This window comes from Rhodanobacter sp. A1T4, assembly GCF_014207185.1.
In the GTDB taxonomy this organism is placed as follows: domain Bacteria; phylum Pseudomonadota; class Gammaproteobacteria; order Xanthomonadales; family Rhodanobacteraceae; genus Rhodanobacter.
The window spans coordinates 1-55,970 of record NZ_JACHCP010000012.1; the positions used below are offsets into that span (position 1 = coordinate 1).

The 55,970-nt window shown below is 61.0% G+C and carries 60 protein-coding genes (1 of these 60 running past the window's edge); 24 read left to right on the forward strand and 36 right to left on the reverse strand.

What is annotated here, in order from left to right; genetic code table 11:
- Positions 1–123: 123 nt before the first annotated feature.
- The 9 genes from hisIE to HDE80_RS20130 all read right to left on the reverse strand — a co-directional run bounded on the left by hisIE (position 124) and on the right by HDE80_RS20130 (position 7,672).
- Complete coding sequence (hisIE, locus tag HDE80_RS20090; protein WP_184673839.1) at positions 124–759, reverse strand: bifunctional phosphoribosyl-AMP cyclohydrolase/phosphoribosyl-ATP diphosphatase HisIE; 636 nt, start codon at positions 757–759, stop codon at positions 124–126.
- Between the two features lie 19 nt (positions 760–778).
- The gene (gene hisF, locus HDE80_RS20095) at positions 779–1,549 is read right to left on the reverse strand and encodes an imidazole glycerol phosphate synthase subunit HisF (RefSeq protein ID WP_184673841.1); all 771 of its coding nucleotides are present in this window, start codon (positions 1,547–1,549) and stop codon (positions 779–781) included.
- Entirely contained in the window at positions 1,543–2,271 is a 729-nt protein-coding gene (gene hisA / locus HDE80_RS20100) for a 1-(5-phosphoribosyl)-5-[(5-phosphoribosylamino)methylideneamino]imidazole-4-carboxamide isomerase (RefSeq protein ID WP_184674057.1), read from the reverse strand. The genes hisF and hisA overlap by 7 nt, the downstream gene beginning before the upstream one ends.
- Positions 2,272–2,282: 11 nt before the next feature.
- Positions 2,283–2,873 carry an imidazole glycerol phosphate synthase subunit HisH gene (gene hisH, locus HDE80_RS20105; RefSeq protein WP_184673843.1) on the reverse strand — a complete coding sequence of 197 codons (591 nt, stop codon included), beginning with the start codon at positions 2,871–2,873 and terminating at the stop codon, positions 2,283–2,285.
- A complete protein-coding gene (gene hisB / locus HDE80_RS20110) occupies positions 2,873–3,937 on the reverse strand; it encodes a bifunctional histidinol-phosphatase/imidazoleglycerol-phosphate dehydratase HisB (RefSeq protein ID WP_184673845.1) in 1,065 nt (354 codons plus the stop codon). Before hisB ends, hisH begins: the two co-directional genes overlap by 1 nt.
- A complete protein-coding gene (hisC, locus tag HDE80_RS20115) occupies positions 3,934–5,010 on the reverse strand; it encodes a histidinol-phosphate transaminase (protein WP_184673846.1) in 1,077 nt (358 codons plus the stop codon). Before hisC ends, hisB begins: the two co-directional genes overlap by 4 nt.
- On the reverse strand, positions 5,007–6,329 hold the full coding sequence (hisD, locus tag HDE80_RS20120) for a histidinol dehydrogenase (protein ID WP_184674059.1): 1,323 nt from the start codon (positions 6,327–6,329) through the stop codon (positions 5,007–5,009). The genes hisC and hisD overlap by 4 nt, the downstream gene beginning before the upstream one ends.
- A 114-nt stretch (positions 6,330–6,443) precedes the next feature.
- Positions 6,444–7,337 (reverse strand): ATP phosphoribosyltransferase, encoded by an 894-nt coding sequence (gene hisG, locus HDE80_RS20125; RefSeq protein WP_184603202.1) that lies wholly within the window; start codon positions 7,335–7,337, stop codon positions 6,444–6,446.
- Complete coding sequence (locus HDE80_RS20130) at positions 7,334–7,672, reverse strand: YerC/YecD family TrpR-related protein (protein ID WP_184603203.1); 339 nt, start codon at positions 7,670–7,672, stop codon at positions 7,334–7,336. Before HDE80_RS20130 ends, hisG begins: the two co-directional genes overlap by 4 nt.
- A gap of 390 nt (positions 7,673–8,062) precedes the next feature.
- On the opposite strand from HDE80_RS20130, the gene HDE80_RS20135 reads away from it, so the two are divergent.
- Both HDE80_RS20135 and HDE80_RS20140 read left to right on the forward strand, forming a co-directional pair.
- Positions 8,063–8,761, forward strand: coding sequence for a response regulator transcription factor (locus HDE80_RS20135; RefSeq protein WP_184673848.1), 699 nt, complete (start codon positions 8,063–8,065; stop codon positions 8,759–8,761).
- 25 nt (positions 8,762–8,786) lie between these two features.
- On the forward strand, positions 8,787–10,112 hold the full coding sequence (locus tag HDE80_RS20140) for an ATP-binding protein (protein WP_184673850.1): 1,326 nt from the start codon (positions 8,787–8,789) through the stop codon (positions 10,110–10,112).
- Between the two features lie 35 nt (positions 10,113–10,147).
- On the opposite strand, the gene HDE80_RS20145 is transcribed toward HDE80_RS20140, so the two are convergent.
- Positions 10,148–10,840, reverse strand: a complete 693-nt coding sequence (locus tag HDE80_RS20145) for a helix-turn-helix transcriptional regulator (protein WP_184673852.1) — start codon at positions 10,838–10,840, stop codon at positions 10,148–10,150.
- 119 nt (positions 10,841–10,959) lie between these two features.
- Between HDE80_RS20145 and HDE80_RS20150 the strand changes: the two genes are divergently transcribed.
- The 5 genes from HDE80_RS20150 to HDE80_RS20170 all read left to right on the forward strand — a co-directional run bounded on the left by HDE80_RS20150 (position 10,960) and on the right by HDE80_RS20170 (position 18,995).
- Entirely contained in the window at positions 10,960–12,321 is a 1,362-nt protein-coding gene (locus HDE80_RS20150) for an MFS transporter (RefSeq protein WP_184673854.1), read from the forward strand.
- Positions 12,322–12,591: 270 nt separating this feature from the next.
- Positions 12,592–13,773 (forward strand): efflux RND transporter periplasmic adaptor subunit, encoded by a 1,182-nt coding sequence (locus tag HDE80_RS20155; RefSeq protein ID WP_221437745.1) that lies wholly within the window; start codon positions 12,592–12,594, stop codon positions 13,771–13,773.
- A 55-nt stretch (positions 13,774–13,828) separates the two neighbouring features.
- On the forward strand, positions 13,829–17,029 hold the full coding sequence (locus tag HDE80_RS20160) for a CusA/CzcA family heavy metal efflux RND transporter (RefSeq protein WP_184673856.1): 3,201 nt from the start codon (positions 13,829–13,831) through the stop codon (positions 17,027–17,029).
- Positions 17,030–17,085: 56 nt separating this feature from the next.
- The gene (locus HDE80_RS20165) at positions 17,086–18,612 is read left to right on the forward strand and encodes an efflux transporter outer membrane subunit (RefSeq protein ID WP_255484017.1); all 1,527 of its coding nucleotides are present in this window, start codon (positions 17,086–17,088) and stop codon (positions 18,610–18,612) included.
- Between the two features lie 149 nt (positions 18,613–18,761).
- Positions 18,762–18,995 carry a hypothetical protein gene (locus HDE80_RS20170; RefSeq protein ID WP_184673858.1) on the forward strand — a complete coding sequence of 78 codons (234 nt, stop codon included), beginning with the start codon at positions 18,762–18,764 and terminating at the stop codon, positions 18,993–18,995.
- A gap of 143 nt (positions 18,996–19,138) precedes the next feature.
- On the opposite strand, the gene HDE80_RS20175 is transcribed toward HDE80_RS20170, so the two are convergent.
- From HDE80_RS20175 to gltX, 6 genes are all read right to left on the reverse strand, one after another.
- Positions 19,139–19,300, reverse strand: coding sequence for a 30S ribosomal protein THX (locus tag HDE80_RS20175; protein WP_184603212.1), 162 nt, complete (start codon positions 19,298–19,300; stop codon positions 19,139–19,141).
- A gap of 68 nt (positions 19,301–19,368) precedes the next feature.
- Positions 19,369–20,352, reverse strand: a complete 984-nt coding sequence (locus HDE80_RS20180) for a cation diffusion facilitator family transporter (RefSeq protein ID WP_184673860.1) — start codon at positions 20,350–20,352, stop codon at positions 19,369–19,371.
- A gap of 93 nt (positions 20,353–20,445) precedes the next feature.
- Entirely contained in the window at positions 20,446–20,883 is a 438-nt protein-coding gene (locus HDE80_RS20185) for a MerC domain-containing protein (RefSeq protein ID WP_184603215.1), read from the reverse strand.
- 109 nt (positions 20,884–20,992) lie between these two features.
- On the reverse strand, positions 20,993–21,478 hold the full coding sequence (locus HDE80_RS20190) for a transcriptional repressor (protein ID WP_184603217.1): 486 nt from the start codon (positions 21,476–21,478) through the stop codon (positions 20,993–20,995).
- Between the two features lie 60 nt (positions 21,479–21,538).
- A complete protein-coding gene (locus tag HDE80_RS20195; protein WP_184673862.1) occupies positions 21,539–21,814 on the reverse strand; it encodes a hypothetical protein in 276 nt (91 codons plus the stop codon).
- Between the two features lie 37 nt (positions 21,815–21,851).
- On the reverse strand, positions 21,852–23,252 hold the full coding sequence (gltX, locus tag HDE80_RS20200) for a glutamate--tRNA ligase (protein ID WP_184673864.1): 1,401 nt from the start codon (positions 23,250–23,252) through the stop codon (positions 21,852–21,854).
- 141 nt (positions 23,253–23,393) lie between these two features.
- On the opposite strand from gltX, the gene HDE80_RS20205 reads away from it, so the two are divergent.
- Positions 23,394–24,137: a transporter gene (locus tag HDE80_RS20205; protein WP_255484020.1), complete on the forward strand. Its 744-nt coding sequence runs from the start codon at positions 23,394–23,396 to the stop codon at positions 24,135–24,137.
- Between the two features lie 24 nt (positions 24,138–24,161).
- Here the strand turns inward: HDE80_RS20205 and HDE80_RS20210 are convergent, their stop codons facing one another.
- Entirely contained in the window at positions 24,162–24,602 is a 441-nt protein-coding gene (locus tag HDE80_RS20210; protein WP_184603225.1) for a DUF4399 domain-containing protein, read from the reverse strand.
- Positions 24,603–24,760: 158 nt separating this feature from the next.
- Between HDE80_RS20210 and HDE80_RS20215 the strand changes: the two genes are divergently transcribed.
- Both HDE80_RS20215 and HDE80_RS20220 read left to right on the forward strand, forming a co-directional pair.
- Positions 24,761–25,921, forward strand: a complete 1,161-nt coding sequence (locus HDE80_RS20215) for a glycosyltransferase family 1 protein (protein WP_184673868.1) — start codon at positions 24,761–24,763, stop codon at positions 25,919–25,921.
- Complete coding sequence (locus HDE80_RS20220; protein ID WP_184673870.1) at positions 25,890–26,477, forward strand: phosphatase PAP2 family protein; 588 nt, start codon at positions 25,890–25,892, stop codon at positions 26,475–26,477. Before HDE80_RS20215 ends, HDE80_RS20220 begins: the two co-directional genes overlap by 32 nt.
- A gap of 277 nt (positions 26,478–26,754) precedes the next feature.
- Here the strand turns inward: HDE80_RS20220 and accD are convergent, their stop codons facing one another.
- From accD to trpB, 3 genes are read right to left on the reverse strand one after another with little or no spacing between them, the layout of a single operon-like run.
- A complete protein-coding gene (accD, locus tag HDE80_RS20225) occupies positions 26,755–27,624 on the reverse strand; it encodes an acetyl-CoA carboxylase, carboxyltransferase subunit beta (protein ID WP_184673872.1) in 870 nt (289 codons plus the stop codon).
- Between the two features lie 46 nt (positions 27,625–27,670).
- The gene (trpA, locus tag HDE80_RS20230; RefSeq protein ID WP_184673873.1) at positions 27,671–28,471 is read right to left on the reverse strand and encodes a tryptophan synthase subunit alpha; all 801 of its coding nucleotides are present in this window, start codon (positions 28,469–28,471) and stop codon (positions 27,671–27,673) included.
- The gene (gene trpB, locus HDE80_RS20235; protein ID WP_184603234.1) at positions 28,468–29,679 is read right to left on the reverse strand and encodes a tryptophan synthase subunit beta; all 1,212 of its coding nucleotides are present in this window, start codon (positions 29,677–29,679) and stop codon (positions 28,468–28,470) included. The genes trpA and trpB overlap by 4 nt, the downstream gene beginning before the upstream one ends.
- A gap of 127 nt (positions 29,680–29,806) precedes the next feature.
- Between trpB and HDE80_RS20240 the strand changes: the two genes are divergently transcribed.
- Positions 29,807–30,718: a LysR family transcriptional regulator gene (locus HDE80_RS20240; RefSeq protein ID WP_184673875.1), complete on the forward strand. Its 912-nt coding sequence runs from the start codon at positions 29,807–29,809 to the stop codon at positions 30,716–30,718.
- On the opposite strand, the gene HDE80_RS20245 is transcribed toward HDE80_RS20240, so the two are convergent.
- The 9 genes from HDE80_RS20245 to prmB form a co-directional block, all read right to left on the reverse strand.
- Positions 30,705–31,337, reverse strand: coding sequence for a phosphoribosylanthranilate isomerase (locus HDE80_RS20245; protein WP_184673877.1), 633 nt, complete (start codon positions 31,335–31,337; stop codon positions 30,705–30,707). The two genes, HDE80_RS20240 and HDE80_RS20245, sit on opposite strands and share 14 nt — an antisense overlap.
- Entirely contained in the window at positions 31,334–32,131 is a 798-nt protein-coding gene (gene truA, locus HDE80_RS20250) for a tRNA pseudouridine(38-40) synthase TruA (protein WP_184673879.1), read from the reverse strand. Before truA ends, HDE80_RS20245 begins: the two co-directional genes overlap by 4 nt.
- Before the next feature lie 160 nt (positions 32,132–32,291).
- Positions 32,292–34,676 carry a FimV/HubP family polar landmark protein gene (locus tag HDE80_RS20255; RefSeq protein WP_184673882.1) on the reverse strand — a complete coding sequence of 795 codons (2,385 nt, stop codon included), beginning with the start codon at positions 34,674–34,676 and terminating at the stop codon, positions 32,292–32,294.
- 167 nt (positions 34,677–34,843) lie between these two features.
- Positions 34,844–35,167, reverse strand: a complete 324-nt coding sequence (locus HDE80_RS22295) for a hypothetical protein (protein WP_255484023.1) — start codon at positions 35,165–35,167, stop codon at positions 34,844–34,846.
- On the reverse strand, positions 35,167–36,198 hold the full coding sequence (locus HDE80_RS20265; RefSeq protein WP_184673884.1) for an aspartate-semialdehyde dehydrogenase: 1,032 nt from the start codon (positions 36,196–36,198) through the stop codon (positions 35,167–35,169). The genes HDE80_RS22295 and HDE80_RS20265 overlap by 1 nt, the downstream gene beginning before the upstream one ends.
- A gap of 128 nt (positions 36,199–36,326) precedes the next feature.
- On the reverse strand, positions 36,327–37,322 hold the full coding sequence (locus HDE80_RS20270; RefSeq protein WP_184673886.1) for a D-glycerate dehydrogenase: 996 nt from the start codon (positions 37,320–37,322) through the stop codon (positions 36,327–36,329).
- A 52-nt stretch (positions 37,323–37,374) separates the two neighbouring features.
- Complete coding sequence (gene aroC, locus HDE80_RS20275) at positions 37,375–38,463, reverse strand: chorismate synthase (RefSeq protein WP_184603255.1); 1,089 nt, start codon at positions 38,461–38,463, stop codon at positions 37,375–37,377.
- 32 nt (positions 38,464–38,495) lie between these two features.
- Entirely contained in the window at positions 38,496–39,059 is a 564-nt protein-coding gene (locus tag HDE80_RS20280) for a GNAT family protein (RefSeq protein WP_184673888.1), read from the reverse strand.
- 27 nt (positions 39,060–39,086) lie between these two features.
- On the reverse strand, positions 39,087–40,010 hold the full coding sequence (prmB, locus tag HDE80_RS20285) for a 50S ribosomal protein L3 N(5)-glutamine methyltransferase (RefSeq protein WP_184673890.1): 924 nt from the start codon (positions 40,008–40,010) through the stop codon (positions 39,087–39,089).
- 82 nt (positions 40,011–40,092) lie between these two features.
- On the opposite strand from prmB, the gene asd reads away from it, so the two are divergent.
- Together asd and HDE80_RS20295 are read left to right on the forward strand one after the other, a co-directional pair.
- Positions 40,093–40,929, forward strand: coding sequence for an archaetidylserine decarboxylase (gene asd, locus HDE80_RS20290; protein WP_184673892.1), 837 nt, complete (start codon positions 40,093–40,095; stop codon positions 40,927–40,929).
- 171 nt (positions 40,930–41,100) lie between these two features.
- On the forward strand, positions 41,101–41,538 hold the full coding sequence (locus HDE80_RS20295; protein ID WP_255484025.1) for a hypothetical protein: 438 nt from the start codon (positions 41,101–41,103) through the stop codon (positions 41,536–41,538).
- 50 nt (positions 41,539–41,588) lie between these two features.
- Here HDE80_RS20295 and HDE80_RS20300 read toward each other — a convergent pair whose 3' ends face one another.
- Positions 41,589–43,079 carry a transglycosylase SLT domain-containing protein gene (locus HDE80_RS20300; RefSeq protein WP_184673894.1) on the reverse strand — a complete coding sequence of 497 codons (1,491 nt, stop codon included), beginning with the start codon at positions 43,077–43,079 and terminating at the stop codon, positions 41,589–41,591.
- A 78-nt stretch (positions 43,080–43,157) separates the two neighbouring features.
- Between HDE80_RS20300 and HDE80_RS20305 the strand changes: the two genes are divergently transcribed.
- The 3 genes from HDE80_RS20305 to greB are packed head-to-tail and all read left to right on the forward strand — an operon-like array spanning position 43,158 to position 45,182.
- Complete coding sequence (locus HDE80_RS20305; RefSeq protein ID WP_184673896.1) at positions 43,158–43,421, forward strand: hypothetical protein; 264 nt, start codon at positions 43,158–43,160, stop codon at positions 43,419–43,421.
- Positions 43,422–43,428: 7 nt separating this feature from the next.
- Positions 43,429–44,679 (forward strand): hypothetical protein, encoded by a 1,251-nt coding sequence (locus HDE80_RS20310; protein WP_184673898.1) that lies wholly within the window; start codon positions 43,429–43,431, stop codon positions 44,677–44,679.
- A complete protein-coding gene (gene greB / locus HDE80_RS20315) occupies positions 44,676–45,182 on the forward strand; it encodes a transcription elongation factor GreB (RefSeq protein WP_184603268.1) in 507 nt (168 codons plus the stop codon). Before HDE80_RS20310 ends, greB begins: the two co-directional genes overlap by 4 nt.
- Positions 45,183–45,219: 37 nt before the next feature.
- On the opposite strand, the gene HDE80_RS20320 is transcribed toward greB, so the two are convergent.
- The 3 genes from HDE80_RS20320 to rimO form a co-directional block, all read right to left on the reverse strand.
- Positions 45,220–45,738: a hypothetical protein gene (locus HDE80_RS20320; protein ID WP_184673900.1), complete on the reverse strand. Its 519-nt coding sequence runs from the start codon at positions 45,736–45,738 to the stop codon at positions 45,220–45,222.
- 135 nt (positions 45,739–45,873) lie between these two features.
- The gene (locus HDE80_RS20325; RefSeq protein WP_184673902.1) at positions 45,874–46,686 is read right to left on the reverse strand and encodes a DUF3025 domain-containing protein; all 813 of its coding nucleotides are present in this window, start codon (positions 46,684–46,686) and stop codon (positions 45,874–45,876) included.
- 3 nt (positions 46,687–46,689) lie between these two features.
- On the reverse strand, positions 46,690–48,057 hold the full coding sequence (rimO, locus tag HDE80_RS20330) for a 30S ribosomal protein S12 methylthiotransferase RimO (protein ID WP_184673904.1): 1,368 nt from the start codon (positions 48,055–48,057) through the stop codon (positions 46,690–46,692).
- A 208-nt stretch (positions 48,058–48,265) separates the two neighbouring features.
- Here rimO and HDE80_RS20335 point away from each other — a divergent pair, with 208 nt between their 5' ends.
- Genes HDE80_RS20335 through pcp form a run of 8 tightly spaced genes read left to right on the forward strand, consistent with a single transcriptional unit; the run spans position 48,266 to position 54,253 of the window.
- Complete coding sequence (locus tag HDE80_RS20335) at positions 48,266–48,925, forward strand: dienelactone hydrolase family protein (protein WP_184673905.1); 660 nt, start codon at positions 48,266–48,268, stop codon at positions 48,923–48,925.
- Between the two features lie 23 nt (positions 48,926–48,948).
- A complete protein-coding gene (locus tag HDE80_RS20340) occupies positions 48,949–49,374 on the forward strand; it encodes an HIT family protein (protein WP_184673907.1) in 426 nt (141 codons plus the stop codon).
- Between the two features lie 6 nt (positions 49,375–49,380).
- Positions 49,381–50,088: a 5-oxoprolinase subunit PxpB gene (gene pxpB, locus HDE80_RS20345; RefSeq protein ID WP_184673909.1), complete on the forward strand. Its 708-nt coding sequence runs from the start codon at positions 49,381–49,383 to the stop codon at positions 50,086–50,088.
- Positions 50,085–51,086 (forward strand): biotin-dependent carboxyltransferase family protein, encoded by a 1,002-nt coding sequence (locus HDE80_RS20350; RefSeq protein ID WP_184673911.1) that lies wholly within the window; start codon positions 50,085–50,087, stop codon positions 51,084–51,086. The genes pxpB and HDE80_RS20350 overlap by 4 nt, the downstream gene beginning before the upstream one ends.
- Complete coding sequence (locus tag HDE80_RS20355; RefSeq protein ID WP_184673913.1) at positions 51,083–51,847, forward strand: 5-oxoprolinase subunit PxpA; 765 nt, start codon at positions 51,083–51,085, stop codon at positions 51,845–51,847. Before HDE80_RS20350 ends, HDE80_RS20355 begins: the two co-directional genes overlap by 4 nt.
- 46 nt (positions 51,848–51,893) lie before the next feature.
- On the forward strand, positions 51,894–52,589 hold the full coding sequence (locus HDE80_RS20360; protein ID WP_184673915.1) for a DUF969 domain-containing protein: 696 nt from the start codon (positions 51,894–51,896) through the stop codon (positions 52,587–52,589).
- A 2-nt stretch (positions 52,590–52,591) separates the two neighbouring features.
- Entirely contained in the window at positions 52,592–53,560 is a 969-nt protein-coding gene (locus HDE80_RS20365; RefSeq protein ID WP_184673917.1) for a DUF979 family protein, read from the forward strand.
- A gap of 36 nt (positions 53,561–53,596) precedes the next feature.
- The gene (pcp, locus tag HDE80_RS20370) at positions 53,597–54,253 is read left to right on the forward strand and encodes a pyroglutamyl-peptidase I (protein WP_221437746.1); all 657 of its coding nucleotides are present in this window, start codon (positions 53,597–53,599) and stop codon (positions 54,251–54,253) included.
- A gap of 125 nt (positions 54,254–54,378) precedes the next feature.
- Here the strand turns inward: pcp and HDE80_RS20375 are convergent, their stop codons facing one another.
- The 3 genes from HDE80_RS20375 to HDE80_RS20385 all read right to left on the reverse strand — a co-directional run.
- Positions 54,379–54,855 (reverse strand): hypothetical protein, encoded by a 477-nt coding sequence (locus HDE80_RS20375; RefSeq protein WP_184673919.1) that lies wholly within the window; start codon positions 54,853–54,855, stop codon positions 54,379–54,381.
- A gap of 117 nt (positions 54,856–54,972) precedes the next feature.
- Entirely contained in the window at positions 54,973–55,539 is a 567-nt protein-coding gene (gene dcd / locus HDE80_RS20380; RefSeq protein ID WP_184673920.1) for a dCTP deaminase, read from the reverse strand.
- A 92-nt stretch (positions 55,540–55,631) separates the two neighbouring features.
- A protein-coding gene (locus tag HDE80_RS20385; protein ID WP_345776484.1) for an NADPH-dependent FMN reductase crosses the window boundary here: on the reverse strand, positions 55,632–55,970 show its 3' portion. The gene runs 198 nt beyond the window's last position; only the last 339 of its 537 coding nucleotides appear in the window; its start codon lies beyond the right edge, outside the window; it ends in the stop codon at positions 55,632–55,634.

Consider the following 55,970-nt stretch of genomic DNA (forward strand, 5'->3'; position numbering starts at 1 on the left):
CGACGAATCGCTTCATGCCCGAATCCACTCACCAAGTCAGGTTAGGATAGCGACACCATGTGGCTAGTTGTTTTCACACAGCCTCGGTCGAAAGCCGCCGTTCAATGTCCCGTTCCGACGTCGCTACCCGCCGTGTCGATTATGTCGTTCGGCCAACAACGCCACGACATCAGTCAGCGATAGACCGCGTGCGCGCAACACCACGATAAGGTGAAAAATGAGATCGGCTGACTCACCGAGCAATTCGGCATCGCCTTGGGCCACGGCGGCGAGCGCCGTCTCAACTCCCTCTTCGCCAACTTTCTGCGCCATCCGGCGGATGCCGTCGTCAAACAGCTGGGTGGTGTAACTGCCTGCGGGTCGTTCGGCGTGACGCTGCGCAACCAGGGCGTCGAGTTCGGCGAGAAATCCTGGTGGCGGCCGTACGTCGGCGCGTTCGCCAAAGCAGCTTGAGGTGCCTTCGTGGCAGGTTGGGCCGTTGGGTTCCGCCTGTATCAGCAAGGTATCGGCGTCGCAATCGATGCGGATGGATTTGAGTGTCAGCACGTTGCCGGAGCTTTCGCCCTTGGTCCACAGGCGCTGCTTGCTGCGGCTATAGAAGGTCACATGTCCGCTGCTCTGTGTCTGCGTCAACGCCTCGGCATTCATGTAGCCGAGCATCAGCACTTCGCCGCTTTGCCAGTGCTGCACGATAGCTGGCAGCAAACCATCGCCCTTGGCCCAGTCAAGTCGCCTGAGATCGGTATTGGAATCGCTCATCGCTTGTTTTCCTTGAGACTCATAACCGCACCGCCACGCCTTGGGCGCGCAAATACTTTTTGAGTTCGGGTATGGCGATGGCGCCGGAGTGGAACACACTGGCGGCGAGTGCACCGTCCACATCGGCTTCGACGAAGGCATCGCGAAAGTGTTCGGGCACACCGGCACCACCGGAAGCAACCAGCGGCACATGGCAAACGGCACGCGCCACGGAAAGTTGTTCGAGATCGTAGCCTTTGCGCACGCCATCGCTGCCCATGCAATTGAGCACGATCTCGCCCGCACCGCGCTGCTGCGCTTCAAGCATCCAGTCCAGCGTCTTGCGGGCCAGCGCCTGCGTCTTGTCAGGATCCCCGGTGTACTGGCGCACGCGCCATTCGCCGTCGGTATCACGCAGCGAATCGATGCCGACGACGACACACTGCACACCAAAGGCGGCAGCCAGTTCGTCGATCAATGCGGGCCGCTCTAGTGCAGGCGAGTTCACCGAGATCTTGTCGGCGCCGGCATGCAGCACCGCACGCGCTTCGTCGACTGAGCGAATACCGCCAGCGACACAGAAGGGAATGTCGATGACTCGCGCCACACGCTCGACCCAGTCGCGATCCACGCTACGCCCCTCTGGGCTGGCAGTGATGTCGTAGAAAACCAGCTCGTCCGCGCCCTCGTCGCGATAACGCAGTGCCAGGTCGACGATTTCGCCCATCACCACATGGTCGCGAAACTGCACACCCTTCACTACTTTGCCATCGCGCACATCGAGGCAAGGGATAAGTCGGCGACTCAGCATGCCAATGCCTCCTCGATGGTAAACCGTCCTTCCAGCAGAGCGCGGCCGAGAATCACGCCTTTCGCCCCGACCTCTCGAGCGGCGCGGATATCATCCAGCGAACGAACGCCGCCAGACGCCTGCACCGCCAACGCCGGGACGGTTTGCGCAAGGTGTCGATACAGATCGAGATTGAAGCCGGCCAGCATGCCGTCACGGTCGATGTCCGTACACAACAAATGACGCGCCCCCTTCTCCGCATACCACGGCGCCAGTTCGTCCAGCGTGCGCGATTCCATTTCGGTCCAGCCGGCGCTTGGCAGCACCCAATGACCGTCGATCCTGCGTGTATCAAGCGCGATCGTCAGCTGCTCGGCGCCGTATCGCGTCAGCCAGCCCGCCACGAGTTCGGGATCGCGAATCGCCACGCTGCCGAGCACTACGCGGCTCACGCCGGCGCTGAACAGTCGGCTGAGATCGTTTTCGCCGCGTACGCCACCACCGGCCTGAATTCGCATGCCGTCCGCGGCGATCGACTCGATAACGGCGAGATTGTCGAGGTTGCCGGAACGGGCACCATCCAGATCGACCAGATGTAACCAGGTCGCTCCGGCTGCGGCATAACGCTGCGCCAGCTCGCATGGATCGGCTTCGTATGTAGTCTGCTGCGCATAGTCGCCCTGCTTCAATCGCACCACCTTTCCGCCGCGCAGATCGATGGCGGGGATGACATTCAAGCTCACGGCATCCGTACTCACAGGCTGAGGAAATTCTTGAGCAATCTGGCGCCGACAGCAGCCGAGCGCTCGGGATGAAACTGCATGCCGTGGAAATTGTCGCGCGCGATCACCGCGGAAAAATCTCCACCGAAGTCCGCCGTGGCGAGACTGTATTCGCCGGCCGGTACGGCATAGCTGTGCACGAAGTACGCGCTGTCGTCGTAGCCTAAACCCGCGATCAGCGGATGCGATTGCCGGGCCACCAGCTGATTCCAGCCCATATGCGGCACGCGTATACCCGGGGCTTCAGTGAAGCGTCGCACCGAGCCGGGAATCACGCCAAGACATTCGGTGTGGCCCTCTTCCGAATCCGTGCACAGCAGCTGCATGCCAAGGCACACGCCGAGCACCGGCTGGGTCAGTGCACGCATCACGTCGACAAGGCCCAGCTCGCACAACCGTGCCATACCCGGGCCGGCGGCGCCGACACCAGGGAGAATCACTTTGTCCGCCGCGCGAATCGTCTCGGCATCGGCGGTCAACTCAGCATCGACGCCAAGCCGCTGCAATGCATAACGCACGGAACCGATATTGGTACCGCCCGCATCGACCAGCACCACGCTCATTACAACGTGCCCTTGGTGCTGGGCAGCTCGCTACCTTCGCGACAAATCGCCTGTCGCAGGGTGCGTGCGAAAACCTTGAAGCAGCCTTCGACCATGTGGTGTGCGTTCTCGCCGTGTACGGTGAGATGCAGATTCGCGCCCAGCGTTTCGCAGACCGAACGGAAAAAATGCGGCACCAGTTCGGTCGGCACATCGCCCACGTGTTCGCGTGGAAAGCTGCCTTCGAACACCAAGTACGGCCGACCGGAAAGATCCAATGCCGCACTCGCTTGCGATTCGTCCATCGGTAACGTGAAACCGTAGCGCCCGATACCGCGCTTGTCACCGAGCGCCTGCTTCAGCGCCTGACCCAGCGCGAGCGCGGAATCCTCGATGGTGTGGTGCTCATCGATATGCGTATCGCCATCGCACTGAAGTTCGAGTGCAAAGCCGCCGTGCTTGCCGATCTGTTCCAGCATGTGATCGAAAAAGCCCAGACCAGTGTGCACCTTCGGATCGGCGACGCGATCAAGGTCTACATTGACGGTGATGCGGGTTTCCTTGGTGTTACGGACGACCGTGGCCATGCGTGGCGCATCGAGCAGTTGATGCGCAATGGCATCCCAGGTCATGCCTTGCGGTCCGACCCGGCAGCCCCGCACGCCCAGGTTCGCCGCGAACTGCAGATCGGTTTCACGATCACCTACCATCGCCGATGCCGCGCGACTCCAGTCATCACTGGCGAGATAGTGACGCACCATGCCGATACCCGGCTTGCGCGTATCGAGGTGCTCATACGGAAAACTGCGGTCGATCAGGATTTCATGGAAGCCGATACCTTGCGAGGCCAGTATGCGTAGCAGCAGCTCCTGCGGGCCGATAAAGTCGGCTTCCGGAAAGCTGGGCGTACCCAGACCGTCCTGGTTCGTCACCATGACCAGCTGATAGCCCGCACCCACGAAGCGCTGCAGCGCCGCCACCACGCCGGGCAGCAAGGCCAGCTTTTCAAAGCGATCGATCTGCTCGTCCGCGGGTTCTTCGATCAGGCAGCCATCGCGATCGACAAACAGAATCTTGCGGCTCATGCGCGTGCCTCCTGAAGTGCACTCGCCTTCAGTACATCAAGCACGCGCGCATTCTCCTGTGGTGTGCCGATGGTGATACGCAGCGCATCATCCAGATTCGGATAGCGGCGTACATCGCGCACTACGATGCCTGCCGCCAGCAGACGCTGATATGCCGCACCGGGATCGTCGAAACGTACGGCAACAAAATTTGCATGGGACGGCAACACTTCGCGCACACCAGCGAGCCTGACTAACGCTTTCTGCATGACGTCGCGCTGCTCGCGAATAACGGCAAGATGTTCACGAGCACTTTGTTGGCCCACCGTCGATAACGCGGATAGCGCAGCAGCCACGCAAGGCAAAGGCAACGGATATGGCGCCATGATCCGACGCAGCAGGGCAATCACTTCAGCTGATGCGAGCAGACTGCCAATGCGCGCACCAGCCAGTGCCCACGCCTTGGACAACGTGCGCAGTACGGCGAGATTTTCGTGGCGATCGATCAACTCGATAGCGCTATCGGCATCGGAGAATTCGATATACGCCTCGTCCACGATCAACAGCGCGCGACCCGACAGCGTCTGCGCCAGACGCTCAATGTCGGCACGCGGCACGATCTGGCCGGTAGGGTTGTTGGGCGTGCAAATGAAGACCAGTTTCACCGCAGGCGTCACCGCCGCCAGCAGCGCATCGACATCCAGCGTGAAATCAGATTTCAACGCCACTTCGACAACGTGCGCATTCTGGATGCGAGCACAAACGGAATACATGCCGAAGGTCGGCGGCTGGATCAAGATCGCATCCTGGCCCGCGCGACAGAATGCCCGCACCAGCAGATCGATCGCCTCATCGCTGCCGCGACCGACCAGCAGCTGTTCGCGATGCACACCGTAGAGCTCGGCCAGTGTATCGATCAATGCCGATGGTTGCGGCTCAGGGTAGCGGTTGCAGCCAACCCCGGCATCGCCCTCCGGCAACCACGACGACTCGTTGGCGTTGAGCCATATCTGTCCATCGCTAGCCTCCATGCGCGCCGACGAATACGGCTGCATGGCGCGGATTTCCGGGCGTGCGAGATCGAGCACGCTCATGATTTTCCCTCGGAAGATTCGCCATTCAGCGCGGCCAGACGCATCGTTACCGCGCGCCGGTGCGCTTCCAACTGCTCGGCCGCCGCGAGCGTTGCCGCGCAGGGACCGATCGCGCGCAGACCTTCCGGCGTCACTTCCTGCACGGTGATCTGCTTCTGGAAACTCGCCACCGACACGCCGCTGTAGCTACGCGCGTAGCCATAGGTTGGCAGCACGTGATTACTGCCGCTGCAGTAATCACCCAACGACTCCGGTGTCCACGCGCCAAGAAAGATTGAGCCCGCGCTGTCGATGCTCTCGAGCAAGTTCCGCGGCTTAGCCACCTGCAGGATCAAATGCTCCGGCGCATAACGATTACTGACCTCGATCGCCTGCGCCAACGAATCGACCTTGATCAGGCGGCTCTGCGCCAGCGCCTGCGCGGCAATCGCATTGCGCGGCAACGCGGCGCACTGGCGATCGACTTCACCGGTAACTCTGTCGAGCATCTCGGCTGAAGGACTGAGCAGGATCACTTGTGAATCCGGCCCATGCTCGGCTTGCGACAGCAGATCAGCCGCGACGAAGGCCGGATTGGCGTCGGCATCGGCAATCACCAGCACCTCGGACGGACCTGCCGGCATATCGATCGCCGCGCCATCGGGATCACCAGACACCTGCAGCTTGGCTTCGGTGACCCAGGAGTTGCCCGGGCCAAACAGCTTGTCACACTTGGGCACGCTGGCGGTGCCGTAAGCCATCGCCGCAATCGCCTGCGCGCCGCCGAGTTTGAATACCTTGTGCACGCCGGTGATGCGCGCCACGTAAAGCACCGCCTCGTCGCAGCGACCGTCCGCTCGCGCAGGCGAGCACATCACCACTTCGCGACAGCCAGCAATACTTGCTGGCACGCCCAGCATCAGCGCGGTCGAAGGCAGCGGTGCGCTGCCCGCCGGCACATACAAACCGACTCGACTAATGGGACGCAGCACGCGTTCCACCCGCACGCCGGGCGCAGTATCTACGCCTACTGGCTGCGGTGCGGCAGCGCGATGAAAGATCTCGATGCGTTCGGCTGCTTCGTGGATCGCCGCCTTCAGCTCTGGAGCGAGTGCGGTCTCGGCTTCATCGAATTCTGCCTCGCTGACTTCGATCGCATCCAGCGTGCAGTGGTCATACTTCTTGCTCAGCTCCAGCAGCGCCGTATCGCCGCCCGTGCGCACGCTGGCGATGATCTGCTCGACGCCACGGCGCAGATCGTCCACCCGCGATTGCGCCGGGCGAGCCAGCGCATCGCGGCGACTGGCTTCGTCCAGCGCATTCCAGTCCAGACGCTTCATGTCGGTACGATTGATGCCGATCGGATTTGCAAAAGCCTTGTTCATGACAACCTTGCTGGTTACGACTCAGGAATGACTTGTGATTGAATGACTTTTGATTGAAGCAGGCTGACGCTAGGCCAGCATCTTTTCGACCGGCAGCACATACATCTCGCGCGCTCCGGCCTTCTTGATTTCTTCCAGCTGCCGCCAGCTCACTTCGCCGGCGCACAGCGCCTGCAGCATCAGCTGATCCGGCTGCCCGGCAACGGCCAGCAACGTTGGCTGCGGCCCACCCGGCAACAACCGGGTGATCGCCTCCAGCGAACTGCGCGAAGTCTGCAGTAGAAGCAGTCGCGACTCGCGCACCTGGATCACGCCGTCCAACCGCTTCAGCAGCAGCTCCAACATGTCACCACGCTCGTCAATCGGCAAAGCCAGGGGACCAGCCAGCACGGCTTCACTCTCCAGCAGCACTTCGGCTTCGCGCAACTGATTGGCGACCAGTGTTCCACCGCTCTGCACCAGATCGCAGATCGCATCGGCGGTGCCCAGTTTCGGCGCAATTTCGACCGAACCGGATAACGTGACCACGCCAGCATTTACCGCATGGGTGCGAAGCCACTCGCCAAGCAGGCCTGGATAGGAGGTGGCAATGCGTTCGCCTTCCAACGTCTGCGGACCCTGATAATCCAGCTCCTGCGGCACAGCGATCGACAACCGGCAACGACCGAAGCCGAGCGGGCGCAGTTCGACCAGTGGCGCGGCTTCACGACCAGTGGTGAGTCGAAACTCGTCGAGCACGTTGCGACCGACGATGCCCAGATCGCATACACCCTGCGCGATCAGTCCCGGAATATCGTCATCGCGCACCAGCAACAGATCGACCGGCTCACCTTCGCCGAAGCAGAACAGTTTGTCGCGACTTTGCCGAAAACTCAGACCACAGCGATTGAGCAGCTCCAGCGCCGGCTCAGTCAACCGTCCTGATTTCTGCATCGCTATGCGTAGTCGATCACGCTGTTTCATGCCCTGGCCTTTTTTGCTGTCTGCGATTGACGTCGCGCTGCCCGCGCTGCCGCCGCCAGGTAACCGCCGTTGCCTTGATTGAGATAGCGCGCCACGCGTCCGATGGTAGTGATGCTGACGGCGGTACGCTCGTGAATTTCGCGATACGAAAGACTTTCCAGCAGATACGGAACCACACGCCAGCGATCCACCAGCACTTCGAGTTCCGCCGGCGTGCACAGATCACCGAGGAACGCGCTCATCTCGTCAGCACTTTTCAACGAGAGCAACGCCTCGCAAAGACTCAACTTGGCGGACGCATCGGGCGTCTCCGGATCCAGTGATCGTCGCTTCATAACGTACTAACGCATTAATACAATAGTTCAATGGTACATGACACTTCCCAAGCTCGCAAACGACTGGAATAGCTATGCCAGGCAACGTTCAGCCATGCTTTCTGCTTCGCACTCCCGCATGGCGAGAAACCCGTGCCAGGCCGCAACAACGCGCGCCCCGATGGACGTCGGCAGAAACTATTGAGAACTCTCGATCGCGCGACCAGCAAGGCCTTCAGGCCCAGGCCACCCTCAAAATTCAACGCCAAGTACCCACGAGCAACTTGGAAGCCTTGGTGAAAGCCAACTGCCACACAGTGTTGGCAGTAGCCAGTACCCTTATGATTGGCCCGACATTCAAAAGCCCTGCACGCGTGCCGCCTGAATACCTTCAACCAAGAGTCCCATCGCATGCGGTGTCTGCTTATCGAAGATGACAAAGCTGCCGCGCAGCTTGTCCAGGACGGACTTCAACGCGCCGGGTTCGCGGTGACCGTTAGCCACGACGGCTCGCGCGGCCTTGCCCTTGCCAACGAAACACAGTGGGATGTGATCGTGCTTGATCGGATGCTGCCTGGCGAACTCGATGGGCTCGACATTCTGTCGGCCATGCGTGTGCGAGGCGATGCCACGCCGGTATTGATTCTCAGCGCGCTCGGCAGCTTGAACGAACGCGTGCGCGGGCTACGCGGCGGTTGTGACGACTACCTGACCAAACCGTTCGCGTTCGACGAGTTGCTGGCCCGTATCGAGGCGCTGATCCGCCGAGCCGGCCAGCGCGGTGATCCAGGCATGCTTCTGGTAGGGGATCTACGGGTCGATACGCGCACGCGTCGCGTATATCGCGATCAACAGCCGATCACCCTGCAGCCACGCGAATATCAGTTACTGGAGTATCTGGTTCGGCATCAGGGCGAGGTGGTCACCCGAAAGATGTTGCTCTCTGCAGTGTGGGGCTATCACTTCGACCCGGAGACCAATGTCATCGATGTGCAGATGAGCCGACTGCGCACCAAGATAGACAAGGATGCTGCAATCCCCCTGATTCAGACTGTACGCGGTGTCGGCTATACCGTCGGCGTGCCCGGCGAAACCACAGACCATGGCTAGTTTTCGGCACTCCGTGGTGTTTCGCATGGCTGTCGGCTACGGCCTGCTGCTCTTGGTCTCGGTCGCACTCATCTCGACCGTGTTCTACATCGGTACTGCCGGCTTGATATCCCGCAATATTGATGCGCAGCTGACCGCGACTTCCCGGCGCCTTATCAAGATATACAACCAGGCGGGACAGGCTGCACTTGAGCACGAGATCCATCTCCTGCTCACCGACGATCGCGATGTCGACACCGAGGTCTATCTGCTGGTCGATCCGCAGGGGCACAAGATCATCGGCAACCTCACCGCATGGTCGGGTCTCAATGGCCACAGTAACGAGCTGGTCAAACAGCAGGTGAAACGACTCGGGCGCGACTCGATCAGCCGGCTACTGATCTATCGCTTTCCGGATGGCACCAACCTAGTCGTCGGGCGCGACGTGCAGGATCAGCACGAACTCGAGCGCATGAGCATCACGGCACTGTCGCTGGGCGGTCTGTTGGCGCTAGTGCTGGCAACGCTCGGCGCATGGCTGTTTCGCCGACAGCTGAAAAGGCAGCTCAACGCGATTCACCGCACCACCACCGAAATTTCCGCGGGCAATCTCGACCGGCGCATCGCCGTCGGTCGGTCGCAGGACGAGTTCGCCATCGTGGCGCACGACGTCAACTCCATGCTCGATGAGATCGAACGCCTGATGGAAACCGCGCGCGATGTATCCAACGCCATTGCACACGATCTGCGAACGCCGCTGAGCCGCATCCGTAGCAGCCTCGAGGATGCGCTGCATCGGCATTCGACGACAGACAGACTATCCGCCAGCGCACAATACGCCATTGATGAAATCGATGCCGTCACGATCGTGCTCGACAAGCTGCTGCAGATTGCCGAAGCCGAATCCGGCGTTCGTCGCCAGCACTTTGAATCGATGCCTCTGGGCGGGGTGATCGCCGACATCGTCGAGCTGTACCAGCCGGCGGCCGAGAACGAGGGCATGCAATTGAGTCTGAAGATCGAAGGGGAGCCACAGGTTTTCGTGGACCGCGATCTGATCGCCGGTGTCACCGCCAACTTGCTGGACAATGCCCTGAAATACGCTGGTCGTGGCGCACGTATCCAGGTGTGTATCCTGCGCGATAACAGGAACGTGCTCCTCGTAGTGCAGGACGATGGCCCTGGCATCCCAGCCAAGGCCATTGGGCGAGTGACCGAGCGTTTCTTCCGGGTCGATGCCAGTCGCCATTTGCGCGGCAACGGCCTTGGTCTGTCGATCGTGGCTGCGGTAGTTACCCTGCATCGCGGCACACTCACGCTGGAAGACGCCCTTCCCGGCCTCAAGGTGAGCATCTCGCTACCGCAGGGCTGAGAGCGCGCTCTTCACGACTCAGGCGATGGCATGAGTTAACCTTGATCGACGCCAAGCTGTTCTTTCAACCCTGCCCAACCCTTCGGCGTGACCTGGACAGCACGAGACGTTTTCGAGCGTCGCAGCCAACCATTCGCGCATAACAGGCTCATCCATCTCACCCCGAGCGGACCGGCAAGATGGTACTCCCGCTCCGTCCAATCGAGACATTGTCGGGCCATTCCATGCCGGCTCGACGGCAACTCGCCCAGATCGAGGCCCATGCGGTCGAACCATACGACACCCGCTGGCGTCACATCGAATCGCTTATCCGCCGCAGCGACAATCCATCCGCGCTCCTGCAAGCCTCGCGTCATTGCCACTCCCACCCGCCCGGCTAGGTGGTCGTAGCAGCAACGAGCCAGACGCAGATGACGCGCCTCCGGATCAGGCAACCGTCGTCGTACAGGTTCTGTGGTGCCAATCAAGGCGAGATGCTCGAGCGCCAGCGCGACGTGCGAGCCCGCCAACCGATAGTAGCGATGCCGCCCTTCGGTCTTGACTGTCAGCAAGCCACCGGCGAGAAGTTTGGCAAGGTGCGCGCTGGCCGTTTGCGCCGTCACACCCGCTGCATGGGCCAGTTCACCGGCCGGCCATGCCCGTCCGTCGACCAGCGTCATCAACATGGTCGCGCGCGTCGGATCAGCGATCAGATAAGCGACAGAAGCGAGATTAGGTTGTGCGCGCATGCTCGATCCCCGATAAACCTGTCGCCAGCGTAACCCCATGCCGGATCGAATGCTTCGTCAAGTATCGAAGCATCAAGCAGCAAGATCGGTGCACACTCGACGTCATGGATAAGGTGACCGTGTCTGCCACAAGCATGCTGCAACGTCGAGTGTTGGCGGCGACCAGCATCAGCTACGCCGTGGTGTTGCTGGATGCATCGATCGTCAACGTCGCGCTGGAACGCATCTCCAAGGCCCTGGCAACCGATATCGCTGGCCTGCAATGGATCGTAAGCGCCTATACCCTGGCTTTTGCAAGCCTGCTGCTGACCGGCGGCATTTCAGGCGATCGCTGGGGCGCCCGGAATATGTACCTCGCCGGCCTGATCGTGTTCATCCTCGCCTCGGCGCTCTGTGGACTGGCGCCCGACCTGATGATTCTGATCGCCGCTCGCACCTTGCAAGGTGTCGGAGCGGCCATGCTGGTACCGTGCTCGCTGACCCTGATCAGCCATGCCTATCCGCATCCTCAGCAACGTGCCTCGGCGATCGGCGTATGGGTCGGCTGCGGTGGAGTCGCCATGGCGGCCGGCCCCCTGGTCGGCGGCATCCTGATTCACTTGTTCGACTGGCGCAGCATCTTTCTGGTCAACGCACCGATCGGCGTGGTCGGAATCTGGCTGACTTGCCGCATCCCTCGTGACAAGAGGTCACTGCACGCACGGCCGTTCGACCCCGCCGGACAAATCACCGCGATGCTTGCACTGGGCGCATTGATCGCCGTGCTGATCGAAGGCTCACGGCTCGGCTGGCGATCGCCAACGATCCTGGCCGGGATGACCATCGACGGCATGGCATGGGTGGCTTTTCTGTTGATCGAGGCTCGCCGGTCACATCCCATGTTGCCGCTGCACCTGTTCAAGAACGCCATCTTTTCGGGCTCAACCCTCATTTCGATGGTGTCGGCCTTTGTGTTCTATGGCCTGACCTTCTTGCTCGGCCTGTATTTCCAGCGCGTGCACGGCTATTCGCCGTTGTGGACCGGGCTGTCCTTTCTGCCGCTGACCGCGGTAATGGTGGTCGGGAGCATGCTCTCGGGCCCTCTCGTCGCCAGATACGGCCAACGCTGGCCCATGTGCGCGGCATTCGGTCTTTACATGCTTGGCTTCCTGGGACTGACCCTGCTCACTCCAGCGTCGCCTTACTGGCTCGCCGCGCTGTCCATGCCGGCGATCGGCATCGCCGCCGGTTTCATCTCCCCGGCTGCTACGGCGCCCGCCATGGGAACGGTCGAGAAAAGCCAGGCCGGCATCGCCGCCGGCGTACTCAACTCAGCCAGACAAACCGGTGCCGCGTTGGGTATTGCCGTGTTCGGCACGCTGATCGCGACATCTCCTTCGTTCGAGAACGGCATGCACGCTGCGTTGTGGATCGCTGCCGCCGTTTCTCTTGCCGCCGCGGTGATCTGGCGATTGACCATCACTGGCATACCCACCGCATGATCGGACATATCCACTCTGACGATTGCCGAGAGCATCGCCATATTCATCGCGGCGACAACCTTTCCAAACCGTAACTATTCCCTGGATTGTGTGGCCACTAAGGTGCTGGTCGCAGTACGCGCCGACCAGCGAGCTGTGTGTTCTCGCCCGTCGTCATGCGACACGCAGCGGAGATCCGCTGCCCGGAGGTTGATCCGGCACGCCTGCCGAGTGCAGGCCGTGGCGGTTTTGCTGTCGGCGTTTTGCTACAGCATCGAATCTGGAGTGAGCATGCAGACAACCCGCACGTTGAAGATCGGCGCAGCCGCTCTCCCGGTCATCCTGATCCTGTTTCTCGCCTACACATGGCTTGCCCCGCGCAGCAATGTGCCGATGCCGGCCACGGCCGATACGTTAGCCGCGAAGGATGCGGTGGCGATCACCGATCTGCAGGCCAGGCATATCAACGTGGTTCCGGCAAGCACGCACGGCTTCGATACACAACTCGATGCGACCGGCTATGTCGACTTCAACCAGAACCGCCTGACCCAGGTGTTCTCGCCCTATCAGGGACGCGTGCTGCAGGTGCAGGCCGAGGCAGGCGACGATGTCAGGAAAGGCCAGACGCTGTTCACTGTGGAAAGCCCCGACCTGGTGCAGGCCGAGTCCAATCTGATTTCGACAGCGGGTCTGCTCGCGCTGTCGAACAAGACGCTGGAGCGAGCCCGCAAAATGCTCGAAGTCCAGGCCAACGCACAGAAGGACATCGAGCAGGCTGTCTCCGATCAGCAGACTGCCGAAGGCAATTACCAGGCTGCCCGCAATGCAGTGCGTATCTTCGGCAAGTCGGATGCAGCGATGGATCGCATCGTCGTCAACCGCAAAGTCGACGATGCCCTGGCGATCGTCAGCCCGTTTGCCGGCCAGGTAACCGCGCGCAGCATCGCACCCGGCACGCTGGTTCAACCCGGCTCGGCTACCGCTCCCATCACGGTAGCCGACCTGTCCAGCGTATGGGTGGTGGCCAATGTGGCCGAGGACGCTATCTCGAGTCTGCGCATCGGTCAGCCGGTAACCGTGACGATAACCGCTCTGCCGAACCGAACGCTGCAGGGCAAGATCAGCTACATCGGCAGTGCAGTCGATCCCAATACCCATCGGATCATCGTGCACGCGCAAATCGATAACGCCCAACATCAGCTGCATCCGCAGATGCTTGCCACCTTCACCGTGCAGACCGGTGCACCAATGCCGTCGATCGCCGTGCCGGTCAATGCCGTGGTGCGCGAAGGCGACGGCACCATGACCGTATTCACTACGCAGGACGGCCGTCACTTCGTGCGACGCGAGGTCAAGCTCGGCCTGCAGCAGGATGGCCTGGATCAAGTCCTTAACGGCCTCACGGCCAATGAACGGGTAGCTGGCGATGGCGCCCTGTTCCTCAGCAATGCGCTGGCGCTGCAGTCGCAATAACAACCCCTCGTCGCGAATAGCCACGCACTCCCATTAGAAGAAAGAAGGCAGGACCGTGTTCAGAGCCCTCATCGCATTTGCCCTGACCCGACGATCCATCGTGCTCATGGCATTGGCGGCCTTCGTCGTCGCCGGCCTGGCGGCGTACTCCAAACTCAATATCGAGGCCTACCCGAATCCGGCACCGGTGATCCTCGAGATCACCGCCCAGGCGCCCGGCCTTTCGGCGGAGGAAATGGAGCGGACCTATACACGACCGATGGAAATCGGCCTGGCCACCACGCCCGGCGTCGACAACATTCGCTCGACCTCGTTCTACGGCCTGTCCTTCGTCCGCATCACTTTCAAGTACGGCATCGACTATTACTTCGCCTATACGCAGGCGGCGCTGAACCTGCAGCAGAACGTCAATCTTCCGAGCAATCAGCAGCCGCAGATCCAGGCTTCCAGCCTGGTCGGCGAAATCTTCCGCTATCAAGTAGTCGGGCCGCCGCACTACGGCCTGACCAACCTGCGCACTCTGCAGGACTGGGTCATCATACGCCGGCTGTTGTCGGTACCGGGCATCGCCCAGGTGGTGACGTGGGGCGGCACGACCAAGGAATACGCTGTCGACGCCGACCTGCGCAAGTTGGAGGGCTACAACATCACCGTGCCGCAGCTGATCAGCGCGATCGGCAATGCGAACATCAACGTCGGTGGTCGCACCATCAACCTTGGCCAGCAATCGGTAAATATCCGCGGCGTGGGACTGATCAAGGACGTCGGTGATATCGGCAATATCGTGCTGACACAGTCGAACGGTACGCCGGTGCTGGTCAAGGATGTCGCGAAGGTATCGGTCGGCTCGGTGCCCCGTCTCGGCAAAGCCGGGCGCGATGATCAGGATGACGTGGTCACCGGCATCGTAGTGATGAACCGCACCGAGAAGACCAATGACGTGGTCGCCCGCGTCAAGGCGGCAGTGAACAAACTGAACCATGACGGCACTCTGCCGCCGGGTGTCCAGGTGGTGCCGTTCTACGACCGCTCCACCCTGGTCGATGTCACGACTCATACCGTGTTGCACAACCTGCTGTTCGGCTGTCTGCTGGTGTTCCTGATCCAGTGGCTGTTCCTGGGCGATCTGCGCAGCGCGATCATCGTCAGCGCCAATATCCCGATCGCGCTGTTCTTCAGCATCATCATCCTGGTGCTGCTGGGCGACTCGGCCAACCTGCTGTCCGTGGGTGCGGTGGATTTCGGCATCATCGTCGATTCGGCGGTGATCCTGATCGAGAACATCTTCCGCAACTTTCAGAAGAATCACGAGGAAAAGCAGCAGTTGCTGCACGACCAGGCGCAAAGCGATTTCGCGATGTATGCGCGTGGCCATGCGGCGCATGGCTGGACCGAACGGCTTCGCCTGCTGTTCATCAGTGCGGTGCAGGTGGATCGCGCGGTGCTGTTTTCCTCCGCGATCACCGTCGCCGCCTTCATCCCGCTGTTCACCATGCAAGGTGTGGAGGGGCAGATCTTCAACCCGATGGCACGCACCTATGCCTATGCCTTGTCCGGTGCGCTCCTCGCGACCTTCACGGTGACTCCGGTGCTGGCCTCATTGCTACTGCCCAGGCACGTCAGCGAAGCGGAAACTATCTTTGTACGCGGCATCCGCCGGATCTATTCGCCAGTGCTGCGCTGGGCGCTCGATAAGCGCAAGGCGACCGTCGCCATCGGTGTGGCGTTTCTGCTGTTGGCAGCCATGCTGCTGCCGCGCATCGGCAGCGAATTTCTGCCAGCGCTGGAAGAAGGCAACCTTTGGATCCGCGCCACCATGCCGACCACGATCTCGCTCGAAGCCGGCATGGACAAGGTCAACCGCATGCGGCAGATCGTCAAGGCGCATCCGGAAGTGATCACGGTGGTGTCCCAGCATGGACGACCCGATGACGGCAGCGACGCCTCCGGCTTCTACAACGTCGAGCTGTTTGTGCCGCTCAAACCCGAAGGCGACTGGCTCAGCGGCCACACCAAGGAGCAGCTGGTCAATGATTTGCAAAAGGAGTTCACCGACGAATTCCCTGGCGTCGAATTCAATTTCTCGCAGTACATTCAGGACAACATCGAAGAGGGCCTGTCGGGCGTAAAAGGGGCCAATTCGGTCAAGGTGATCGGCCCCGACCTTGCAGTGCTGGAGAAGCTGGCCGATCAAGTTCGTCACGAGATGAGTCAGGTCAAGGGGATTGAGGACCTCGGCGTATTCCATGTGCTGGGCCAGCCCAATCTCAACATCACCATCGACCGCGCCAAGGCCGCACGCTACGGCCTCAACACTGGCGATATCAACACCGTAGTGCAGGCCGCCGCCGGAGGCACGCAAGCAACCACCGTGCTGGAAGACGACAGGCAGTTTTCGCTGGTGGTGCGTCTGGCACCGCAGTACCGATCGGACATACAGGCGATCGGCGATATCAAGGTGGGCTACACCGCACCCAGCGGCGCCACCGCCTATGTTCCGCTGCGCGAGGTAGCGACGATCTCGCTGGATACTGGCGCCTCCTACATCTACCACGAGAGCAACGAGCGCTTCATCCCGGTGAAGTTCAGCGTACGTGGCCGCGATCTGGGCAGCACGGTGGAGGATGCGCAGGCTCGCATTGCCAAGTATGTGGCACTGCCCAGCGGCTATCACATCTTCTGGGCCGGCGAATTCGAAGATCTGCAGCAGGCCAAACATCGGCTGGCGATCGTGCTGCCGATTGCGGTCGGGTTGATCCTTGCCCTGCTCTACACGCTGTTCAATTCGCTGCGCGACAGCCTGCTTACCCTGGCCGCGATCCCGTTCTCGATCGCTGGCGGCATCATCGCGCTATACCTATCCGGCTTGAACATGAGCGTGTCGGCAGCGATCGGTTTTGTGTCGCTGTTCGGCGTTTCGGTGATGAACGGCATCCTGGTCATCTCCTACTTCAATCACCTTGTATTCGAGGGAAACCCGCCACTCGAAGCGATGTACCTCGCGGCCGAGCAACGCATGAGACCCATGCTGATGACGGCATTGTCCGCATGCATCGGCCTGCTGCCGGCGGCGATTTCCACCGGCATCGGCAGCCAGGTACAGCGGCCACTGGCCACCGTCGTGGTGGGCGGCATGCTGCTCGGGCCCGTCATGCTGCTGATCGTCGCGCCGGCGCTGCAGGTGCTGGTGGTGGAGTGGTCGAATCGCCGCAAAGCACGCAAAACACTCGCCAGCCCGGAAAAGGGAGGCCTGTGATGAACTTCACATCGACGATCACGTGTCCGGGGTCAGCTTTCATGAAGCCGGCTTTCATGAAGCCTGTTCTCATAAAGCCCGCTCTCATGACCTTGCTCACGACACTCTGCGCTGGCTGCGTCGTGGGCCCTGATTACCATCGGCCAAGCCTGTCCACCGAGACCCGTTTTACCCGTTCGTCGCTGGCGAACCCTGTCGGCAACAACGCGTCGAGCAACGAAACAGAACATCCGCAGCCCGGTGCAACCATCGGGCAAGCATGGTGGAACCTCTTCGCTTCGCCCAAGCTCGATGCACTGGTAGAACGGGCGCTTGCCCACAATCCGGATATCGAGAGCGCGCAGGCAACGCTGCGGCAAGCACAGGAAAACGTCGCTGCACAACGGGGCGCTTACTTCCCCACCGCGCAATTGAGCTACTCGCCCAGCCGGCAAAAAAACGCGGTCGGCACGATCGCGCCGACGCTCAACTCGGGTCAGGCGATTTATACGCTGCATACGGCACAGTTGAACGTAGCCTACTCGCCGGATGTGTTCGGCCTGAATCGCCGTACCGTCGAATCCTTGCAGGCGCAGGCAGACGTACAGCGCTTTCAAATGCAAGCCACCTATATCACCCTGGCCTCAAACGTCGTGTTGGCAGCGATCGAGGAGGCGTCGGAGCGCGCGCAGATCCAGGCTGCAAAGGAAGCGCTGAGCGCCAACGAAAAATCACTGACACTGCTGCAACAGCAGGCGACGCTCGGTGAAGCATCCGGCCTCGATGTCGCCACGCAGGAAACGGCACTGGCACAGGCACAACAGCTACTGCCGCCACTGGAGAAACAACTCGAGCAGACGCGCGACCTGCTGGCTGTGCTAGCCGGCGACCCGCCAGCACAAGGCGGCAAGGATGATTTCGATCTGTCGGCGTTGCGACTACCGGCGTCATTGCCCAGCATCTTGCCCTCGCAGCTTGTCGATCAACGGCCCGACGTGCGTGCCGCCGAGGCTGAGGTGCAATCTGCCAATGCGCAGATCGGGGTCGCCATCGCCAACCGATTGCCGCAGCTATCGCTTTCAGTCCAGTACGGCGGCAGCGCAACTAGCTTCAGTCGGATGTTTGCCGACAACAATACCTTCTGGGGACTTACCGGCAGCCTTTCGCAGACGCTACTCGACTTCGGCACGCTCAAGCATCGTCAGCGCGCCGCCGACGCGGCCTGGCAGCAATCACAGGCCCAGTATCGCTCGGTCGTGCTATCGGCTTTTCAGAACGTCGCCGATTCACTCTACGCGCTGGACGCCGACTCACGCGCGCTGACGGCAGCAACTTATGCCGAAACGGCAGCGGCAAAGACGCTGGACCTGACCCACAAACAGCAAGCGTTTGGCTACGTCAGCACCTTGATCGTGCTGAACGCCGAGCAGGCTTATCAGCAAACACATATCACACAAATCCAGGCACAGGCGGCTCGCCTCAGTGATATGGCCGCATTGTTTCAGGCACTTGGCGGCGGCTGGCAGGCAGCAGCTGTTGCCAGCACCCCCGATGGCGCGCCGCCCAATGCCGAGCAAGCCGGCAACACGACAACCCCCAACTGACGAGCTATCGCCAAGTGAGTCATCGCATGCATCCAAGATTTCGCATTATTTGCCTTTCGACATTTTTTGCCGCGTTGGCTTGCGCCGGCTGTACTCCGCTATTCAGCAAAAAACCCAATCAATGGAGGGATGGTCGCATAGCCAGCATCGTGTCCCGCGCAACCATTCCAGCCGGCGCCGACGACCACTGCCTGGGCACAACCAGCAGCAGCGATGCAGGCAATGGGATGGTCGCGATCGTTACGATCCGACTGGGCCGTCGTAGAGCTGGCTACAAGCTCGCGCTGCCGATATTGGACGGGCAGCAGATCCATGTCGGCGACGATGTCATCGTGCAGCCGCAACCCTGCAAGCTGGAGCTGGGCGGCGTACGAACTGGCTGAGCGTCACTCCGATCGCTATCGAGCATGCTTTGAAAGCGTAGCAGTGCTCCAACCAGGATCTATCGCACCACACTCTCCGGGTCGTACCCACCAACAAAAACCCCCGCAAAGGCGGGGGCTTTCGTCAAAGCTAGCCGAAAAACTCAGGCCGACTTTTTCTTCGGCGCGGCTTTCTTGGCAGCAACCGGCTTGGTCACCGTCGGCTTGGCACCGACGACAGCCGGGGCCGCGGTGTGCGCACGGGTATTGCCGTAGCTGCCGCGGTAGGTCTTGCCGCGACGGGTCTTGCGATCGCCCTTACCCATGGGAACTCCTTACGAATGATTGAATGATTGACCTTGCATCATAGCAGCGCCAGCGCAAAGCACCAAAATCAGGGATGTCCGTGCCCCACGCAGCCAGGCGTCTGATCAAAACACTCGCCATCCGGATCAATCTGCACGGTCACATGCTGGATATTGAAACGCTCCAGCAGCAGCTGGTTGATTGCCAGCAGCGCCGACGCACTGGCGGCCGGCTCGTACAACTCGGCATGCAGCGTGGCCATGCGTGAGCCGGAGGCCAGTTGCCAGACGTGCAGATGGTGGATATTGCGGATCGACGGGTGCGCACTGCGCAAGGACTTTTCCACTTCCGCGCAGTCCATGCCATCAGGTACACCTTCGAGCAGGATATGCGCCGACAGGCGCAACAGCCGCCATGCGCTATTGAGGATCAGCAGCGACACCAGAAGCGACAAAACCGGGTCGGCCCATAGCCACCCCATCCAGCGAATGGCCAGTGCCGCCAATACGGCCGCCACGGAGCCCAGCAGATCACCGAGCACATGCAGACTCGCACCGGCCAGATTGACGTCATCGTGCGCATGCCCATGCAACATGCGCAGCACCACCATGTTCACGAACAAACCAAGAATCGCCACCACAAACATCACGCCGGATAGAATCTCGCCGGGATGCATCAGCCGGGTAACCGCCTCGTAAATGATCCAGCCAACCAGCACGAACTGGCTCAATGCATTGACGAAGCCAATCAGTACTTCCATTCGTCCGTAGCCATAGCTGCGCCGGGCGTCGGCCGGCTTGGTGGCCATCCACGCACCGACGAAGGCCAGCAGCAAGGCCAGCGAATCGACCATCATATGGCCCGCATCGGCAAGCAACGCCAATGACCCCGACCATATGCCGCCAAAAACCTCGGCGATCATCATCACCGTGGTCAGCGCAAAGGCAAACAGCAGCTTGCCGCGGCGACGGCTGCCGGGATCGCCGATATTGTCGATCCCATGGTCATGGTGCGCATGGCCGGAGGACGCGTCATGCGCGTGATCGTGGGAGTGGTCTTGGGCGATGCTCATGCGCACATGCTAGAAATGACGGCCGCCGTTACACAATCACTAAGAGCAAGAATCACTAAGAACAAGAATCACCGCATAGCCCCTACATTCAGATCAATGCACGCATTGCGGCCCGTGCACGTGGCCGTCGTGCCCACGGCGACGATCGCTGCGAAGATTGACGAAGTGCGAACTGGCCACCAGCAGGCCGCCAATGGTCACCAGCACGCTGTGCACGATGATCGAGATACCTTCGCCATAGGTCACGCCAAGAACCAACAGCAGCAACCCTGGTATCGCGAGCATCAGCGGCAGCGGGCGCTGATGACGCCGGTAACCGGTAATCAGCGCGAACAATGCGAGCGTGCAGGCAAAAAACACGAAGCCACGCTCGAATCGATGATCGGCCAGAAACTGCAGCCCGATGAAGGGAAGCAGTGCCAGAACAAAAGGCAGTGCAGCGCAGTGAATGGCGCAGAGAAAAGAAGCTGTCGCGCCGACACGGTCGGCCACGTGCCACCAACGGGATTTGCTTGCCTGATCGGACTTCATAGGCTTGTCCTGGGCGTCGCCCGGCAGGGCGGCTTGTGCACAGTCCAGTAATGTTACTTTATAACATTACTGAAAGCCATAGCTAACGGATGGCGCCCGAATTGTTGCTTCAGGCTTTGCGGCAAGCCTTGCAAGTCCCGTGGACTTCCAGCGTCTGCGCCTGTGGTTTGAAGCCAAGCGCTTTGGCCTGCGCCTCGATCAGATCGGCCACGCGCTCGTCGCAGACCTCCTGCGCGCTCGAACAACTATCGCAGATCAAAAACGGCACCTGATGCGCTTCGGCCGGGTGATGGCAGGAAACGAACGCATTGATCGATTCAAGCTTGTGGATGAAGCCATTTTCGAGCAAGAAATCCAGTGCGCGGTATACCGTTGGGGGAGCCGCGTTGCCGTGCTGCTCACGCAGCTGGTCGAGCAGATCGTAGGCCTTGATTGGCTTGTTGGCCGCCGCCACCAGTTCCAGCACTTCCTTGCGCAAGGGCGTCAGACGCAACCCGCGTTCCTCACTGGCATGCTCCACCGCGCGCACGAAGTTCTTTGCATCGTGTGGATGCGGATGATGTGCGTGCAGATTGTCGGTAGCGTTATGGCTCATCTGGCTTGCCTCGTTTTTTGATCATACAGCGCCGGCTGTGATGCCTCCGCGATGCTTATTTCATTTCAGCGGTGGTGGCCCGGCACGTGGTCGCCGCACCGGCTTCATCAATATCACAATCCAGCCGATCGGCCCCAGCGTGGCGGACCAGACGATGCCTTCCACCACGCGGCCACGGAACCAACCCACCGCTGCGCCAACCACGACAAATGCCACGCTCCACCAGAACATGGCTGCCCATGGCATCAGATTCAACAGGTTGAGATAGATATGTAAAAACGCGTCTGGCGAATCCGGATCGACGCCTTGAGAGGCCTTGGCGAGCAGCTCGTCCATGCCGATATCAGCGAATCATCGACATGGCAGGCATCATTTAACCCTGCGCCTTGCTGACCGCCACATCGATGCGCTTCAGCGCCTCGGCACGACCGGTCAGATAAAGCGTGTGATCGATCGACGGCGACACCTGCGTGCCAGTCAGCGCCACGCGCAGAGGCTGCGCGATCTTGCCCATACCGAGTTCGAGCGTGACTGCAATCTGTTCGATCACCTGATGGATCGGCTCCGGCTTCCACACGCAATCGGTGAGCAACGCCTTGGCCTGCTCAAGCACTGCCACGGCCGTATCGTTTTTCAGATGCTTGGCAACCGCCTTGTCGTCCCACTCGACGATGGGGCCGTACCAGATTTTCGCCTTCTCGACCATTTCCTTGAAGGTATGCACGCGATCGCGCAGGGCCACGATCACGTCGGCCGGTGCTGGTCCGCCCGAGGTATCGATACCCGCCCGTGCCAGATGCCATTCAAATTCCGATGCCAGCGTCTGCGGATCGTCCGTCTTCAGATAATGCTGATTGAGCCAGGCCAGCTTCTCGGTATCGAAGCGCGAGGCCGCCTTGTTGACGTCGGCGATGTCGAAAAGCGCGATCATTTCGTCGGTGGAAAAAATTTCCTGATCGCCGTGCGACCAGCCCAGGCGCACCAGGTAATTGAGCAACGCGTGCGGCAGAAAGCCGTCGTCGCGGTACTCCATCACGCTGACCGCGCTGGTGCGCTTAGACAGCTTCTTCCCCTCTTTGTCGAGAATCATCGGCAGATGCGCAAATTCAGGCACGGCGGCGCCGAGCGCGTGATAGATATTGATCTGCCGCGGCGTGTTGTTGACGTGATCGTCGCCGCGGATAACCTCGGTGATGCCCATGTCGATATCGTCGACCACCACGGCAAAGTTGTAGGTCGGCCAACCATCGGAGCGGAAGATCACCAGATCGTCCAACTCCGCATTCGCCCACTCGATACGACCTTTGACCTTGTCATCGAACACCACCGAGCCTTCGATCGGATTCTTGAAACGGATCACGCGATTTGGATCGTCACGCAGCGGCTCCTGACGATCACGGTAGTAGCCGTTGTAGCGAGGCTTCTGACCCTTGGCCATCGCTGCCTCGCGCATCGCCTCGATCTCATCCTTGCTCTCGTAGGCGTAGTAGGCCTTGCCGGCTTTCACGAGTTCGTCAGCAACCTGTCGGTATCTCTCAAGCCGCTGGGTCTGGTAAAACGGACCTTCATCGTGATTCAGACCCAGCCACTGCATCGCATCGAGGATCGCTTTTACCGCGGCATCGGTTGAACGCTCGCGGTCGGTATCCTCGATACGCAGCACGAACTCGCCGCCGCGACGACGTGATTCCAGCCAGCAATAGAGTGCGGTGCGCGCACCGCCGATATGCAGAAATCCGGTGGGGCTGGGAGCGAAGCGGGTGCGTACGGTCATCGTATTCAAATATTGGGGACTTAAAGCGTGGATTTTAGCCGATACCGGGGCACTAACCGGCGAAGAGTAAGCAGAACACATGGCGCGCGTTATCGGAGCTGTGCGTTATTCGCGTCGCTGCTGATGCCGGGATGGTTGGGCATGGCTGCACCGGCACTGGCCGACAATCCTGGCTACGACCGCCCTGGCTATGGCTTTACACCGGTAGTGCTGGGTGCGGGCGACGTCACCATTGAGCAGGGATTTCCGGACTGGAGTCGTGATCATCAGGATGGCGTCAGCAGCTCGATGTACTCCACCGACAGCCTGATCCGGCTTGGCGTGGGTGGCCCGTTCGAGCTTCAGCTGGGTGGTTCGGCCTACGACTATCTGCATTCATCCCTTTCACGGGATCAGACCGGGCTCGGGATCAACGACAGCAGTCATGGTCATGGCCACGGCGACACCAACTTCGCTGTGAAGTTTGCGCCACCCACATCGAACAAGATTTTCAGCTGGGGTCTTCTTGCCAGTGTCGAATTCACCAACGGTTCGAAGAACTTCCGCAACGACCAGAACCAGTATCTGCTTGGTGCGCAGTTCAATCTGCAGGCTGACGAGCGAAACTCGCTCGGCGCTTATCTTCAAGACGTGCGCGCTGGTGGCCAGGACAGCACCACGGTAGCGCTCAGCGACAATTACAGCGTCAGCAAGAATTTTACGCTTTATGCGGAAACCGCTTTCCTGCACACGCCTGATCAAGGCACCGGCACGGTAGCCGGCGCCGGCTTGGCATGGCTGGTCAGCCCGCGCGTGCAGATCGACGCGGGCTTCGACCATCGGGTATCGGGCAACGCGCCCGAGTGGCAGACCAATCTGGGCGTATCGATCTACCTGGGTCGCTGATAAAGCGCGGCGAATGCGTCAACATCATTTGACATGGATGGTGATCTTCTTCGACACCAGCGCAGGATCGAATGGAATGTGGTTCTGATCGGCCATTTCAAGTTGCAAAGTGTGGGTGCCGGGTGTCAGCTTCAGCGTGGTTTCGGTCTGGCCACCGCCGAAGTGCAAATGCGTTTCGTCTTTGGGAATCGGCTGACCGGCAGGCGGCAGATCTTTCACGTCGACCAGCAAGTGGTGGTGACCGGTTTTCTCCTTGTCGACGCCAGCCGGAGCCACGCCCATGCCCTTGAGACCAAACAGCACGGTGACGTTCTCACCGACTGTGGCGCCGTCCTTCGGCGAGATGATGTAGACCTCGGCGCCGCTGGGTGCCTTGGTGACTGGCAAGCCAGGAGCATCGGCGGCAATTGTGACGCCGACAAATCCGGCGAGAGAGAAAGCTAGAGCAAGCAATACACGTTTCATCGATGCACTCCACGGCAGCTAGGGTTTCCAGTGTAAGCGTGACTCGTACCGAAAAACATCGCTGTTGCCCTGCACTACAGTCACCACAGCGTCATCAACCCGCCACGCTGTCGCAACGCGATCCAACGATGCTGGGTCAACACAGTAGGGGTACGCTCATGCGCATCGGCATCGTCAGCGAAACCTATCCACCGGAAATCAATGGCGTCGCGCTGACCGTGCACAGCCTCGCCGCCGGTCTCGCCGCCCGCGGTCATAGCGTCGACTTGGTCCGCCCGCGCCAACAGCAGCCGCATACCGACGAAGCCGGCATCGACGTACTGAGTGTGCGTGGCGGTGCCCTACCCCGATACCCTGGCCTGCGTTTCGGCCTGCCTGCTGGTCGCACCTTGCGCCAGCATTGGTCGGAGCAGCGACCCGATGCCATCTATGTCGCCACCGAAGGTCCGCTCGGCTGGTCGGCGATGCGCACAGCGAGGCAGATGGGCATTCCCCTGAGCAGTGGATTCCATACGCGTTTCGACAGCTACGCCGACCACTACGGCGTAGGCTTGCTGACCCCGCTGGTACGCGGCTATCTGCGACGTTTTCATCGTCGCGCTGGCGCCACACTGGTGCCGACCGAAGCACTGGCTGACGAACTGCATGCGATGGGCGTCGATAATGCGCGCTTGCTGCGACGTGCTGTCGATACGCAGCTGTTCCATCCGTGCTACCGCGACGAAGCATTGCGCGCCAGCTGGGGTGTCGATGCGTCCACGCCGGCAGTTCTTTACGTCGGTCGTATCGCCGCAGAGAAAAATCTCGCCCTGATGGTGCAGGCCTTTCGCGCTATCCAGCAGCAGGTGCCGCAGGCGCGGTATGTCTGGGTAGGTGACGGCCCAGAGCGCGCGGCGCTGCAATCGGCCAATCCGGATTTCATCTTCGCCGGCGTGCAGCGCGGTGATGCGCTGGCCCGACACTACGCCAGCGCGGATCTGTTTCCGTTTTCAAGCCTTAGCGAAACCTTTGGCAATGTGATTCTGGAAGCACTGGCTGCCGGCCTACCCGTGGTCGCCTATGCCGAAGGTGCCGCACGTGAACATCTGATCGATGGCGTCAACGGATATCGCATCGAGTCGGGCAACGCCCAGGCTTTCATCGATGCAGCGACCAAGCTGGGCAGCAATCCCGCCCTGATCCGGCATATGGGACGCGCTGCACATGCGGGCATGTCCGGCCTCTCGCCGGATGCCGTGATCCGGGACTTCGAAAACCTGTTGCGTGATCTGGCCGAGGAGAGAACTCATGAATCTGCTGCCGTCGTTTCGCACGCCTGAACTCAGCCCTGAACTCAACATGGGTCCGCGCTTTGCGCTGGATGGTCGAGTGTGTATCGCCGCCAATCGTTGGGGTGCAAGGCGGGCAGTAGGTCTTTTTTTCGGCGCTATCAGCCGACTGGGCGATGGCCTGTTCTGGTATGCGCTGATGGCCATGCTGGCTGTCATCGGCGGCGAGCGAGGACGTCTCGCTGCGCTGCACATGGCGCTTACCGGGCTCACCGCATTGCTGCTGTATCGATTGCTGAAACGCTGGACGCGTCGACCGCGTCCATACCGGGTGTGTCCTGGGGTGATCGCGCATGTCCCACCGCTGGACGAATTCAGCTTCCCATCCGGCCACACGCTGCAAGCGGTGAGTTTCAGTATCGTGGCGATCAGCTGGTTTCCATCGCTGGCACCGCTGCTGGTCAGTTTCACCGTGCTGATCGCCGCTTCGCGAGTTATCCTCGGTCTGCATTACCCCAGCGACGTGCTGGCGGCCATCGGCATCGGTTGCGGTCTTGGCACCGCTTCGTTGTATCTGATGCCGTGGTTAACCATGGTGGTGGCTTGAGTGTTCGTTGTGCCGGTCAACGCCGCTCTGATCAATACTTCCGCACGCCGTCATAAGTCTCTTTGAAGTCAGACAGATAGCATGGTTGTCCACAGGCTTTAAGCATCGTGCTCCACAATCGCTGTGGAAAACTTCTTCAAAGCACGCTGCGCGAACCTGGACAAAACTTGCGCATCGCGTAGCAAGTGCTTGATGGATAAACCACAAAGTCGGCTTGTCCACAGGCTTTACCGCAAGCCTTCCACAATCGCTGTGGAAAACTCGCGGCTATCGACGATCAAGCCGCGCGAGGCATGCTGGAAAGAATGCCAAGCAGACCGGCCAGCTTGTCGCGCATCTCGCGACGGTCGACGATCATGTCGATGGCGCCATGGTCGACCAGGAACTCCGAACGCTGAAAACCTTCCGGCAGCGTTTCACGCACCGTCTGCTCGATCACACGTGGACCGGCGAAGCCGATCAACGCCTTCGGCTCACCGATATTGATGTCGCCCAACATGCCGAAGCTGGCGGATACGCCGCCGGTGGTCGGATCAGTCAGTACCGAGATAAACGGCACGCCGGCATCGCGCAAACGCGCTAGCACAGCGGCAGCCTTGGCCATCTGCATCAGCGAGAACAGTCCTTCCTGCATGCGCATGCCGCCGCTGGCGGCAAAACACACCAAAGGCGCGCGCTCTTTCAGTGCAAGCTCGCCTGCACGCGCAAATTTTTCGCCACCGACCGAACCCATCGAGCCGCCGATAAACGCGTATTCGAAAGCGCAGGCGACCGTTGGCCGGGCCTTCAACATGCCACGCATGACGAGCAGCGAATCTTTTTCGCCAGTTTTTTTCTGCATGGCGACGATGCGATCACGATACTTTTTGGTATCGCGAAATTTCAGCGGGTCGGTGGGCTCCATGCTCGCCCAGAGTTCTTCGCCAGAACCTTCATCGAATAGAGCCTGCAAGCGCGTGCGGGCCTCGATATAACCATGGTGACCGCACTTGGGGCAGACCATCAGGTTCAGCTCGAGCTCGGGCCGATACAGCACGCTGCCGCAACCGCCACATTTTTCCCACACGCCTTCAGGCACCGAACCCTTGCCGGCATTCGGCTGCGACTTGCGGGTTCGCGGGTTCATGATTTTTTGCAGCCAGTTCATCGCAACACCTCAAACGTTCCTGACCCGAAACGGCCAGGAAACCGTTTCAGTGTGTATCGAGCGCGGCGCGAATCGGTTGCAGGAAACCATGCACACGGTGGGCGATGTCATCCGCTTCCGTGGCCCCCGCCAACCGCTCGACCAGCGCGCTGCCTATCACTACCGCATCGGCAAACGCGGCGATGGCCTTGGCGCTTTGCGCATCGCGCACCCCGAAGCCTACCGCCACCGGCGCCTCGGCACGAGCCCGGATATCCGCCACGCGGGCGGCAATATCCCCGGTACTCAAGTGACCCGCACCAGTGATGCCAGCAAACGACACATAGTACAGGAAACCCTCGGCCATCCCGCATAACCGCGCCATACGCTCGGGTGCGGTGGTCGGCGCCGCCAACAGGATCTGCTGCAAGCCCGCCGCCTTGAGCGGTGCCAACACGGCGGACTCTTCGAGCGGGCAATCGACCAGCAGAACGCCGTCCACACCGGCGGCAACGGCCTCCTGCGCGAAGCGCGAATAGCCGTGAATCTCCACCGGATTGAGATATCCCATCAGCACCACCGGCGTATCGGCATCGCGCTGGCGGAAGGCGGCGACCCAGGCCAGCACGTCCGCCAGTCCCACACCCTTGGCAATGGCTCGCTCGCTGGCGTGTTGGATCACCGGGCCATCGGCCATTGGATCGGAAAACGGCACGCCCAACTCGATCAGATCGGCACCGACATCGACCAGGGCGTGCATCAACGCTACCGTGTGCTGGGGAGCAGGATCACCGGCGGTGACGAAGGGAATCAGGCCAGTACGGCCAGCGGCTTTCAGCGCAGCGAAACGACGATCGATCCGGCTCATACCTGCACTCCTTCGCGGGCAGCGATCGTATGCACATCCTTGTCACCGCGACCGGACAAGTTGCACAGCACCAGCCGATCCTTCGGCATCTCGCGGGCCAGCTTCACCGCCTGCGCCACGGCGTGGCTGGACTCCAATGCGGCGAGGATGCCCTCGGTGCGCGCCAGCAGATGGAACGCCTCCAGCGCCTCGTCATCGGTCACGCCGACGTACTCGGCGCGGCCGGCATCCTTGAGAAAGGCGTGCTCGGGACCGACCCCGGGATAGTCGAGCCCGGCAGAGACCGAATGCGTCTCGGTGATCTGGCCGTTGTCGTCGCACAGTACATAAGTACGGTTACCGTGTAACACGCCCGGGCGGCCCGCGGCCAGCGAGGCGGCGTGGTGTCCCGTCTCGATACCCTCGCCTGCCGCCTCCGCCCCCACGATGCGCACATCGGCGTCGTTGAGGAAGGCGTGGAACAGGCCAATTGCGTTAGAACCGCCACCGACGCAAGCGGTCAGCACATCAGGCAGACGGCCGTACTGCTCTAGCATCTGCTCGCGCGCCTCACGGCCCACGATCGCGTTGAAGTCGCGCACCATCATCGGATACGGATGCGGACCAGCCACGGTGCCGATGATGTAGAAGGTGTCGGCCACATTGGTGACCCAGTCGCGCATCGCTTCATTCAGCGCGTCCTTCAAGGTCTTCGAGCCGGACGTCACCGGCACCACCTCAGCACCGAGCAGTTTCATGCGGTAGACGTTGATCTTCTGTCGCTCGATATCCACTGCGCCCATGTACACCACGCACTTCAAGCCGAAGCGCGCCGCCACGGTGGCGCTGGCCACGCCGTGCTGGCCGGCGCCGGTCTCGGCGATGATGCGCGGCTTGCCCATGCGCTTGGCGACCAGGGCTTGGCCGATGGTGTTGTTGATCTTGTGCGCGCCGGTGTGATTGAGATCTTCGCGCTTGAGCAGGATCTGCGCGCCACCGACGTGTTTCGACAACCGTTCGGCGTGGTAGATAGGACTGGGACGGCCCACGTAGTACTTGAGGTCGCGGTCCAACTCGGCGATGAAGTCCGGATCTTCGCGCAGGCGCAGGTAGGCCTCAGTCAACTCAGCCAGCGGTGCCATCAGGGTCTCGGCGACATAGCTGCCGCCGTAATTGCCAAAGCGCCCGTGCTCATCAGGCCAGCGGTGGTAGTCCTGGGGAATCGTCATGCGGGTTTCCTGTGCGAAAAGCTGTTATCGAGCTGATGCCATCAATGAGGCGGGCGAGCCCTAAGTTATCGCGAACGAAGCATCCGGAAAAGCGATAAGATCGCTACTACATGTCAGGAAAACTCACATGAAGACCATCCGCGACCTGCCACCACTGAATGCCTTGCGGGCCTTCGAGGCCACCGCCAGGCTGGAAAGCGTGAGCCGCGCTGCGCAGGAGCTGCATGTCACGCACGGCGCGGTCAGCCGACAGCTTCACGCCCTGGAGGACGCTGTTGGCCAGCCCTTGTTCGTCCGCCAGGGTCGTGGACTCGGCCTGACCTCGGCCGGTGAGCAACTGCGCGACAACGCCACCGATGCCTTCGAGCGCTTGCGGGAAGGCTGGGCCAGCCTGCGCCGTGGAAGCGAACAGGCACCCTTTGTGCTGGCCTGCCCTGGCAGCCTGCTGGCCCGTTGGGTGATACCCCGCCTCGATCAGCTCGGTCGCGACCTGCCTGAGTTGAAACTGCATCTGGCCGCCCAGGAAGAACCCTTCTCGCCCGCTTTGAACAGTTTGGGCGCCGCACTGATGCTGGCCAGCCCCCCGTTCCCTGTTGCCTGGCAGGTGTACGAACTGGCGCCAGAGTGGATCGGTCCGGTGGTCAGCCCCCGCTATGCCGGCATGGTACCTCTACAGACGCAGCCTTCAAGCGTGCTGCAACAGGAACTGCTGTTACACACCACCTCACGCCCCCAGGCTTGGCCGGACTGGGCTCAAGCCGAAGGCATCGCGTTCGATTCGCTGCATTACGGCCAGGGCTTCGCCCATCTTTACTATCTGCTGGAAGCCGCAGTAGCTGGGCTCGGCGTCGCCATCGCACCACGGCAACTGGTCGCCGACGATCTCGTCGCCGGTCGTCTGCTCGCGCCCTGGGGTTTTCAGCAGACCACAGCATCGTGGATTCTCGCCGTGCCACGGCGGGGCAATGACAAGCGCCTCGACGCTCTGGCTGGCTGGTTACGCCAGGCCCTGGCCAGCGACCGGCCTAGCTTGCCGTAGAAGTCCCTTGGCGTATGGCCTGAATAAAGGCCCGGAGCTTGATGGCGTCCTTGATGCCCGGTGCCGATTCGACACCGCTGGCGACATCCACCGCCCACGGCCGCGCGATACGCACAGCCTCCGCCACATTGTCCGGAGTGAGACCGCCCGCGAGAATCAGCGGCTGTGCCAGATCCTTCGGCATCAGCATCCAATCGAAGAGCTTGCCGCTGCCCCCAGCCTCGCCAAGCCCATGGCCATCCAGCAACAAGCCGGCAGCGCCGGGATAGTCACGCAGACGCGGCAGCGCTGCCGCACCCGCACCCATCGCAATAGCCTTCAGGTAACGGCGCCCGAATTGCCCACACCAGGCATCGTGCTCGTCACCGTGGAACTGCAACAGCTCGGGCTGCACCGCGGCAATGACGTCTTCCACATAGGCCGCCTCGTCATCCATGAACAAGGCCACGGCATCGACGAACGGCGGCAACGCCTGACGTATCGCTTTCGCCTGGGCGATCGACGACACGCAGCGTTTGCTGCGCGAGGTAAACACCAGGCCGATCGCGTCTGCCCCGAGAGCCGCGGCAAGTAGCGCATCTTCTACGCGGGTCATGCCGCAGCATTTGATGCGCGTCATGAGGCAACCTCGATCAAGCGTGGTTCGGGCAAACAGACTTCGGCCGGCAAACCCCAGTGGACGGGATAACGCGGCCCCAGAAAGGTAAGACCGGATGCCGGTGCCGTTGGGCCGGCCAGGTGACGATCGCAGCCAGCCAGCAGCTCGGCCATCCATGCCACCGGCTTTTCGCCACGGCCAATGAGCAGCAATGAACCCACAATATTCCGCACCATGTGATGCAGAAATGCATTCGCCTCGATATCGACAAACAACTGTTCGCCTTCACGTCGCACGCTCACCTCCAGCACCGTGCGGCGCGGATGCGCGGCCTGGCACGACAGTGCGCGAAACGCGCTGAAGTCGTGCTCGCCGCACAATCCCTGCGCGGCCTTGTGCATCAATTCGGCATCGAGTGGCAGACGCTCCCAGGTCACATAGCGTGCATCCAGCGCCGCGCGCACCGGTCGATTGAGGATGTGATAACGGTAACGCCGGCTGCGCGCGGCATAGCGTGCGTGGAACTCTTCCGCCACCGGTTGCGCCCAAAGCACCGCCACGCTGCCAGGCAAATTGGAAGACACGCCTAGCATCCAGCCACGCATATCACGCCGCGCCTCGGTATCGAAGTGCACGACCTGGCAGCGACCGTGCACGCCGGCATCCGTGCGCCCCGCGCAGCTGATCTCGACCGGATGGGCGGCGACCTTTGATAGCGCCCGCTCCACACTTGCCTGGACACTGGCATCGGTTTTCAGCCGCTGCCAGCCGCAGAAGTCGGTGCCGTCGTATTCGATGCCAAGGGCGATGCGCATGACGTTCGGTACAAGCTCGATATAATGACGGACAAGATTAGCAGGTCGCTCCTGCGCATCCTGCGCTCGCGACACTGGACCATCCCTGGTCGGCGGCCACCAATAAAGTCGGGCCGGCAAAGGCCGGCCCGACAGTGAGTGCCTTGCCTATCGCGAAAGATCAGCCCAGCGTTTCCAGCAAGCGCTTGGCGACATCCTGCTGAATCTGCGTACCTTCCTTGATCACTTCATCGAGCATGGCGCGAGCACCGTCGGCATCGCCCATGTCGACATAGGCACGCGCCAGATCGAGTTTGGTATCGACCGGATCATCGTTGAAATCATCCAGGCCATCATGACTGCTGCCGGCGTGCGCGCTGTCCCTGTGAGCCGCAACCGGCTCCTCGAACTGCCAGCTTGAGCCTGGTTTGACCGGAGCCACTGAAGAAAGCTCGGCATGCGAATCCGACGCACTGGGCGGAACAACCGGCTTGCCGGTTTCCGGCTCGCCACCAGGCGGGTTCACGCGATCCGGCGTAGTCAAATCGAAATTGAAATGGTACTCACTGACCGTCTTGGAAGATGGCAATGGTGGCATCGCCGGCGGGACTTTGGCCGCAGGCGCCTCAACTTCAGGCAGTGCTGCATCAGACGCATAGTGATCGAGATCGAACGCACGACGCGCTTCATTCATTTCGTGCGGCGGCAACTCGACGTGGTGATCGAACAACGGATGGCCCGGCGCGAGATCCTCGCCCATGTGCAGAACGTCCTGCCATTCATCCTGATCGGTATCGGTGATATGCGCATGCATCGCTTCGGCAGCCGCTTCGAAATGATCGACATCGCGACGCGAGTAATACAGCGTGACCAGCTCCAGATGCAGGCCGATATCGTCAGGATGTTCGGCCAACTGGTCCAGCAGCTCGTTCTGATCGATGTCACTCGGGTCGTGTCCGATCGACTCCGAGCCGAAACGGTCAGCGAGCGAGGACGATGATTGCCCGATCGGGGAGGATGCCTTGCGCCGGCGACCCAGCAAGGCCAGCAGGATCAACAGCACAATCGCACCAGCGCCTGCAGCCCACGCCCAAGTCTGGGTATACCAAGGCTCGTCGTTTACTACGGGCGCAGGGCTCGGCTTGATCACCGGTACGGGCTTGACTGCCACGGGAGCGCTGGCTGCAACCACTGGCGTCGCGGTCGATTTCACGGAGCTTGATGCGACCGGGGCAGCAGCAGGAGTGGACGCCGCCGAGACCGGTGCCGCAGCCGTGCCGGCAGCAGCCACCGTCGTCGTGGCTACCGGCTTCGTCGCCGGAGTTGCCGCTACGGCCGGAGCACTCGCGGCAGCCGCGATAACGGGCGCTGACTGTGCCGGCAAACCCGCCGCCTTGCGCGCGGCGGCAAGCTTGTTCTGCAGATCGGCTATCTCGCTGTCCTTGAGGGACAACAGATGCTCGTTCTTGCTGTTGATATCGTTCAAATCCTGCAGGCGCGTTTTCAGATCCGTGCTCTGCTGCTGGGCGCTGGCCAGGCTTTCTTGCGTGCGTTGCAGATCCTGACGCAAGCCGGACGTCGATTTATCGCCCTTGCCACCCGCCTTGCCACCCTGGTCGGCCGAACCCTGCTGATCACTGGCGGATACGAGTGCCAGACGATCGGCTGTACTGTTTGCCGTCGAGGTCGGTGCACTGGACGAACGCGTTGCCGCATCTGCCACGGCAGTGGATTTGCCGACCCTGCCGGCACGCCAGTCGCTGTTCTGCCGCTGCACTTCGGCAATGGCGGCGGCAGCAGCTAGCGTCTGTGCCTCGGAAGTGGTGGGAATACGCAAAATGGCGCCGCGCTTTAGCGCATTGATATTGTCGCGATAGAACGCATCCGGATTGGCCTGTTTCAGCGCGATCAGCATCTGGTTCATGCTCACGCCGGAGCCCGGCGCCGTGCTGCGCGCAATCGCCGACAACGTTTGCCCGCTCTCGACCGGGCCATACTTGCCCTTGTCGGCGGTGGCTGAGGCCGACTGTGTTTTCGGTTCGGCTGCAGGGCGCCTCGGTCGGGGGGCTGCAGTTTCAGTTGTCGAAGATGTCGCGGCAGTGCTGCGCGCCGGATGGCTTGACGCCAAATGCGTTGATGGCTGGGATGCTGCAGCCACCGTACTGCCGGGCTGTGAATTGGGTGGATCAAGCAGAATGGCAAACTCGCGAACGCTTTTGCCCGCGTGGCCATCCACTTCGATCAACAGATCGAGATAGGGGTCGTTCACCGCCACCGTGCTGGTAATGCGGATGACCGATCGGCCGCCGTTGGTGACGACGCTGAAACTCAGCGGCACGGTAGGTCGCCCACCCACGATGCCAGCCCGGGCAAAGTCCTCATTCGAGGCCAGTTGCGCAGTCAGCCCCTTCAAATCCGCCGGAGTGGCAGCATTGATCGGGATTTCAGCCAGCAGTGGCTGCCACAACGCCGATTTGACCTGGATCTGACCCATGTCCAGCGCCAGCACCTGGCTACTACCCAGCGCCAGCGCCACCAGCATCGACAACTTCAACGAACGATTCATTGCGTGTTCCCCCGAACGACTCTTAACGCCACTAGATTAAAGTCGCCATCGCGGCGGCGAACGCTCCAGACGCGGAGCCACTTTAGTTACATGCATGCCAATCAACAATAGCTGAAACGACCACTTGCAGTACATTCCTGTAGTTCGTTCTCGCTCTACAGCACACTTCAGCGATGTCCAACCGCCGGTTTTGTGTGCAACGCCTGCAACTCCTGCTGCATTTTGGCAATGGTTTGATCCTGCTGCTGCAGGCGTTGACTGGCTTGCTTGCTGTCCGATTCCTGCTTCGCCACCGTGTCCTGCAACTGCCTGACCTGGGCCTGCTGCTGCTCAAGCTGCTGTTTGGCCTGTGCCAACGACGCCTGCGTTGCTGCGGCAGAATGGGTCTGGTGCGCCTGCCCCTGACCGCCGCCAGCCCAGGCGGCGGACGAAACCATCAGCAAAACCAGACCAGCGACTTTCCAATCGCGCACTCCGACCACACCTGCCATCACAGGTAATCCTCGATCAACTTTTCGGCAATCTGCACGGCGTTGAGTGCCGCACCCTTGCGGATATTGTCCGAGACAATCCATAGATCCAGGCCGCGTTCGTGCGAAATATCCTCGCGGATACGCCCGACGTATACGGCGTCGTTGCCGGCGGCCTCCCCCACCGGCGTCGGATAACCGCCCGGCTTGCGCTCGTCCATCAACACCACACCTTCGGCCTGTTGCAACAGTTCACGCGCCTGCTCGGCGGTGATCTTGTCGGTCGTCTCGATATGCACCGCCTCGGAGTGACCGTAGAACACCGGCACGCGAACCGCGGTCGGATTGACCTGGATCGACTCATCTTCCAGAATTTTACGGGTCTCCCAGACCAGCTTCATTTCTTCCTTGGTGTAACCATTCGGCTGAAACTCGTCGATCTGCGGGATGACATTGAACGCGATCTGTGCCGGGAATTTCTTGCCCGGGTCGACGCTTTGGAAATTCAGCAGCGCAGCGGTCTGCCGGCCAAGCTCCTCCATGCCCTGACGACCGGCACCTGACACCGACTGGTACGTCGCCACGTTGATCCGCTCGATCTGCACCGCACGATGAATCGGTGCCAGCGCCACCAGCATCTGCATGGTCGAGCAGTTGGGGTTAGCTATGATGCCGCGGCGCGTGTAGTCAGCAATGGCATGCGGATTGACCTCGCTGATCACCAGCGGCACGTCATCGTCGTAGCGAAACTCCGAAGTATTGTCGATCACCACGGCACCGGCCGCTGCCGCACGTGGCGCGTGCTCGCGGCTGACCGAACCGCCGGCCGAGAAGAACGCGATATCGACCCCCGCGAAATCGTAGGTATCGAGCAGCTGAACCGTCACCTCTTGGCCTGCATACGTGACTTTGCCACCGGCAGATCGCTCACTCGCCAAGGGCACCAGCTCGCTGACCGGAAAATCACGGCTGGCCAGAATCGCCAGCAACGTTTCACCGACGGCGCCCGTCGCACCGACCATTGCCACTTTGTAACTGCTCTTTTTACTCACTGATCTTTTACCTGCGATTCCAGTTCACGAGAGGTTCGATATAAAAATTGATGGCCGACAAAACGCAGATCCATCCAAACCGTCGTCGCAGAATATACGAGTGGGCGTTTGGACGGCTACGTGTCCCATCACTTTCCCAGCACTTCGGCATTGATCGGGCTTGGTGGATGTCCTGCCTGCAGTCCGTGGCCTAGCGCCGCGATCAGATTGTCGGCTGCCAGTGTGGCCATTGCGTGGCGCGTTTCTTCGGTCGCGCTGCCAAGATGCGGGCTGAGCACGGCATTCTCGAGCGCCAGTAAATCGGGGTGCACCGCCGGCTCACCTTCGAATACGTCCAGCCCCGCAGCCGCCAGTCGGCCCTCACGCAGCGCTGCGGCCAGCGCCACATCATCGACGATGCCACCGCGCGCGATGTTTACCAGCACGGCTTGCGGTTTCATCAGCGCCAGCTCCAGGGCACCGATAACGTGCCGGTTTTCCGAAGTGAATGGCAGCACCAGGATCAGATGATCGGACTCACGCAACAGCGTGGACTTTTCAACATATCGCGCCTTGCAGGCTTCCTCGATATCGGCCGGCAGGCGATGACGGTTGTGATAAATCACCGGCATACCAAAGCCCCCCGCACGTCGCGCAATCGCTTGACCGATCCGGCCCATGCCGAGGATGCCCAACGTCTTGCCGTGTACGTCGACACCAAGCCAATCGTCAAAGCGCATGCCATTCCACTGCCCCGCGCGCAGCCAGCGTTCGGCTGCACCGACGCGACGCGAGGCGGCCAGCATCAATGCCCAGGCGTAATCGGCCACGCTCTCGTCGAGCACCCCGGGTGTATTGCACGCAAGCACGCCAGACTGAGTCAGCGCGGGAATATCCAGATTGTTGTAACCAACGCCCAGGTTGGCGATGGCCTTCAATCGCCGATTGCCGTCGAGCACCGAGGCATCCACGCGATCGCTACCACCCACTATGGCACCATCGAAATCGGCAAGCGTGCCTTTCAGCTGTTCGGCCGAGCGTTTCTGGTCGACCGTCTCTGCCACGACGTCGAAATATTGTTCGAGCCTGGTCACGATATCGGGGAAAAGTGGCCGAGATATCCACACGCGTTGCCGCTTGCTCATCCAGCAAATGCCTCCTCAATAGCCCTTCGACCCATAAAAATTCCCGACCGCATCAGGGAATCCTGGGCTCGACCGTACCGACATCTCCGCACTGCGCGCGATGACGCAGCGCATGATCGATCAGCACCAGTGCCATCATCGCCTCGGCGATCGGCGTGGCACGGATGCCGACACAGGGATCATGGCGACCCTTGGTCACGACCTCGGTTGCTTCACCTGCTGTGTTCACGCTGTGACCGGGAATCAGGATGCTTGAGGTCGGCTTCAGAACGATCGATGCTGTCACCGGCTGCCCGCTGCTGATGCCGCCGAGAATGCCACCCGCGTGATTGGACGTAAAGCCGTCCATACGCATCTCATCGCGATGCTCGCTGCCGCGCTGATTCACGGCGGCGAAGCCGTCACCAATCTCTACTCCCTTAACCGCGTTGATCGACATCAGCGCGCTGGCCAGATCGCTGTCGAGCTTGCCGTAGATCGGCTCGCCCCAGCCCGGGGGCACGCCATCGGCCACCACGTTCACACGCGCGCCGACCGAGTCACCGGACTTGCGCAGCGCGTTGATAAACATCTCCAGCTCGGCAACCTGCGCGGCATCGGGCCAGAAGAAGGGATTCTGCTCCACCGCGTCCCAATCGAAAGCCCTCGGCGTGATCTCGCCGATCTGGGCCAGATAGCCGCGCACGCGCACGCCATAACGCTCGGCCAGCCATTTCTTGGCGATCACGCCCGCAGCTACCCGCATTGTGGTCTCGCGCGCGGAAGAACGACCGCCGCCGCGCGGATCACGGATACCGTACTTCTGCCAATAGGTGTAGTCGGCGTGACCTGGACGAAACGTCTGCGCGATATCGCCGTAATCCTTGCTGCGCTGATCGGTATTGCGAATCAGCAGCCCAATCGGCGTGCCGGTAGTCTTGCCCTCGTAGACGCCGGACAGGATTTCCACGTCGTCCGCCTCGTGTCGCTGCGAGGTATAGCGGCTCTTGCCAGTGGCGCGCCGATCCAGATCGCGGCGAAACTCTTCCACCCCGATCGGCAGCCCAGGGGGGCAGCCGTCGATTACACAGCCTATCGCCGGCCCGTGACTTTCGCCAAAGGTGGTGACAGTAAAAATCTTGCCGAAGGAGTTGCTGGACATGGCGCCTGGATGCCGTTGAAAACCGTGACAGCTTAACCGCGATGAGGTTTTGCTGTGCAGCAGGCCTGCCACTCCCGATCGAGCATGGCGTAGATCACATCATCGGCCCACTCGCCATCCATGCGCAGGCTTTCACGAAAATGCGCTTCCTTGCGCATGCCGACACCCTCGAGCAGCTTGATACTGGCGTGATTGCGCGGGTCAACCGAACCAAACACGCGATGCTTGTGCAAACCGTCGAAGACGAAGCCCAACACGGCATTCAGTGCCTCGGTCGCAATGCCTCGCTTCTGATAAGCAGGCGACAGGCTGATACCCAGTTCGACAGCTGCCTCGGCATCAGCCACGAAATGCAAGCCAACATCACCAATCAGCTCGTCGGTACGGCTCCATCGGATAGCCCGCTGGAACCAGGTTCCCGGTGTATCCGGCGCAACCGCGTGACAGGCCTCGATAAAGCGACGCGCGTCGTCCACGAATGCTGGCCGCCAGCCCTGGTAACGACTGACCTCGGGATCGGCGCGATAGCGAAACAGCACCTCGGCATCTTCGCGGCGCAGCCCGTCGAGCCGCAGTCGTGTCGTAGTCAGCTGCATTGCCGTCGCCTGCCAGTTGCCGGCAGATCAACCAGGACGTCGATCCGCCGCCGCACGAATCGCACCGGCGTGCTCGAGCAGATCGCGCCGTTCGATCGCAAATACGCCCATCGCGCCAACCTTGAACTCGATCCACACAAAGGGAACTTCCGGCAGCAAAGCGGATAACGCGTGCTCACTCTCGCCCACCTCAACGATCAGCAAGCCATCGTCGGTGAGGTAGTCAGCCGCCTCATTGAGCATGCGCAAACAGAGGTCGAGACCGTCTTCGCCGGAGGTCAAGCCGAGCTTCGGCTCATGCCGGTACTCGCCCGGCAACGCGGTGTATTCGTCCTCGGTGACATACGGTGGATTGGAGACGATCAGGCTATAGCGTTGGCCTTTGATGCCGGCAAAGAGATCGGACTGGATCGCATTGACGCGGCCTTCCAGGTGCTGGAACACGATATTTTCCCGCGCCAGCGACAGCGCGTCCTCGCTGATGTCGACGATGTCGACCTGCCACTCCGGGTTGTACTCTGCCATCGCGATGCCAATGCAGCCCGAGCCGGTGCACAGATCCAGCGCGCGCTCGATGTGGCGATCGTCCAGCCACGGCGCAAAGCGCGACTCGATCAGCTCGGCGATCGGTGAACGTGGCACCAGCGCCCGGCGATCGCTCTTGAACTTCAGTCCCGCAAACCAGGTTTCGCCAACCAGATAAGCCACCGGCAAACGCTCATTGATGCGGCGGTCGATCAACGCCAATACGTTTTCGCGCTCGTCCCTGGTCAGGCGGCCGGCCCCGTAAGCCGGGGGAATGTCCGGCGGCAGATGCAGACTGGCCAGCACCAGGTGCGTGGCTTCGTCAATCGGGTTGTCATGGCTGTGCCCGAAGGTAAGCCCGGCGGCCGAGAAGCGACTTGCGCCATAGCGGATGAAGTCGATGATCGAGGCAAGTTCGGCAGTCACGGAGAATCCTGGGCATACGCGGTCAAGGGCGGGCAGTATAAAGCCAGCGACCCGGATCGCCCGGCTTGCTTATACTGGAGGGATGACCTTCAAAATCGTCCTCCAGTATGTGCTGCCCCACCGCGCGCTGTCGCGAGTGGTTTATTGGGCTACGCGCTGGACGTTTGCGCCGTGGAAGAACTGGCTGATCAGCACCATCGTGCGCAATTACCAGGTCAACATGACCGAGGCGGTGCAGTCCGATCCGTCGGCGTACCAACACTTCAATGCCTTCTTTACCCGCAAGCTGCGCGCCGACGCGCGGCTTGCGGATGCCGACCCAGCCACCCTGCTCTGCCCAGCCGACGGCCGCATCAGCCAGTCCGGCGACATCGTCGAAGGACGGATCTTTCAGGCCAAGGGCCACGACTACACCGCCGCCGAGCTGCTGGGTGACGAAGCCGCCGCCGCGCCTTATCGCAACGGTCGCTTCGTCAACGTCTACCTCTCACCGCGCGACTACCATCGCGTGCACATGCCGCTGGCCGGGCGCCTGAAGGAGACCGTACACGTGCCGGGTCGCATTTTCAGCGTGGCGCCATTCGCGGTGGAAGCGATCCCCCGGCTATTTGCGCGCAACGAGCGGCTGGTTTGCCATTTCGAAGGTGAGCATGGTCCGTTCGTGTTGGTGATGGTCGGTGCGATTCTGGTGTCATCGGTGGCCACAGTGTGGGATGGCCTAGTGATTCCGCCCTATGCGTCATCGATCCGCCGCAAGTCGTTCGAGGGCCAGGACATCACGCTGGAACGTTTCGCCGAGATGGCCCGTTTCAATATGGGCTCCACGGTGATCCTGTTGATGCCGGAAGGCATGGCGACACTGGATACCCTGCAACACCAGCAACCGGTGCAGGTTGGCCAGCGGATCGGCTCCTGCTGAAATCGTCCACGCGCGTATGCAAGATCCTGCTGCCAAATCCAGCCACTCATCGCGTGATGACGCAATACGTCATTTTGTGACGTTCTAGGCGCAATCGCGTATAGTCCTCTACTACGATCACCGCCAGCCGCGCAGCGACGCTGCCTTGCCGTTGATCATCAAGGGGAACTCATGCGATTACTCACACCCGTCATCGTGATGATGCGCGCGCGCCAGCTGGCCCGCCAGTTTCGCGGCATCGAGCGCAGCGTCCGCGCATTGCCGGAACGTAGTCGGCCCCGCATGAGCATGTTGGCTTTGCGTGAGATCGGTCAGGCATCACGCACCGAGTTTCCACACTTGTATGGCACCGCGCCGGAAGCGCGCTATCTGCCATGGGGTCAAGGCACCGAGGCGGGTTTTGAGCGCGCATGCTCGAATAATCCGGAGGTCGCCATGCGTGGCATCGCCTTATGGCTGGCCGTGGCGTATCACGAAACCAAGAATTCGCCGCACGCCCGCCTGCAGCCGCAGTTCCGCCAGCTGATGCAACTGCTGCGGGAAATAAAAGAAGTTCGCACCAGCGGGGATACCGTCGACAGCTGGATGCAGTCAAGTCAGGCGGCCTGACGGAACGACTGCCTTCGATAATTTGTCAGCTCTCCGCCAAACCCGCTGGCTCAACGGCAATCCGGCAGTTTGAGGGTTTGTCCGACACTGATCGAGTGGTGCTTCAGTCCATTGATGTCCGCGACTTCCTGCACACTGGAACACTGCAGTTTGCGCACCACGCTGGCGAGCGAATCCCCACGACGGACCTTGTAAACCTTGTAGCGGCGTTCGGCTTTCGCCACCGGCGCAGGCGCTGCCGGGATGTACGCCACCGTCGGTATGACCGCCGTATGCAGATCATTGGCGAGGATCGGCCACGGGCCATTGACGCAGCGCGAGGCATAGACTTTTTCCAGTGGCTTGGGTACTTGCAGCTGGCTGCCGGCGGGTTGTTCGACCTGCGGATCAAGCCGGGGATTGAGATTGCGCAGCGTGCGGAACCAGCCATCGCTCATGCCATAGGACGAACCCAGGCATACGGTGAGCTCGGACAGGGAAGCCGTGCGCTGCAGGATGATCTTGCCCGGTGCGCCATCCACTTTCGGAAATTTCAGGTTGTAGCTGTCCGGGTGCAGAAACAGCCATGCCGCCGCGAGCACCGACGGCACGTAATCGCGGGTTTCCTGCGACAACTGATTGTAAACACGCGGGTCGTAGAAGCTCACCGACGTATCGTCACCCACCAGTCGTCGCATACGGCCCTCGCCACCGTTGTAGGCCGCGATGGTCAGCTCGAGATTGTTGTTGAACTGGCCCAGTTGCTCATTGATGTACTCGGCGTTGGCCCGGGCAGACTCCGCTGGATCGTAGCGCAGGTCGAATCCGTCGTCGCTGGTCAGTCCGAAACGCGTGCCGGTGGCGTACATGAACTGCAGCGGCCCGGCGGCACCCGATCGCGACACCGCATGCACCTTGCCGCCAGACTCCTTGGCCATGATGCCGAACAGCAGCGCCTCGGGCAGATCAGCGCTCTCATACTGCGGCCACATCTCAAAACGCATGTACTGATAATTGACGTAGGCATCCATCAAAGCCGGGCGCCACTGGGTGAGCCACATCTCCAGCGCCGCCTTGACCGGCCCGTTCATCGCGATCAGTTCGGACAGTTTCTGTCCATGCAGCAGGGTCACACTGCGCTGCGCCTCGGGCAGGCTGGCTGCGCCGGTCTTGCCGGTAGGCAGCGCGGCCTGGGACGGATCGACATCGCTATCCAGATCCTGATCACCGCCAAAGTCACCATCTTTCAGCCGCAGCAAGCGATCGAACACCGAAAAGAACCGCTGTGAATCGCATCCCGGCGTCGTGCCGCAGTGTGCAGCCGCCACTTTCAACTGATCCAATGACTGCGTCAGTGTCAGCTGCGATGCCTGCTGGTTGCCCTCGCGCGACTGCTGCAGCGCGACCTCGTAACCCTTGCTCGCCTGGTCGAGCTGCGCGTAAAGCGCATTGACCGAGGCACTGGGCTTGCCTGCCGCTGACGGTGTGCTTGCGCAGGCGCCGAGCAGGGTCATGGCAGCGGCGAGAAGCGCGATACGGAGGTAGTTGGAGAGTACCGACATGGGGGATTTCGCAAGCTGCAAAGCGTCCACCATAGCCGGCGCTGCGATCCGACTCAACGACCACGGATACGCGACAGCATGAGTATGGCCGCTACAATCGGTTGGCCACCCACGGATGCAAAACGCATGATGGAAGTCTTGATCGGCCGCAATGACCGCATCTACGCGAGCATGGACCCTCCATGCAACATGGGACCAACCCTGCTCGGACGCGCACTTGAATTGAGCGATTCCGGGAAGTGTGTTCTCCAGGTCATTTCCGTCGAACGCCGCATTGACAGCCAACTGAGCCGGCAAATTCTGCACGGCGTATTGAATAACATCGTCGACGACAAGCGCTGAGTCAGGCATGCCACGCATCGAAGTTGCCTCCGCCGACACACCGTTCCCCGAACGCCTGCGCAGTGGCATCGGCTATCCGTTGCGCGGCTCCGGATTGGCCACCTGTGTCGCACTGGCACTTATCCATTACGTGGGGCTGCTGCCGTCGTACATCGGCGCGCTGGCCAGCGTATTCGTGTGGGCTGCTACCTGGCGCTACGCCGCCACTTGCCTACTGCACACGGCCAACGGCTATGCCGATCCGCCGGACGTCGGCGTCGACAGCAGCGATACCAGCGCCTGGGGTCTAGTCGCGATCCATTTGCTGGTAGTCGCCTTTTGCGTGGTCGCCATCGTGTTCTATCCGCACTTGCTGGTGCCTTTTCTTATCCTGTTTGCGCTGGTGCTGCCGGCCATCGACATGTCACTGGCATTCGACGGCAATATGGCACTGGCGATCAACCCGTTGAATTGGGCTCGCGTGATCGGTGCCTTTGGCAGCGCGTACCTGATACCCGTAGCGATCAATCTGCTGCTGGGCATCACGATTGTAATCGCCTCGGTCACCACGGCCTTCCTGCCGCAATTATTGGCGTTGCCGCTGTTCGCATTCGCCAGCACCTATCTCGCAGTGCTGGCCTTTCACCTGATGGGCGCGATGATTCATCAGCGCCACGAGCGCTTCGGGCTGGAGCCGGAAGCGCCAAAGCTGGCGAAGGTCGGCGGACAGGACGCCGACGAGGATCTGCTGGCCGAAGTCGACGCACTGGCGCCGCATGAACCAGTAGCGGCCACTTCCTTGCTGGTCGCACGAATGCAGAATCGCGTGGCGCCGACCTCGCTTCACCTGGCGTATCGAAGGCTGTTGCAACAACAGGGCTTTCGCGACGGACTGCTGGTCCACGGCCAGATCTGGATGGCCTCGCTGATCGCCCAGGGCGAAGCCAAGCGCGCACTGGGGGTGCTGCAGGAGTGTTGCGGCATCGATGCGGACTTCATTCCCGACGACCCGCGCACTTGCGCCGAGCTTGCCGATCTGTCGGCAAGACTGAGCATGCGCCGTATCGCACTGCACCTTTGCCGCGGGTTTCTCAACGCGTGGCCGCGGGATACGCAAGCACCCCATATCGGCATGCTCGCCGCACGCCTTCTGGCTGAAGATCCGGAGCACAAAAGCGAAGCAGCCCGACTGCTGGATACGCTGGAATCAGCGTGGCCGGACCACCCGCTGCATGCCGAGATCGGGCTGCAGCGATCGCGATTGGCGCGCAGTCCATGAGTCGCTGGCGTCCGCCCTCACCGAGCTCTACCGCGATCATCACCCGCGAAGGTTTCGAGCGACTGAAGGCCGAACTCGACCACTTGTGGCACGTGCTGCGACCGCAAGTGGTGAAGGCGCTGGCTGCTGCCGCGGCCGAAGGCGACCGCTCGGAAAATGCCGAGTACATCTACCGCAAAAAACAGCTGGGCGAGATCGATCGGCGCGCCCGCTACCTGAGCAAGCGCATTCCTGATCTCAAGGTGGCCGAAGGATCCCCAGGTGATCGAGGTCTCGTATTTTTCGGCGCCCGTATCGAACTGGAAAACGTCGATACCGGCGAGATCCTGCACTACCGCATTGTCGGCCCCGACGAGACCGACGCAAAACTCGGATGGATCAGCATTGACTCACCGCTGGCGCGCGCGGCACTGAAGCGACGTACCGACGACGAGATCAATGTGGAATTGCCGGGTGGTCCGGCGGCGTTCGCCATCATCGACATCAGCTATAACGCCAACTGATGTGGAAGTATGGCTCGCCCCAGACCCGCCTCAGACCCTACTTGTTGCTGCCGTCATCAAACTGCTGCTGTAATGCTGCGATCTGCGCTTCATGCGCTTCGTAAAAGCTCACGTTGGCCGGGTTGATCCGACTCTTGTCCATGTACTGCGCTGCCTCGGGATTGTTTTTCGCCTGCACCGCAATGCCCGCATTCATCAGTGCGAGATTGGCCAGCAGATATTCGCGCGGAGTGAATCCGTACTTCTGCAGCAGTGGCGCGACTCTTTTATCCTGGGCTACTGGCAGATTGGCCAAATCATCCAGGCTGTGCACATTCGAAAAATCCTTCGGCTGCGGTGGGCTGATGCCCTCCTCGTGCACTTCCTTGACGACAGCAGCGAGCCGCTTGAAGTTATCCTCGTTCAAGTTGTAACTCGCGATCGCCTGCTTGTCGGCAGCCGACAACACGGGCACCTGTTGAGCCTGCGCCCACAGCGGCGCCAGCAACAGCATGCCGCCCAGCAATGCCAGCAACGAATGCATCAGGCGCTTGCGCAAAATCGTATGTGTTTTCATCAAACGCTCCTCGGTAGCTTCAGGTAAACGCAGAGCCTAGCATCGCCACCTTTTGCGAGTATGAGTTTGCGACAACTTTCGATTCAGCGGCTGCAGTACACACCTCACACGTGGGAGATATCAGCCCAGGCAAGATCAAACCAGGCGCATGGCTTCGGGGTATTGACGGTCCAGTCGCCGTGGCTGATAGCAGACAGTGGTGCGGTGAAACGCCTCTTCGTCGTTCTCGGCACGCCACCCCGGGATGCCCGAGAGCGGCAATGGCCGCAACTCCAGCGGATCGCAAAGAAGTTGCCCTGCAGCAATCGCCTCGATGCACGCACGACGGACATCGAACATGTCCACCTCGCATGCCGCATGGAACGCCAACGCCTTGCCCACCAGAAGCTTGTTCGGGCTCAGTGCATGCTCCAGCAGTGCGTGGCCAAATACTTCCACTTGGATCGCCCCGTCCAGCCACGCCTGCCGCTGCCGCCAGAACAGGCCGTACCAGTCGTGCGCATCCCACAACGCCAGTAGCGTGGGATCGCGCACGACAACAATCACGCCAGCTTCGTCAAAATGGGTCATCGCGTACTGCGCACGCGAGCGCAGCTTTGGCCCCATCTGCGCAATTTCCGCCATCTGGCGCTGATTCAAGGATTGCTTGAGTTCCGGGTAGCGTAACCAGATCAACGCATTGAGCAGATCGTGCCAGTTGCCTTCGCGGGTCGCGACCTCGCCGCGTGCGGCGATACGCTGTTCGTAGTGCATGCCATCCGCCAGCAGGGCCGGTGTTTGCGCCACGAAGCGGATGGTCGCTTCATTCAGTAACGCGTCGTTGAGTCCATCGATAGACGGCCATTTATCGCCTTCGAGCAACGCGGCATATTCATGCCACGCGGCCAGCGGCTGTCGCGCAAACATCGCCGGATCGACAGCTTCGCGCGGCGGCGCGTGGTAACGCATGGATCAGCCGACGAGACGCGCGTGCAGATCATGCTCGTCGGCTGACTCGACCAGCACCTCGACAAACTGACCGGGCCGCAACTTCTGGCCGTCAGCGAAGTTTTCGTATGAGATCAGGACCGTACCGTCGATCTCCGGTGCATCGGCCGCCGAACGGGCAATCGCGCCATCCTTGCCGACTTCATCGATCAGCACCTTGATCGTGCGACCAATCTTCTGCTGTAGCTTGGCCGCGGAAATTTCGGCTTGCACCATCATGAACTGCTCGAGGCGATCTTCCTTCAGCTCTTCGGAAACCGGATCGGGCAAGTCGTTGGCCTTGGCACCGTCCACCGGTGAATAGGCGAATGCACCCACGCGATCGAGCTTCGCTTCACGCAGGAAATCGAGCAGTTCCTCGAACTCCGCATCGGTTTCGCCGGGAAAGCCGACGATGAAGGTGCTACGAATGGTGAGGTCCGGCACGACCTTGCGCCAGTTGTTGATGCGCTCCAGCGTGCGATCGATATTGCCAGGACGCTTCATCAGTTTCAGGATGCGCGGACTGGCGTGCTGGAACGGAATATCCAGGTACGGCAGCAACTTGGGCATGCCGTTATGAGTCTGGGCCATCAGCGGCATGATTTCGTCGACGTGCGGATACGGATAGACGTAATGCAGCCGCGACCACACGCCCAGCTCGGACAGTCCTTCGCACAGCTCGGTCATGCGCGTGCGATAGCTCTTGTCACGCCACTGGCGCTCGACGTATTTCAGATCCACACCGTACGCGCTGGTGTCTTGCGAAATGACAAGCAGCTCTTTGACGCCACCTTTCACCAGCCGCTCAGCCTCCAGCAATACCTCATCGACCGGGCGGGACACCAGGTTGCCGCGCATCGACGGAATGATGCAGAAGCTGCAGCGGTGATTGCAGCCTTCGGAAATCTTCAGATAGGCATAGTGCTTCGGCGTGAGCTTGACGCCCGTATCCGGCACGATGTCGAGAAACTTGTTGCGCATCGGCGGCAGCGCCTTGTGCACCGCCGTCATCACGCTGGCGTAGTCCTGCGGCCCGCTGATCGACAGCACGTCGGGGTACGCTTCACGGATCAGGCTCTCACGCTTGCCGAGGCAGCCGGTAACGATCACCTTGCCGTTCTCGTGCAGTGCTTCGCCGATTGCGTCCAGCGATTCCTGCACGGCCGAATCGATAAAGCCGCAGGTGTTCACCACCACCGCATCGGCCGCGTTGTAACTGGGTACGATCTCGTAGCCCTCGACCTTCAGCTGGGTGAGGATACGCTCGGAATCGACCAATGCTTTGGGGCAACCAAGGCTGACGAAACCGATTTTTTGCGTGCTGGCGGAAGGGCTGGCAGAAGTGGACATAAGCTGGAAACGTTGATGACAAGACTGCCCATTGTACCCCGTGCACCGCGTCCATCGACCGCAGCACTTTGCGACGACGAATGCCTAACATGCCAGGGGGATACTTCGGGCTAGACTTTGCACGCACGAATCACCTCTCGACTGGCACGTTATCCCCGCTGTTCGGCGTGCCTGCCACCTCTCCCGCAACCACTATCCGAGGACACTCATGGGTCAGTTCATCAAGCTTGAAAGCGGCAACACCACCATCGACGCCTATCTCGCCGAACCCACCGGCCCGTCCAAGGGCGGCGTGGTGGTGATCCAGGAAATCTTTGGCGTAAACAGCCATATCCGCGACGTCACCGATCGTTTCGCGCAGGCCGGCTACACCGCGATCGCACCGGCGTTGTTCGATCATGAGAAGAAAAACGTCGAGCTGAATTACGACGAAGTCGGCATGAAAACGGGCATCGAACTGGTCAGCAAGCTCGGCTTCGACAAACCGATCCAGGACGTGGAAGCAGCAGCCAAGCGCATTGCCATTGCCGGAAAAGTCGGTACGGTGGGTTTCTGCTGGGGCGGCAGCGTCGCCTACCTGTCAGCGATCAAGCTTGGCCTGCCGAGCGTCAGCTACTACGGTGGCCGCAACATCATGTTCGTCGACCAGAAGGCCAAGGCGCCCTTGCTGTTCCATTACGGCGAGCGCGATGCGCATATCAGCGCAGACGACCGCGCAAAGGTGCAGGCCGCCAATCCCGACGCCGGGTTCTACGTTTACGATGCCGATCACGGCTTCAATTGCGACCAGCGCGGCAGCTACGACGCTCCCAGTGCCAAGTTGGCCATGGAGCGCACGCTGGCCTTCTTCGGGAAGAACCTGGCCTAAGAGCCTGTTTACGGTCTCCATGCATGATCGATCAACCCTTCGCACTCGACCCACGACTGGCAGCCGACACGGTTGCCGTGGCATCGTTGCCGCTGTGCGAAGTGCTGTTGATGAACGATGTCCGTTATGCGTGGCTGGTTCTGGTGCCACGTCGCGGCGGCCTGTCCGAAATCACCGACCTGGCTGCCGACGAGCAAGCCTTGCTTTGGCAGGAAGTAAATCGCGCCACCGCTGCACTGCGAGCAGTGGCGCCTTGCGACAAGCTCAATCTTGGCGCACTCGGCAACATCGTGCGCCAGCTCCATGTTCACCTCGTCGCTCGCATTGAAGGCGATGTCGCGTGGCCGGGACCGGTATGGGGCAACGGCAAAGCCGAAGCCTACGAAGCACAAACATTGGCCGCACGTGTTGAGGCGCTGCGACACGTTCTGACCAACGCGGCGGATTAAGCAGGCATGCCCCCTGCCATCCAGTGTGAGGCGATGGCGGAAGACGCCCTGCTGCTGCGATTCGGTGACACCATCGACCTTGCCATCAACGCTCGCGTGCATACAGCCGCCAGCCATCTGCGACAGCGATGGCCTGAGCTGGAATGCGTGCCGGCTTACGCCAGCCTGCTGCTGCGTTTTGATCCGAATGAGTGGTCGAGCACCAGTGGACGCACGCCGCATCAGCGACTTGGCGATGTGGTGCAGGATGCGTTGAATAACCTATCCACCGAGTCGGTGGACACGCGACTGGTAGACATTCCGGTGCACTACGGCGATACCGATGGCCCTGATCTCGTCGAAGTAGCGGCGATCACCGAGCTTTCGATCGACGAAGTCATCACGCGTCATTGCGCCACCGAATATCGTGTGGCGATGCTTGGCTTTGCGCCGGGCTTTCCTTATTTGCTGGGGCTGGATCCCGCGCTGGCAGTACGTCGCCGCACCGATCCGCGTCAACGCGTACCGGCTGGCAGCGTGGCGATCGGTGGCAGCCAGACTGGCATTTATCCCGACGAACTGCCCGGCGGCTGGCAACTGATTGGACGCACGCCGCAGCGGTTGTTTGATATCACCGCCGATACTCCATCGTTGCTGGCTGCCGGCGACCGCGTGCGATTTCACGCCATCGATGAAGCCACCTTCCAGCAGCTTGCCGCGACAAAGTCACGATGAGCGTCACCGTCATCAAACCGGGGCTATCCAGCACGCTGCAGGACGCAGGACGCCCAGGATTTGCCGCGCTTGGCGTGGGACGTGCAGGTGCAATGGATGGACCTGCTTGGCAATTGGCGAATGCGCTGGCAGGAAATCACCACGGCGAGGCAGCGATCGAATGCACCTTGGTCGGCCCGACGCTACACTTTACTCAACCCGCCGTGATCGCGCTGACGGGCGCAGCGATAAGTGCATATATAGACGGTCGATCGATCCCGATGTGGACACGCTGCCAGCTTCCCGCCGACAGCGTGCTGCAGCTTGGCGGCATGGCGGTTGGCTGCCGCAGCTATCTGGCCGTGCGTGGTGGCTTCGACGTCAGGCCAATACTCGGCAGCCGCAGCAGCGATCTGCATGCAAAGCTCGGCTATGCACACGGCCGCGCCCTGCGCGCCGGCGACGAGCTGCCGTTAGGCATCGCAACACCGTTGAGATGGTCGCACGACATGGAAGATGCACACTGCCTGCCGTGGAGCATCGATCCGCATCCCTGGTTCGATTTCGCATTCCAGCCGCTGGCACTGTTGCCCGGCAGCCACTCGAAGCTGCTGGACGACAACTCGCAGCAGCTATTGAATAACGGAAAGTTCATCCTGAGCAAGGACAGCAACCGCACGGCCAGCCGTCTGGACGGCCATACACTGAGCCTACGCCGGTCGCTGGAACTGATCTCCGAGGCGACGCTGCCTGGCACACTGCAATTGCCGCCGTCCGGGCAGCCCATAGCATTATTGGCCGAAGCTCCGGTGACCGGCGGCTATCCGCGCATTGGCCAGATCGCGGCTGTCGATTTGCCGCGCTTGGCGCAACGCCGCCCCGGCGATACCGTATGCTTTCGTCAGACCACGCTGGATGAGGCCAGCTTGCGCCAAGCCGGGCAGCAGCAGCGCCTGACACGCCTGCTCCGCACACTGACTGAAAGGCTGGAACATTCTCGATGGAAACGGTTGCCATGAAACGCATCGATCTGAACTGCGATCTCGGCGAATCCTTCGGCGCCTGGCGCATGGGCGACGATGATGCTCTGCTGGCGCTGATCAGCTCGGCCAGCATCGCCTGCGGCTTCCATGCCGGCGACCCCGACATCATGCAATACACGGTGGCCCAGGCCATGGCCCGCGGTGTGGCGATCGGCGCGCACGTTTCGCTGCCTGATCTACAGGGTTTCGGACGCCGCGAGATGCGCGTCACGCCGGCCGAAGTGCACGCGATGACGCTATACCAAATCGGCGCCCTGCACGCCTTTACCCAGGCCGCCGGCACACGGTTGGCGCACGTAAAACCTCACGGTGCACTCTACAACATGGCTGCACGTGATACGGCGCTGGCCGAAGCGATCGCCCGCGCCGTGCAGCAGTTCGATCCAGAGCTTCGCCTGTTCGGCCTGGCCAATTCCGCATTGATTGATTCAGCCAGGGCCATCGGTTTGCCAGTGGCGGCCGAGGCCTTCGCCGACCGACGTTACTGCGCCAATGGTTCGCTGCAACCACGCGGCGAAAGTGGCGCCGTCATCGAGGATGTTGCACAGGCGACCACGCAAGCCATCGGTATCGCCCAGGACAACAGCGTCGCTGCCACCGATGGCAGCCGCCTATCGCTGCACGCCGACACCTTGTGCCTGCACGGCGACGGCGCGCATGCGCTGACTTTTGCAAGCCAGTTGCGTGAAGCACTACAGGCAGCAGGTTTGCGTATCGCCGCGCCCGGTGCTGTCTGATGTCGTTCGCATCCATCACCGGCACATCTATCATCGAAGCAGACCCATGAACTACTGGCCACTACTCGGTATCGCGGTAATCGTGATCGGGTTTCTGTTGCGCTTCAATCCGGTGCCGGTGGTGGTTTGCGCGGCGCTGACCAGTGGCCTGCTGGCAGGTTTGACGCCGCTGGCATTGCTGGCACTGCTGGGCAAGAGTTTCGTTTCCAGCCGCTTGTTGCTGCTCTATGTGTTGACGCTGCCGGTGATCGGCCTGCTCGAGCGCGCGGGGCTACGCGAACACGCGCAACGCTGGATCGGTCGGCTGCACGGATTGAGCCTGGCACGCCTGTTGACGGGTTACCTGTTACTGCGGCAGGTGCTTGCGATGTTCGGCCTGACCGGTGTCGCCGGCGCGGCACAAACCGTACGCCCGCTGCTCGCACCGATGAGCGAAGCGGCAGCGGAAAAGATTTTGCCCGAGCTGGACAGTGCAGACCGCGATGAAGTGCGCGCGATAGCTGCCGCCACCGATAACATCGGCCGCTTTTTCGGTGAGGACGTCTTCATTGCCTTGGGTGCGGTGCTGCTGATCCAGGCGTTCTACACCCAACACGGGATCGAGTTGACGCCACTATCGATTGCCTTGTGGGCCATGCCGACAGCCATTGCCGCCTTTGTGATTCAGTCGGTGCGCGTCTGGCTGTATCAACGCCAGCTGCAACGTCGTGCTGCCAATATGCGCAGCGAAAGGACGAACTGAGCATGTTGCGTGTCGAATACGCCTACTGGTTGATCGCTGCCTTTCTGCTTTATGCGGGGTTGCGCAACCTGCTGGAACGCCAAGGGTGGCGCGCGCTGTTCTGGTTGGTGCTGGGCACACTCTTCGCCGGCGGCGATGAGGTGCTGTCACAACAGGCGGCGGGCAATGCGCTGCCGGCACAACTCGCCGGCGGCGGGGTAATCCTGCTCGCCCTGCTCGCACCGCAGATACGACGTAGCACACACACAGAAAACGCTAGCCGCGAGCATCGCATGCAATCGGCGATACGGCTGGGTCATCGACTGTTCGTACCAGCCCTGCTGATTCCTGTCGTGACTCTGCTGGTCGCATTGTTTGGTTCTCATCTATCGATTGCTGGCTACGCCGTGTTCGCCAAACCACAGATGACGCTGACCGGATTGGCCTTGGCATGCGTAATCGCACTGTTTGCTGCATCACGCGTCACCCGTTCATCGATGCCAGAAGGATTGATCGAAGGCCGACGCCTGCTCGACGCCATTGGCTGGGCTGTCCTTTTGCCGCTACTGCTCGCCGCGCTCGGCGAAGTGTTTACCCAGAGTGGCGTTGGCGCTGCTATTGCCGGGCTGGCTGGCACCATATTGCCGACCGGTAGCGCACTGGCCTGCCTGTTGGCGTTCGCACTGGGCATGGTGATGTTCACCGTGATCATGGGCAACGCGTTCGCAGCGTTTCCGGTGATGATGGCCGGTATCGGGCTACCCTTGTTGATCCAGCAGCACGGCGCCAACCCGGCGATTCTCGGTTCGATGGGCATGCTGTGCGGCTACTGCGGCACGCTGATGACGCCAATGGCAGCCGATTACAATCTGGTACCCGCCGCGCTGCTGGAACTGCGCAGCCCGTATGGTGTCATTCGCGCACAGCTCGGTAGCGCACTGGCGATTCTTGCTGCCACCATTGTGCTGATGTATCTGTTCGTGTTTCGCTGATTTCATCACTGCACATTACTCACGATACCGAAAACCATGAGCCAGAATTTGCCGCACATCTTGTTGACCGGCTTCGATCCCTTCGGTGGCGAAAGCATCAATCCATCATGGGAAGCTGTGCGCTTTTTTGATGGGCGTCGCATTGGCGGGCATCGGATCATCGCGCGTCAGCTGCCGACGGAATTTGCCGGCTCACTGCGTGCGCTCAAAGCCGCTGTGCGCGAAATTACGCCTGTGATGTTGCTTGGCGTCGGGCAGGCTGGTGGACGTGCGCAGCTATCGATCGAACGCGTGGCGATCAACGTGCAGGATGCGCGTATCCCTGATAACGCCGGTGTGCAGCCGGTCGATGAACCCGTCATCGCTGACGGCCCAGCCGCCTATTTCAGTACCTTGCCGATCAAGGCGATGCTGGCCGCGCTTCAGGCACAGGGCCTGCCATCCGAGATCTCGCAGACAGCCGGCACTTACGTCTGCAATCACATCGCCTACGCCATGCTGCATCTGGCGTCGAAGCGACGTGGCGTGCGCGCCGGCTTTATTCATATTCCGTATTTGCCGGAGCAAGCCGCTCACCAGCGCGGCGCGGCGAGCATGGCCAAGGCCGATGTGGTGCTGGCGCTGGAGATTGCGCTGCGCACCGCGATCGCCACCACGGTTGATCGCAAGCTGGCTGCCGGGGCGATCGACTGACGGATGAATGTGCGGTTTGACAGAGCTGCACGGCCAAAACGATCAGAAAGGAATGATCAAAAAAGAAAAAGCCCGCGAATCGCTCCGCGGGCTTTTTCTCACGCTCTCAGATTACCGACTCAGTATCAACCACCGCCACCGGTATGATCCTGCTGCGGCGAGTCAGAACTCTGCACTGGAGCCTTCTCGTGGTGATCCTCGAGAATGCGCGCCTTTGTATCGACAGGATTTATCTCCTTCAACGTGCCCTTGTCGTCGTAGTACACCCGAAAACCATAGTCGAGTTGCATGCGGGCCATATACTCCAGATGCAGCTTGCGGATCTTCGAATCATCACTGGCAGTCAGAAGAATCGTCTTTGGCAGCTTGCCCTGGTCCTTGAGATACGCGAAATGACTACCGGTATCGATGGCCGAGAGCACAGCCCCATCAACCAGGAACTGACCCTCCTTGTAGGCCTTGATCGTGGTGTCGAACTGGCCTTGCATCGATGCTGTAGTGACTTCCTTGGTACCCCCGAAGTGGCAACCGGCAAGCAACAACAGGCTGCCAAGCATGATCGCGGTCGTGGCGCGCTTCAGCAGTGTGGAAAAACGGATCATGCAAGTCTCCCGTGCGGTGAATCGATTTAATGAGTTGAAGTGTAACGCCCGGCCACAGCAATGGCAGCGGCCTTTACATAGGCCATTCAGGCGCAGATAGCCAAAGAATGCGATGACTCAGGTACGCGGCAAGGTCACGCCCTGCTGGCCCTGATACTTGCCGCCGCGGTCCTTGTAGCTGGTTTCGCATTCCTCGTCGGACTCGAGAAACAGCATTTGCGCCACACCCTCGTTGGCGTAGATGCGGGCGGGCAGCGGCGTGGTGTTGGAAAACTCCAGCGTCACATGGCCCTCCCACTCCGGCTCCAGCGGCGTGACGTTGACGATGATGCCGCAACGCGCATAGGTGCTCTTGCCCAGGCAGATGGTCAGTACTTTACGTGGGATACGGAAGTATTCGACTGTCCGCGCCAACGCAAAGGAGTTGGGCGGAATGATGCACACGTCTGCCGTCACATCGACGAAGCTGCCCGCGTCGAAATGCTTGGGGTCGACGATGGTCGAATTGATATTGGTGAAGATCTTGAATTCGTTGGCACAACGCACGTCATAGCCGTAGCTCGACGTGCCGTACGAGACCAGTTTCTGGCCGTCACGCAGCTTGACCTGACCGGCCTCGAACGGCTCGATCATGCCGTGCTGCTCGGCCATGCGGCGAATCCACTTGTCGGGTTTGATGCTCACACACGCTCCAGTCGTCGTAACGGATGCGACGCAGGCCTCGGCCTGGTCTTAAGTTGCCCAAAATACCATGTCGCGCGCCACAGCTGGCGCGCTCATTCCCGCAGCAGTGCCCGGCACAAGGCGTTCAGTGCGTCACGCAAGCCCTTGCAGAACGAGTCGTTGGCCAGGATGCTTTCGACCTCGCAACCTACGCCCGGCAAGGGAATCGTCACGCAAGACGAATCCAGCAACCGCGCGGACATGGTCTGCAAAACTTCCCGCAGCGCAGCCGACGCGTGGTGCGAGCGCGCAGAGGTATTCAGCAGCAGCACCGGTTTGCCGGGAAACTCCAGACTGCCCACCAGCCAGTCCAGCAGGTTCTTGAACGCACCAGGGATGCCATGCGCGTATTCGGGACAAGCGATCAACAACGCATCACTGCTACCAACGGC

Coding starts and splice junctions, on each gene's coding strand:
- hisIE (WP_184673839.1), bottom strand. CDS start 759: ATGAGCGATTCCAATACCGATCTCAGGCGACTTGACTGGGCCAAGGGC.
- hisF (WP_184673841.1), bottom strand. CDS start 1,549: ATGCTGAGTCGCCGACTTATCCCTTGCCTCGATGTGCGCGATGGCAAA.
- hisH (WP_184673843.1), bottom strand. CDS start 2,873: ATGAGCGTGGTGCTGGTCGATGCGGGCGGTACCAATATCGGTTCCGTG.
- hisB (WP_184673845.1), bottom strand. CDS start 3,937: ATGAGCCGCAAGATTCTGTTTGTCGATCGCGATGGCTGCCTGATCGAA.
- hisC (WP_184673846.1), bottom strand. CDS start 5,010: ATGAGCGTGCTCGATCTCGCACGCCCGGAAATCCGCGCCATGCAGCCG.
- hisD (WP_184674059.1), bottom strand. CDS start 6,329: ATGAAGCGTCTGGACTGGAATGCGCTGGACGAAGCCAGTCGCCGCGAT.
- hisG (WP_184603202.1), bottom strand. CDS start 7,337: ATGAAACAGCGTGATCGACTACGCATAGCGATGCAGAAATCAGGACGG.
- HDE80_RS20130 (WP_184603203.1), bottom strand. CDS start 7,672: ATGAAGCGACGATCACTGGATCCGGAGACGCCCGATGCGTCCGCCAAG.
- HDE80_RS20135 (WP_184673848.1), top strand. CDS start 8,063: ATGCGGTGTCTGCTTATCGAAGATGACAAAGCTGCCGCGCAGCTTGTC.
- HDE80_RS20140 (WP_184673850.1), top strand. CDS start 8,787: ATGGCTGTCGGCTACGGCCTGCTGCTCTTGGTCTCGGTCGCACTCATC.
- HDE80_RS20145 (WP_184673852.1), bottom strand. CDS start 10,840: ATGCGCGCACAACCTAATCTCGCTTCTGTCGCTTATCTGATCGCTGAT.
- HDE80_RS20155 (WP_221437745.1), top strand. CDS start 12,592: ATGCAGACAACCCGCACGTTGAAGATCGGCGCAGCCGCTCTCCCGGTC.
- HDE80_RS20165 (WP_255484017.1), top strand. CDS start 17,086: ATGAAGCCTGTTCTCATAAAGCCCGCTCTCATGACCTTGCTCACGACA.
- HDE80_RS20175 (WP_184603212.1), bottom strand. CDS start 19,300: ATGGGTAAGGGCGATCGCAAGACCCGTCGCGGCAAGACCTACCGCGGC.
- HDE80_RS20180 (WP_184673860.1), bottom strand. CDS start 20,352: ATGAGCATCGCCCAAGACCACTCCCACGATCACGCGCATGACGCGTCC.
- HDE80_RS20185 (WP_184603215.1), bottom strand. CDS start 20,883: ATGAAGTCCGATCAGGCAAGCAAATCCCGTTGGTGGCACGTGGCCGAC.
- HDE80_RS20190 (WP_184603217.1), bottom strand. CDS start 21,478: ATGAGCCATAACGCTACCGACAATCTGCACGCACATCATCCGCATCCA.
- HDE80_RS20195 (WP_184673862.1), bottom strand. CDS start 21,814: ATGGACGAGCTGCTCGCCAAGGCCTCTCAAGGCGTCGATCCGGATTCG.
- gltX (WP_184673864.1), bottom strand. CDS start 23,252: ATGACCGTACGCACCCGCTTCGCTCCCAGCCCCACCGGATTTCTGCAT.
- HDE80_RS20205 (WP_255484020.1), top strand. CDS start 23,394: ATGGCTGCACCGGCACTGGCCGACAATCCTGGCTACGACCGCCCTGGC.
- HDE80_RS20210 (WP_184603225.1), bottom strand. CDS start 24,602: ATGAAACGTGTATTGCTTGCTCTAGCTTTCTCTCTCGCCGGATTTGTC.
- HDE80_RS20215 (WP_184673868.1), top strand. CDS start 24,761: ATGCGCATCGGCATCGTCAGCGAAACCTATCCACCGGAAATCAATGGC.
- HDE80_RS20220 (WP_184673870.1), top strand. CDS start 25,890: ATGAATCTGCTGCCGTCGTTTCGCACGCCTGAACTCAGCCCTGAACTC.
- accD (WP_184673872.1), bottom strand. CDS start 27,624: ATGAACTGGCTGCAAAAAATCATGAACCCGCGAACCCGCAAGTCGCAG.
- trpA (WP_184673873.1), bottom strand. CDS start 28,471: ATGAGCCGGATCGATCGTCGTTTCGCTGCGCTGAAAGCCGCTGGCCGT.
- trpB (WP_184603234.1), bottom strand. CDS start 29,679: ATGACGATTCCCCAGGACTACCACCGCTGGCCTGATGAGCACGGGCGC.
- HDE80_RS20240 (WP_184673875.1), top strand. CDS start 29,807: ATGAAGACCATCCGCGACCTGCCACCACTGAATGCCTTGCGGGCCTTC.
- HDE80_RS20245 (WP_184673877.1), bottom strand. CDS start 31,337: ATGACGCGCATCAAATGCTGCGGCATGACCCGCGTAGAAGATGCGCTA.
- truA (WP_184673879.1), bottom strand. CDS start 32,131: ATGCGCATCGCCCTTGGCATCGAATACGACGGCACCGACTTCTGCGGC.
- HDE80_RS20255 (WP_184673882.1), bottom strand. CDS start 34,676: ATGAATCGTTCGTTGAAGTTGTCGATGCTGGTGGCGCTGGCGCTGGGT.
- HDE80_RS22295 (WP_255484023.1), bottom strand. CDS start 35,167: ATGGCAGGTGTGGTCGGAGTGCGCGATTGGAAAGTCGCTGGTCTGGTT.
- HDE80_RS20270 (WP_184673886.1), bottom strand. CDS start 37,322: ATGAGCAAGCGGCAACGCGTGTGGATATCTCGGCCACTTTTCCCCGAT.
- aroC (WP_184603255.1), bottom strand. CDS start 38,463: ATGTCCAGCAACTCCTTCGGCAAGATTTTTACTGTCACCACCTTTGGC.
- HDE80_RS20280 (WP_184673888.1), bottom strand. CDS start 39,059: ATGCAGCTGACTACGACACGACTGCGGCTCGACGGGCTGCGCCGCGAA.
- asd (WP_184673892.1), top strand. CDS start 40,093: ATGACCTTCAAAATCGTCCTCCAGTATGTGCTGCCCCACCGCGCGCTG.
- HDE80_RS20295 (WP_255484025.1), top strand. CDS start 41,101: ATGCGATTACTCACACCCGTCATCGTGATGATGCGCGCGCGCCAGCTG.
- HDE80_RS20300 (WP_184673894.1), bottom strand. CDS start 43,079: ATGTCGGTACTCTCCAACTACCTCCGTATCGCGCTTCTCGCCGCTGCC.
- HDE80_RS20305 (WP_184673896.1), top strand. CDS start 43,158: ATGAGTATGGCCGCTACAATCGGTTGGCCACCCACGGATGCAAAACGC.
- HDE80_RS20310 (WP_184673898.1), top strand. CDS start 43,429: ATGCCACGCATCGAAGTTGCCTCCGCCGACACACCGTTCCCCGAACGC.
- greB (WP_184603268.1), top strand. CDS start 44,676: ATGAGTCGCTGGCGTCCGCCCTCACCGAGCTCTACCGCGATCATCACC.
- HDE80_RS20320 (WP_184673900.1), bottom strand. CDS start 45,738: ATGAAAACACATACGATTTTGCGCAAGCGCCTGATGCATTCGTTGCTG.
- HDE80_RS20325 (WP_184673902.1), bottom strand. CDS start 46,686: ATGCGTTACCACGCGCCGCCGCGCGAAGCTGTCGATCCGGCGATGTTT.
- rimO (WP_184673904.1), bottom strand. CDS start 48,057: ATGTCCACTTCTGCCAGCCCTTCCGCCAGCACGCAAAAAATCGGTTTC.
- HDE80_RS20335 (WP_184673905.1), top strand. CDS start 48,266: ATGGGTCAGTTCATCAAGCTTGAAAGCGGCAACACCACCATCGACGCC.
- HDE80_RS20340 (WP_184673907.1), top strand. CDS start 48,949: ATGATCGATCAACCCTTCGCACTCGACCCACGACTGGCAGCCGACACG.
- pxpB (WP_184673909.1), top strand. CDS start 49,381: ATGCCCCCTGCCATCCAGTGTGAGGCGATGGCGGAAGACGCCCTGCTG.
- HDE80_RS20350 (WP_184673911.1), top strand. CDS start 50,085: ATGAGCGTCACCGTCATCAAACCGGGGCTATCCAGCACGCTGCAGGAC.
- HDE80_RS20355 (WP_184673913.1), top strand. CDS start 51,083: ATGAAACGCATCGATCTGAACTGCGATCTCGGCGAATCCTTCGGCGCC.
- HDE80_RS20360 (WP_184673915.1), top strand. CDS start 51,894: ATGAACTACTGGCCACTACTCGGTATCGCGGTAATCGTGATCGGGTTT.
- HDE80_RS20365 (WP_184673917.1), top strand. CDS start 52,592: ATGTTGCGTGTCGAATACGCCTACTGGTTGATCGCTGCCTTTCTGCTT.
- pcp (WP_221437746.1), top strand. CDS start 53,597: ATGAGCCAGAATTTGCCGCACATCTTGTTGACCGGCTTCGATCCCTTC.
- HDE80_RS20375 (WP_184673919.1), bottom strand. CDS start 54,855: ATGATCCGTTTTTCCACACTGCTGAAGCGCGCCACGACCGCGATCATG.